Source organism: Aphanothece microscopica RSMan92 (assembly GCF_046613545.2).
Classification (GTDB): domain Bacteria; phylum Cyanobacteriota; class Cyanobacteriia; order PCC-6307; family Cyanobiaceae; genus NIES-981.
Map to the genome: position 1 here is coordinate 1 of NZ_JBKKKY020000012.1, position 54,864 is coordinate 54,864.

Here is a 54,864-nt window from a genome sequence, read left to right on the forward strand (position 1 = left end):
AGTGGAACCACGCCGATCCATCTCGAACTCGGCTGTGAAACGCTGCAGCGCCGACGATATTTGGGGGGTAGCCCCCTGAGAAAATAGGTCGATGCCAGGTAAAACATTCGCTTCTGCTCCAGCCCCAGCGGCTGGAGCGCCAGAGCCACCCCACACGGGGTGGCTTTGTTGTGGGGAGGCTTTGAAGGTGGGGAGCGCTCGGGCCGTCCCGCTAGGCTCCGGTGACGCCTGGGTCCTTGGGGCGGTGTGAGCTCTCGCCGGAGAATCTTTTGCCGAGGAATGCAGGGCGGCGGGCCGGTCTGAGGCGCTTCGCTGCAGGGCGCATCGTCTGGCGAGCGATCCAGCTGTGGTTTCGCCATGACTGTGTCGATCTGAGCGCCGCTTTCGCGTATCACGCCCTGCAGTCGGTCTTCCCGATCGGACTGATTGCCCTCTCCCTGGCCGCCAGGGTTCTGGGTCAGGATGAGGGCCTGGTGGACCGGCTGCTCAGTGGGGCTCGGCAGGTGCTGCCCGATTCCGCCATGCCCGCTGTCTCCACGGGCTTGAACGCGTTTCTTCGGCAGGGTTTCGGGGCCGGACTGCTGGGTGTGCTGGTGCTCCTGCTCACGGCCAGCAATGCCTACCTGACCCTTCAGCGTGGTGCCGACCGGATCTGGTGGAACCGGCCCTTCGGTCTTGAGAGGATGGGTGCGTCCCAGCTGGTCCTGCGCTATCTGAAGCTGCGCTTCAAGGCCCTGGCGCTGGTATCGCTGTTGGCCCTGATGATCGTGCTGGACAGGGTGATCAGTCCCTGGCGTCTTGCCGACGCGCCGCCGCGGATCGGGATGATGCCCCGCGTCATTCCGTTGACGCTCGATCTGCAGCACCCCCTGACCCTGGCTGTGGACCTGCTGATGACCCTGGGCTTCATCTTCCTGGCGTCACTGTTGCTGCTGTGGATGTTGCCGTCACGACGGGTGCCCTGGCGCCATCTTCTGCCCGGAGGTGTCTTCCTTTCGCTGTCGCTGACCCTCCTGAACCTGGTGGTGGGTCGGGTGCTGGTGGCCCTGGGGCTGCGCTTTCAGGCCTATGGCCTCGTCGGTGGGGTTCTGGTGTTTGGTTTCTGGATCTGGCTGATCGGAGTCCTGATCTATTTCGCCCAATGCCTGAGTGTGGTGATCAGCCGTCCGGCCAGCCACCGGTCGTGAATGGCTTCAGCAGCCTTCCAGCCAACCTCTCACGCTGCCAGCTCACGGTGCCAGTCACCGAGTTGGAGCAGACTTGCCAGGGGCCAGGATGGTCATCCCGGTCGCCATGCGCCAGGACTGGCCCTGCCCGTTCCCCTTCCCGTCAGCCATGCAGAGGTCGGTTCCCTGGTTGCCCATTCTGCTGATCGGGGCCTTGCTGCTGGCACCGCTGCCGTTCGGGCGCTTCCTGCTGGATCTGCTGGGGGGCATCACCCTCACCCTGTTGCTCCTGCCGGTCCTGCTGGGTGCGGTCGGGTTTATCGCCTGGCAGGTGTTGCGCCGCCGCCTGCAGGTCTGCCCGGCCTGTGGGTTTACCAGCCTCGGTCTGGAGGTCTGCCCCGCCTGCGGCACCTCCCTCGGCGCCTCGGCGTCGGCGGAGCGGCCGTCGCCCAGGCCGGACAGCCAGGTCTTCGGGAGTGATCGCGAGGCCTCCACCGCGACCATCGACGTCGAAGTGGTGTCCTCCCAGTCCATGGACAGCGACAGCCGTTCGGAAGCACCTTGATCGGCCAGGTTGATCGACCCGGTTGATTGACCAGAACGCTCCGCAGAGCGTCCGACCCCTGGGAATGTCCACCTGGCCATGTCCACCTGGGTGGTCCAACCCTGGCCTGGCGGCCTGGCCCGGACGGGCTTTGCTCGCTCGTGGGACCGTCCCCCTCAGGAGATGCGGTCCAGCTCGTCCAGCCGCCGCTCACGGAGGTAGAGGAACAGCGGAGCGCCGAAGGCGAACGCCACAGTCACGCAGCCGAGCAGCACCCAGGGCAGTCCCCGCATCTGCAGCCGCCGGCTCTCCTGCACCATCCAGAGCACCACGGCCGTGGCGCCGATGGCGAGATCCCGCGAGAGGGATGAGGCCGCCGGGTTGGCGTTGGCGAGGGCCACGAACAGCCCGATATCGAAGCTGGCGCCGTAGTCCTGGATGAACGCCAGGTTGGCCAGCCAGGGCAGCACCGCGCCCGCGACGGCCAGGGCCAGGTACACCCATCGGAGCCAGCGCAGGGGGCGTCCGCTGCCGCCGGATGCGGAGATCTCGTCGGTGGTCATGGGTGGTACGGGGTGGGGGGGCGTTCGGCGTCGTCACTCAAGTCCCAGAGCAGGATCTCCTGCTCCACGTGCTCGAGGATCTGTTCACAGCGCTCCGCATAGGCCTGGGCGCGGCGATAGAGCGCGGCCATCTCCTCCACCTGGAGGTCGCTGGCCTGGAGTTCGGCCAGGATCAGCTCCAGAGCCGCCCGGGCTTCGTTGTAGGACAGCTGCGCTGCCGTGCGTTCCGCCTGACGGCCGGGGTCAGGGGTCCTGCTGCGCTGGCCGCTGGAGCGGCCCTGGCCGCGGGCACTGGAACCGGTGCTGGCCATGGTCAGGCAGGAGCCGCTGGTGGGGATGGATGGGGGTGAATCTGGCGCACGAGGGCATCGGCCTGCCCATCCGCGAGTTCGAGCACCACGGCCTGATCGGGATGCAGGTCGTGGACCGAGCGCACCAGCGGACCCGTGCCGAGCCGGATCAGGCTGAATCCCCGCTGGAGGATGTGCTCCGGGGAAAGGGCCCGCAGCAGCGACCGGGCCTGGCGCAGGCTGGTCCGCCGCTGGTCCAGCAGGTCCCGGGGGTGGAGTTGGCTGAGCCGTTCGTCCAGCCGGCCGAGCTGCTGCCGCTCCCCCTGGAGGCGCAGGGTCACCAGCTGGGCGAGATGGCGGCGCGCCTGCGCCAGGCCCGCCAGCACGGCCGCCCGTTCCGGCAGCAGGGCCACCAGCGCCGCAGTCGGGGTCGCCGCCCGGTGGTCGGCGACCAGGTCGGCAATGGTGGTGTCATCCTCGTGCCCGATCCCACTCACGGTCGGCACCGGTGAGGCCGCGAGGACGCGGGCCAGATCGGCCCCGTCAAAGACCGTCAGATCCTCGCGGCTGCCTCCACCCCGTGCCAGCACGATGGCCTCGATGCCTTGGCTCTCCAGGTGGGTGTAAAGGTGGCTGAGGGTGGCGCAGATCTGTCCCTCGACGGCCCCTTGAACCGGGATGGGCACCACCAGAATCCGGGTGGCCGGCCAGCGTTCCGCGGCCGTGCGCAGCATGTCCGCCAGGGCCGAACTCGGCACACTGGTGAGCAGGGCGATGCACTGCGGCAGGGGGGGCAAGGTCCGCTTGCGTTCAGGGGCAAACAGCCCTTCGCCGCTCAGCAGCTGGCGCACCTGCTCGAAGCGGCGCAGCACACTGCTGAGGCTGGGCCTCAGATCGAGCACCTGCACACTGAGGGAGGCCCGGCTGGCCCAGAAGTTGAGCTTGCCTACCACCAGAACGCCGTCCCCATCGCTCGGCTGCAGGCTCAGCCGGGACAGCTGGGAGGCCCACACCACGGCCGTGATCGACGCCTGGTCATCGACCAGGGTCATCCACAGATGGCCCTTCTTTAGCTGGGGCCGGCTGACGGTGGCCTCCAGCAGAAAGCGGGGCGCGAAGCCGCGCTCCAGCAGGCTGCCCACGGCGGCGTTGAGCGCGCTGACGCTGTAGCGGGGCAGACCGGACCCCTCGCCTGGGCCGTTCATGGCCTGAGGGCATGGAGGCCCTTCATGATTCCAGTTGGCGGTAGCAGGTCCACCAGTACAGACTCACGAGTCCGGCCAGCAGGGCGATGGCCTGGCCGGCGGGGTGGTCGATCCGGATCAGCCCCGCTCCGCAGATGACCAGGGCACTGCTCAGCAGCCGCGAGCCATCACGGCGGTTGTTGACGAAGAAGCGGGCCACGGACGGCATGGCGAACAGGGCGAGTCTGCAGCAGGGGCGCGGCATCAGCCTCCCGTGGGCCGGGCTGTGCCGCCCTGCCGGGCCAGGGCGGCCTTGGTCAGGCCGGTGGGCTGGGCGTTGGCGCCGTCCTCCGGCCAGGGGTGGCGTGGGTACCGCCCGCGGAGCTCCCGCCGGACCTCCCGGTAACTGCCCTGCCAGAACCCCGCCAGGTCCCGGGTGATCGCAGCGGGACGTCCCGCCGGGGTGAGCAGGTGCAGGGTCACGGGGAGCTGCCCGTCGAGCAGGGTCGGACCCACGGCCATGCCGAACACCTCCTGCAGTTTCACCGCCAGCACCGCCTCGCCGCTGCTGTAGTCGAGGCTCACCGCCCGTCCCGAGGGCACCGTGAGCCTGGCCGGCAACACCCGATCCAGTTCCAGGCGCCGTGACCAGTCCAGATCCCCCCAGAGCGCCTCGGCGAGATCGATCCCCTGCAGGTCGTCCAGGCTGCGCAGGCCCTCCAGCTGGGGAGCCAGCCAGCTCTGCAGATCCGCGAGCAGCCAGGTGTCGCTGCGGTCCGGCCAGGGCGTCCCCAGATGGCGGTGGGCCAGGCACAGCCGCTGCTGCAGCTGGCGGGTGCTGGCCCGCCAGGGGAGGGCCGCCAGGCCTGTCTGCCGCAGGCCGTCGAGCAGGGCTGCCACCACCGCTTCACCGCTGGCTTGGGGCCAGGGGCGCGCGTCCAGGGTGAGGGCATCGAGTTCGAGGATCTGCTCGCACCGCACCCGGCCGGCAGCGGCATCCCAGCGGGCCTGGTACCGCCGCTGCCCCCCCCGGTCGGCCAGGTTCTCCAGGTAGGCCCGATCCAGGGGCAGGGCCTGGAGGATCCGGGCGTCCTGGTCCGCGCCATCGGCGGCGGCGACCGCCAGGAGCGTCGCCCCCCGCAGCGGGTCATGCGGATGCAGCACCGCGCCCCGGCCGCCGCGCATCAGAAACCTCCCCCGCCCATCGCTTCGCGCCAGCGCGACCCGCTCCGGGTAGGCCTCAGCCACCAGCCGGGCGGCCAGGGTGGCTTCCGGGCTGGGCGGCTGCTCCTGGTCCTGCGCCTGGTCCGCGGCCGGTGTGGCGTGGGGGAGAGCCCCCAGCTGACGCTCCCACTGGCGCTTGAGCTGCCGCAGGGGATGGTGGGGGTTCCGCTCCCGCAGCCAGTCGAGCCGGCTGAGCAGGTCGCTGCCGGCCTCCTGGCGGTTCAGGGGGTCCCGCTCGCTCAGCAGCACCGCCAGTTCACAGGCCAGGCTCTCGGCCTGCCAGCGCTGGGCCACCAAGAGCATGTGACCCAGCCGGGGGTGGAGCCCCAGCCGCGCGAGCCGGCGCCCGTCGGCGCTCAGCGCTCCGCCGGCATCGAGGGCCCCGAGCTGGCCCAGCAGGGCCCGGGCTTCCTTCAGGGCCGCAGCCCGCGGTGGATCGAGCCAGTTCAGCTCCTGCCCGAGGGGATCCCCCCAGCAGGCCAGCTGCAGCGCCAGGGGCAGCGGGTCGGCCTCCTGGATCTCAGGCGTGTCGTGATCAGGTCGCCGCTGTTGTTCGGCCGGCGACCAGAGCCGGATGCAGCGGCCCGGCCCCAGCCTCCCGGCCCGACCGGTCCGCTGGTCGGCACTGGCGCGGCTGGCGGCAACCGTGACCAGGGTGTCCATGCCGCTCACGGGGTCAAACCGGTTGCGGCGGCTCAGGCCGCTGTCGACCACCAGGGTCACCCCGGCGATCGTGAGGGAGCTCTCCGCCAGGGCGGTGGCCAGGACCAGCTTGGAGCGGCCGGGCCGGGCCGGGGCGATCGCCTGGCCCTGTTCCGCCAGGGGCAGGTTGCCGTGCAGGGGAACCCAATCGAGCGTGTCCTCCCAGCCCGCCGCGGCCAGGCTGCGGCTGCAGGCCTGAATCTCCGCCAGACCCGGCAGAAACACCAGGGCGGTGTCCCCCTGGGGGGGCTCGGCCTGCCAATGGTTCTCCAGTGCCCGCAGCACCTGCCGTTCCAGCCGTTCCCCAGGTCTGGGGAGCTGGTGAAGGATCTCTACAGGGTGGCTGCGGCCCGCGCTGCTGAGCACCCTGGCCTCCGGCATCTGGGCTGCGAGCGCCTCCAGGTTCAGGGTGGCCGACATGACCACGAGCCGCAGGGCGGGGTTGAGGAGCTCCCGGGCCTGGCGCACCAGGGCCAGGGCGAGGTCGGTGTCGGCGTGACGCTCGTGGAATTCATCGAGGATCAGGCAGCCGACCCCCTCCAGGGCGGGATCCTGCTGCAGGCGGCGGAGGAACACCCCCCCGGTCAGGACCTCGATGCGGGTGGCGGGGCTGGTGCGGCTCTCGAGCCGCACGCTGTAGCCCACCACCTGGCCCACGGCCTCGTGGCGTTCCACCGCCAGCCGCTGTGCCGCCGAGCGGGCGGCGATCCGGCGGGGCTCCAGCATCCAGACGCGGCCGCTTCCGCTGCCGCCGGTCCCAGCCAGGGCCGCGAGGGCAGCCCCTGGCACCCGGGTGGTCTTGCCCGCGCCGGGGGGGGCCTGAAGCAGCAGGGTCGCCCCCGGTTCCGCCAGCGCTGCCCGGATCTGGGGCAGGAGGGGGTCGATCGGCAGGCGTTCGGTCAGGGGCGGATGGTCAGGAGAGGCGGATGCGGAGCCGAACCGGGGCCCGATGGCCTTCAGCGCACGTGGCGCACACCATCGACCGGGTGGTAGGCCTCGCCGGTGAGTTCCTCGTAGACGATCGCCGGCAGGCCGGTTTCGAACATGGTCTGAAGGGCTTCCTTCAGGTAGGGGTTCCATCCACCGGTGCTGACGGAACCGTGCCGCACGGTCCAGTCCCAGGTGCCCTGCAGATCCCTGGGAATACGACCCTCACGGTCACGCCGGGCTACCAGGTCCTGGGATTCCACCAGGCCGACCAGCACGGGATCCTTGCCGTAGGCAGGGGTCAGGCTCAGTTCCAGACGGATCGGATCGTCCTTGACCAACTTCAGGCGAAAGCGAGGCGGGAGCTTGAGGGTGCGCAGTAAAGCAGCCACGATCCGCGTCCGTTGGTCCAATGCTCGCTCACTCCCTGAAGTCACGTTCTCACCGATGAGCCTATTCAGCTGGGGTCTCCCGGAAAGGCGGGACGCTCGTTGTCCCCACTGAACCGCACCGTGAGCAGATCTTCGCTGGTGAGCTGACCATCGGCATCGAGAAGTTCGGGATGGATGGTCACCCTGCCGGTGCGGTCAGCGACTTCCGGGGTCTCTCCGACCGGTCCCACGGCGCCCTGGGGATCCCCAGGGCGCGGCACCGCCCTGAAACCCTGCCCCATCACCCGAAAGGCCTGCCAGAGCAAGACCAGAAAACAGGCGCCGTAAATGATCGGGAAGAGCTGGGAGAGGATCGCGTTCATGCCCGGGGGGCTGGTGCAGGTGGAGTCGGCCGAGCCGCACCCCCATCATTGCCCGGACTGGCGGGAACTGGTCCCTGCGGTGGCGAGCATCCAGGCCCAGAGGGTGGTGCAGGCAGCACCGAAGGCGAGGAAGGCCAGGAGAAGTCGCTCAGTGCCCATGGATCGATACAAATCTTTGCGCAGCCTAGGGTCGTCGCCCCTTCTCCTGGGGGTCGGGCCTGCGGAAGCCTTGGGGTGCGCAGGGCCGGGTCCGGCCAGGAGTCACGGGAGGGCCGGGGATCCGCCCTTCTGGGTCTTGCGGGTCTGACTACGGTTCTGGGATGTCGTGGCCGCTTCGTACATGGGTTCGCACCGTGCCCTGCCCTTGACCTGGGCTCCGTTTCTGGCGGCATCCCTCTGCCTTCCTGCCGGCCTGGCCATTCCGCAGCCCCTGGCCGCCGCCCAGTCCGGCACCAGCATCGGGACTGCCCTCAGCCGCCAGTCCTTCGTGGCCGCCGCGGTCCGTCGCGCCGGCCCCGCGGTGGTCACGATCGACACCGAGCGCACTGTGCGGGTCGCGGGAGCGGGGGGGGGAGCTTCCAACTCCCTGATGAACGATCCGGCCTTCCGCCAGTTCTTCGGCCTCCCCCAGCGTTCCGTCCCCCCGGCCCAGCGCACCGAGCGCGGCCAGGGCAGTGGTTTCATCATTCAGGCCGATGGTCTGATCCTCACCAACGCCCATGTGGTGGAGAAAACGGACCGTGTCACGGTGGGCCTCCAGGACGGCCGGCGTGTGGAAGGCACCGTGATGGGGCTGGACCGGCTGACCGATCTGGCCGTCGTGCGCCTTGCTGGATCGGGGCCCTGGCCGGTGGCTCCCCTGGGCGATTCGGATGCCCTCCAGGTCGGGGAATGGGCGATTGCCGTCGGCAATCCCTATGGGCTCGACAACACCGTGACGATGGGGATCATCAGCAACCTCAACCGGAACGCGGCGAAGCTCGGGATCACCGACAAGCGTCTGGATCTGATCCAGACCGACGCGGCCATCAATCCCGGCAATTCCGGTGGGCCCCTGCTCAACGCCGATGGTGAAGTGATCGGCATCAACACCCTGGTGCGTCAGGGCCCCGGGGCCGGCCTGGGGTTCGCCATTCCGATCAACCGGGCCAGGGACATCGCGCGCCAGCTGGTGGCGACCGGCAAGGTGAGCCACCCGATGATCGGTGTCGGCCTCGATCTCGTGCGTCCGGGCGATGGGACCGGCCTGACCCGGGGGGTGCGGGTGGCCTCGGTTCTGGCCAACGGCCCTGCCGAGCGTGCCGGCTTGAAAGAAGGTGATGTGGTGGTGGCGGCCGGAGGGGAATCGGTGGTTCAGCCCTCCCAGTTGGTGTCTGCCGTGGAAAGGACCGGTGTGGGGGGAAGCCTCACGCTGAGCATTCAGCGCCAGGGCCAGGTTCTGAAGGTGACGGTCGTGCCGGTGCAGATGGGCGGAGCCTGACGCGCCGCCCTTCTCGCCCGGATCGTCACCGGATCAGGCCTCCTGACCCCAGGGGGCCGTGAATCCCGGGCCGAACTGCGAGGGCGCCGCCAGCTGCTGGCGCATGACCCACTGGGTCGCGGCTTTCTGGCTGTGCCAGGCCTGCAGCAGTTGCTTGGCGATCCCCTGCAGGGCCTTGAGGTCTGCCGTGTCATCGATGGCGCGGCTCATCCGTTCCAGCTCGAATTGCTGACCGAGGCTGAGGGCGAGTGGTTCAGGCATGGCGGGCGTCGCGATGGGGCGATGGACCGGCCCAAAGCTACAAACTGTTTCAGTTCCGCTCGTAGCCGTTGCGACAGGGGCCCTTGGTTGTGGTGATTTCCTGTCAGCGTGATCCCCGGTGGCCCGTTCAGGCCGCCTTGTGCTTGCGGGAGGCCTGCCGCTCCTGCTGTTTCTGGCGGTTGGCGGCTCGCTTGGCGAGGCGCGTGGCTTCGGCGGCCTGCTGGCGCGCGAGCTCGGCCTCTTCCTCCTTTTTCTCGAGGTAGTAGGCGTAGTCACCCCGGTAGAGCACCAGTTCGCCGTCCTGCACCTCGACGATCCGGTTGGCCACCCGCGCCATGAAATAGCGGTCATGGCTCACCAGCAGTGCCGCTCCCTCGTACGCGATCAGGGCGTCCTCGAGCATCTGCTTGGCGGGGATGTCGAGGTGGTTGGTCGGTTCGTCCAGCACCAGCAGGTTGCAGGGGGTGAGCAGCATCTGGGCGAGGGCCAGGCGGGCTTTCTCCCCCCCGGAGAGCTTGCCGGCTTCCTTGAACACGCTCTCGTTGCTGAAGCAGAAGCTGCCCAGCAGCGAGCGCACCTGGGTCTGGGTCCAGTCCGGCACCGCCTCGAAGATCGTGTCGATCACCGTTTTGGAGAGATCCAGGGCTTCGGCCTGGTTCTGCTCGAAGTAGCCCGCCACCACGTTGTGCTCTCCCAGCCCGGCGCGGCCCTCGAGCGGCTGCTCCAGGCCCATCACCAGACGCAGCAGGGTGGACTTGCCGGCCCCGTTGGGGCCCACGAAGGCGATACGGTCCCCCCGCTCCACCTCGAGGTTGGCCCCGAGGAAGAGGATCCGGTCGCCGTAACTGTGGGTGAGATCGGCGATCTCGGCCACCAGCCGGCCGGAGCGGGGAGCCTCGGGAAAGTGGAAGCGAGGTCCACTCACCGACTCGACTGGGGCCTCCACCCGCTCGATCTTGTCCAGGAGCTTCTCGCGGCTCTTGGCCTGGGTCGAACGGGTGGCGCTGGCGCGGAACCGATCGATGTAGGCCTGCTGGGCCGAGAGCTCCTTCTGCTGGCGCTCGAAGGCGGACTGGGTGGCTTCCCGCTCCAGGGCCTTCTGCTCCAGATGCTGGGTGTAGTTGCCCAGGTAGGTGCGGGAGACGCCCCGCTCGGTTTCGACGATCTGGTTGCAGACCCGATCCAGGAAGGTGCGGTCGTGGCTGATCACCACCAGGGCGGCGGTCTGTTGGATCAGATACCCCTCAAGCCATTGGATCGTCTCGACGTCCAGATGGTTGGTGGGCTCGTCCAGCAGCAGCAGATCGGGGTCCTGGAGAAGGATCTTGCCCAGGGCGATGCGCATCTGCCAGCCTCCCGAGTAGTCCCCGACCACCTGTTCGGCCCCCTCGGGGGTGAAGCCGATCGTGGGGAGCAGTTTGTCGATGCGGGCATCGAGCTCGTAGCCGTGCAGCGCCTCGAAGCGGCTGTGCAGCTGGCCCAGTTCGTGGATCAGGGCATCGAGATGCTCCGGATCGCTGGCCGCCCGCTCGCTCGCCATGGCGTGCTCCACCGCGTGCTGGCGCACGAGCACCTCCGCCGCTTCCCCGAAGGCCTGGAACAGCTCCTCCCGCACGGTGCGGCGAGGGTCCACGTCGAACTCCTGCTGCAGGTAGGCGATCCGCGGTTCGCCCTGGCGGATCACCTGACCGCTGCTGGGTTCCTCGAGTCCGGCGATGATCTTCAGCTGGGTGGATTTGCCCGCACCATTCACGCCGACCAGGCCGATGCGGTCCCCGGCCTTGACTTCCCAGGTGACGTCGCGCAGCACCTCCCCGGTCGGATAGATCTTGCCGATGCGTTCAAGACGGAGCACGGGGCGGAGCGGAGCGGAGGGCTGCAGGCGAGGCCGGGATGGGGGACTCGTCCCAAGCTCATCATTTCGCATCATTGCCGCACCGTGGACGTGCCCGGTCGGTTAAGGGGCCGATCGGGCTGGCCGCCGGGCCTGCGGGGGACGCCTGCCTCGGGCAGACTCCGGGCAGTCGCCGTTGTCCCGGGATGATCAAGCGCCTCGAGCAGGTCGCTGCCCTGGTGGTGGCCGCGGGCCTGGCCATCGTGAGCTACTGGCTGTTTTTCAGCTGGGCCCAGGGAGGGGGGATGAAGCGTCCGGCGGCGTCGCCCCGATCAGAGACCTCCGCGGGCCTTGAGCAGCCACTGCTTGCTGGCGGGGTCGTCGAGCGCGGCGATGTGGGCCTTGACCTCTTCCCGGCTCACCGGTAGGTCGAGTTCCGCACCCAGACCCACGATGCGATCCAGCGCGCCGCTGGGATCCTGCAGCGCCTGGCGGAACAGCGACTGGGTCAGCTCGGGGTCGGCGCTGATGCGGCCATACAGTTCCACAGCGTTGCCGGTCGGATCCGCCGAGATCGGATCCACCGGGATCGGATCCACCGAAGCGTCCTCCCCGCGCGAACTGTGGCCGGGACCCTGGCTCGGGCTGTGACTCGGGCTGCTGCTCATGGGGAGGGTCCAGCGACTCTTCTCTGACCCTATGGGCCGTTCAGGACCCTGGCGCGACGCATTGCGGCTTTGTTGTTCAGGCGGCCTTTTTCAGGCGGCCTTCGGGTTGTCGTTAACCGGTGTGCCGCAGGCGGAGGCGTCCTCCATGCTGCGGGCATCCAGACAGAGCACCTTGCGCAGCTCCGCGTAGTTCGCGGCAAGGGCGGTGCGCCCCTCCTGCTGGGCTCCGTACTCGGCCCGCTGCAGCACATGGTGCAGATGGGTGAGCAGGTAGGTGCTGATCACGGCCGAGACCAGCACGTCGCTGCGCTCGGCGGTGCGGCGGTTGCGGCTGTGGGGCATGGGGCCACCTCCGGATGGATGGGGAACGGATGGGCTGTCGCCAGCATAGGCATGGATACTATCCATGCGCATCTGAGTACACTGCAACGTATCCGGGTGGAACCTGGAGGCCCGGTTCCACCCCGGGCCTGCCGCCGCCCTCCCCGTCCCCCTGTTGTCCGTTCCCGTCTGGCGTGGCGACCCGGCAAACCTCCTCCAGCGGGCGGCCCAAGTCGCCCAGGATCCAGGTCGTTCTGCCGGAGGATCTCTGCTTGCGGCTGGCCCAGCTGGCCGAGGCCGATTCCCGGACCGTGAGCAACATGGCCAAGGTGCTGATCCAGCAGGGTGTGGAGCGCCTGGAGCAGGCCCGCGGCAGCGCTGGCCCCACCCCCGCCACCGCCTCGCCTGCCCCGTCAGCCCCGTCGCTGACCAATGCGGACCAGTTCCGCCAGCAGCTGGAACAGCAGGGCCAGGGGCGCCCCCAGCGCCTGCGGGGCGCACCCCGCAGGCTGCGTCTCCAGCGCCCCAGCTAGCCCGGTGGCCGGGCGCAGACCCCCAGCACCGTGGGGCGGCGAGCGCCGGTCACCTCAGGCGCATTGCCGGGGTGGTTGCGGTGATGCCACCAGGCGAGCAGCGCGAAGGCCAGCGCCTCACGATCGCTGTCGGCAATGCCCAGATCGGCCAGGGGACGCACGATCACACCCCGGCAGCGGCGGCGCAGCTGCTCGATCAGCAGGCCGTTCCGGGCGCCACCGCCGGCCACCAGCAGTTCGATGGGCCGGGGCCCGTGTGCCAACTCCTGGGCCACGGCGGCGGCGCTGAAGGCCGTGAGGGTGGCCAGCGCATCGGCGGCCTCCCCCTCGGCTGGTCGGTCTGGGCCGGCGGGCTGGCGCACGGCATCCAGGGCCTCCAGCCGACGCTCCAGGTCGGGGCGGCCGAACAGCTCTCGCCCGGTGGATTTCGGTGGAACCTGCTGAAAGAACGGTTCCTGCAGCCACCGCCCGATCAGGGCCTCGTTCACCTGCCCCCGGCGGGCCCACGCGCCATCGGCGTCATAGGTCCGGCTGCCCCCGCTGAACCGGTGCACGGCCAGGTCGAGGAGGGTGTTGGCGGGCCCGCAATCCCAGCCGCGCACCGGCTGATGCCGATCGGGGCCGCAGCGCGGCGGCAGCAGGGTGAGGTTGGCAATCCCGCCGAGGTTGAGCACCGCCCGCCAGCCACCGCAGCGGCCGATCAGGGCCTCGTCGGCGGGTGGCACCAGGGGCGCCCCCTGGCCGCCGAGGGCAAGATCGGCCGCCCGGAAGTCGAAGACCACCGGGCGCTGCACCAGCGCGGCCAGCAGGGGACCCTGCAGCAGCTGCCAGCTGTTGCCCCGCCGCTTGCCCACGGGCGGGCGGTGCCAGACCGTCTGCCCATGGCAGCCCACCAGTTCGGCGCTGCCCTGGGGGTCGCAGGCACGGGCGGCCGCGGCCTGCACCTCGGTGGTGGCCTCGGCCAGCTCCAGCAGCGCCGCGGCGCTGAGCAGCTCCCCCTGGCCGAGCCCGATCAGCTGCTGCCGCAAGGGCTCGGGGTAGGGGAGGCTGGCCCGGGCGAGCAGGCGCCAGCGGGGCCGCCGGAGCGGTCCCTGGAAGCTCGCCAGCACGGCATCGACCCCATCGGCGCTGGTGCCGCTCATCAGACCGAGAACGCGCATCGTGTCGGTGTCGGGGGGGTCGGCTGGGTTATAGGAGCGGGCCTGGATCCGGAGCTGGCCGGCTCAGCGGTTGGGTTGGGGGGTCATGCGCAGGTAGGGCTTCACCTCGGTGACGCCCTTCGGGAACTTGCTCCTGGCTTCCTCGGTCGGGATGGAGGGCACCACCACGCAGTCGTCGCCGTCCTTCCAGTTCACCGGGGTGGCCACCTGGTGGTAGTCGGTGAGCTGGAGAGAGTCGATCACCCGCAGAATCTCATCGAAGTTCCGGCCCGTGCTGGCGGGATAGGTGATCTGGAGGCGGAGTTTCTTGTTGGGGTCGATGATGAACACCGAGCGCACGGTCAGGTTGTTGAGCGCATTCGGGTGGATCATCCCGTAGAGATCGCTCACTTTCTTGTCTTCATCCGCCAGGATCGGATAGTCGACAGTGGTGTTCTGGGTTTCGTTGATGTCACAGATCCAGCCCTTGTGGCTCTCGGCCGAGTCGACACTGAGGGCGATGGTCTTGACATTGCGCTTCTCCCACTCGGGGCGCAGCCGCGACACCTCGCCGAGTTCGGTGGTGCACACCGGCGTGTAATCAGCAGGATGGGAGAACAGGACCACCCAGCTGTCGCCGGCGTAGTCGTACAAATGGATCGGACCGAGCTGGGAATCCTGGGTGAAGTCGGGGACGGTGTCGCCGAGTTGCAGAGCCATGGGAGAGCAGGACGCAGGGAGAGGATGGGGCCGGTGGAGGCCCGCAGCTGACGATGGTGACACAGGCGCCGGTGATGCCGCTTGTGGTGATCGAGCCGCTTCTTCCCAGGCCGCTGGACGGTTGAACGCCTCAGTCTCCCCGGGGGGCCAGAGGGCCAGCTCCTCCCGCAGACGACGGAGTCCCAGCCCTTCCGTGGCGGAGACGAACAGGGCCGCACGGTCGAAGCTGCGGGCCCGATCCAGCTCATGGGCCCCACAGCGGTCGATCTGGTTGGCCACGAGCCGGCGGGCTGTGGTGGCCCCCAGGCCGTCCAGGATGGCGTGCACCGTCCGGAGCTGTTCCGGCCAGGCCGGATCACTCAGGTCCACCACCACCAGCAGACCATCGGCATCGAGGGTCTCCTCCAGGGTGGAGCGGAAGGCCTCCACCAGCGGGGGGGGAAGGTCGCGGATGAAGCCCACCGTGTCGGTCAGCAGCAGGTCGGTGGTCTCGCCGGTGCCTGGGATGGGCAGGGTGAGGCGCCGGGTGGTGGGGTCCAGGGTGGCGAAGAGCTTGTTCTCGGCCAGCACCGCACCGCGCCCCTCGGCCCGGGTGAGCCTGTTGAGCAGGGAGCTCTTGCCGGCATTGGTGTAGCCCACCAGGGCGAGGCGCCGCATGGGGCGACGGCCGGAGCGGAGGCGAGCGCGGTGGGCTTCCAGCTGCCGCAGATCGCGCTGCAAGCGCTCGATGCGTCGGGCGATGGCACGGCGGTCCTTCTCCAGCTGGGTTTCTCCCGGACCGCGGGTGCCGATGCCGCCTCCCTGGCGGGAGAGGCTGCGTCCACGCCCGGTGAGCCGTGGAAGCCGGTAGCGCAGCTGGGCCAGTTCCACCTGCAGGCGCCCGGCGGCACTGGCAGCCCGCTGGGCAAAGATGTCGAGAATCAGTTCACTGCGGTCGCTGACGGGCAGATCCAGCAGCCGTTCCAGGTTGCGGGCCTGCAGGGGCGAGAGTTCCCGATCGGTGACCACAAGGGTTGCCCCGAGCCGCCGGGCCTCGATCGCCGCCTCGGCCAGTTTTCCTTCGCCCCAGAGGGTGTGGGGGGTCATGCGGTGGCGTCGTTGCTGCAGGACCCCCATGGGCACGGCACCCGCACTGCGCACCAGGCCCTCGAGTTCGGCGATCTGCCGCTGGGCCTCACCCCGGTCCGCGGGCGTGAGCACCAGCAGCAGCACGCGCTCGACAGCCTCGCGGCTCTGCGGTCCTGCGGCCTCTCCGGCAGGCTCCTGGCCGCCGCTGGCCTGGGTTGGGGCCAGGGCCTGGGGGTCGCTGGCGCAGAGGTCGGCCAGGTCACCGCTGCTGACCGCTGCCCAGGGGTGGCCCTGCTCCCCGCTCCGGATCAGCAGGCGTGCCGGCCAGTGCCCCCCGGCCCCGGCCTGATCGGTGAAGCGCAGCCAGACCTGCGGGGTGAGATCCAGCCCCACGACCCCTTCCTGGATGGAGGGCTCCAGCCGGTTCTCGCGGCCGCAGCAGGTCAGCAGCCGCAGGTCCGAGCCCTGACGGCGCTGGGAACCCGGCAGTTTCTCCAGCAGGCGGCCGGACTGCTCCAAAGGACCGATCCAGAGCAGTCGACCAAGCCCCCGGCCATCGACCACCAGGCTCAGGGGCAGCTCCAGCTCGCGGCTCTCGGCGGCCAGCCGCTGCAGGCAGAGCGTCTCGGCCACGGTGGTGTCCGGGTGGCGGCGGTGGCAGAGCCGTTCGAGGCGCCGCCGCTGCGCCGGCCGCAGCCCGGCCGTCTGTCCGGCCAGCACACCCTGCCTCAAGATCGCCTCACCAGCACACAGGGAAGTCCGGCCGCACGGGCCCCTGCCACATCCTCCGGGCTGTCGCCCACATGCCAGGCCGCCGTCGCGGGCAGGTCCAACTGCTGCAGGGCCTGCCGGAAGGGAGCCGGGTCGGGCTTGGCGGCCCCGGCGCTGCTGGACACCACCACGGCCCGGAACCATCGGGCCAGGCCCAGGCGGTCCAGCAGCGCTGGCAGACGGCTGTCGAAATTGCTGACCACCGCCAGCCGCAGGCCCTGCCGATGCCACTGTTCCAGTCGGGCGGGCACCTCGGGATAGACCCGCCAGGGTCCGGGGTCGGCGAAGTGCTCGAACAGCTCCGACGCCAGGCCCGACGGCATGGTGGCGGCCCCCGCCGCGGCCAGGCTGGCGGCGATGCGATCCGCCCACCAGCCCAGTTCGGCCTGATGCAGGGCGGGCCCCTCCAGGCCCGGGAAGGCCAGCGGCGGTGCGGTGCGGTAGGCGGTACGGAATCCCTGCTCAAGCTGCCCGGCTTCCAGGGTCAGGCCATGGCGGGCGGCCCAGCGGGCATAGGTGCGGCCCACGGGCTCACGCAGCCCGAACAGGGTGCCCATGGCGTCGAGCAGCAGGCCCCGGGGGCGCGGGTGGGAGGGGATGCTGGGGTTCACGCCGGCCAGTCGGCCAGCCAGCCGGCTGCGACGCGCAGTTGGTGGCTCCGGCCGGGCAGGCGGGTGAGGTAGGCCAGTCTGCGCAGCTGGAAGGCGGCACTGCCGGCGAGGGTGAGGCCGCCGCCCACCAGGCTGGCCTCGCCGATGCCCAGGCTCATCATCTCGCCGAGATCCTGGAACGCCAGCGGGGCCAGCGGTTCGTTCGCCGCAGCGCGCGCCAGATTGTCGGCCAGGCAGGCAGCCTGTTGAAACGCGACCTGGGCGGTGGCGGGCAGGGGGCCCTCGCCGGGGTCCACGGCGGCGATGTCACCGACGGCATAGAGGTGCTCGGCGCCCTGCAGCCGCAGGGTGGGCTCGCACAGAAGCCGTCCGCGCCGATCACAGGCTGCCGGGGGCTCGAGGCTGGGGGGGTGGAAGGCGAGGCCGGCCGTCCAGACCACGGCCTCCACAGTCACCTCTTCGGCACCGGCGGGCCCATCCAGGTGCAGCCGGTCGGCGCCGACCGCGCGCACCCGGGTGCCGGTGCGCAGCCGCACATCCCTGGCCTGGAGGGACCGGATCGCCTGCTCCCGGTTGAACGCCCTGGCCAGGGGGAGGGGCTGGGGACCCTGTTCGATCAGCTCCACCACCGCGGCCCCCTCCAGCAGGTCCGTCAGCTTGCAGGCCAGCTCGACGCCGCTGGGCCCGGCGCCCACGACCGCGAGCCGCTGCAGCGGCCGTCGCTGGTCGCGCAGGGTTGTCACCAGCTGCTGCAGCCGCTCCACATCGGCCAGGGTGCGGAAGCCCAGGCTGTGTTCCACGACCCCCGGGATGCCGAAGCTGCTGGTGGCGGCGCCACAGGCCACCACCAGTTCACGGAAGGGGAGGGTGCGGCCGCCCGCGGTGGTGAACTGCCGCGTGCGGCCGTCGATGTGCACGACGCGATCGCGCAGCCAGGCGATGCCCTTGCCCGCCAGGAGAGCGTCGTAACGGGGCGCGATCTCCCAGCGTCTCAGTTCCGAGCTGAGCAGCTCATAGAGCAGGGGAAGAAAGAGGAAGCGCTCCTGGGGTTCCACCAGCAGGATCGGGGCCGGCTGGCGCCGTTCAGCCAGGGCCAGGGCGGTGTAGAGGCCGCCGAAACCGCCGCCCACGATCACGATCGGTGCGGACGACGGCAGCGCTGGATCCGTCATGGCCGACATGGCTCTGTAGGGGGGCGCCCACACGCGGATCCGAACCCTAACCAGGGGCCCGACCAAGAGGTGATGATGGATCGATGGTGACGACCCAGGCCCTCAACCTGCCCACCGACCGCAGCGGCCAGCCCTTGGTGCTGGAGGCCGCGCGCCGTGAGCTGGAGGGCCTCGGCCCCCAGGAGCAGCTGGGCTGGGCCCTCGACACCTTCGGTGACGGCTTCGCGATCACCACCAGCTTCGGCATCCAGTCCGCCGTGCTCCTGCACATGGTGAGTGAACTGGGCCGGCGGACCGGCAGCGCCGTGCCCGTGATCTGGGTGGATACCGGATACCTGCCCCCGGAGACCTACCAGTACGCCGAGCAGCTCTCCGCCCTGTTGGGCGTCGAGCCCCATGTCGCCCAGGCCAGGCTCAGCCCCGCACGGATGGAGGCCCTGCATGGCCGGCTCTGGGAGACCGGCAAGGTGGAACATCTGGAGCTCTACCACCGCATCCGCAAGGTGGAGCCGCTCGACCGGGCCCTGCGCGACCTGCGCGTGACCTGCTGGGCCAGTGGGGTGCGTGGCTCCCAGACCGACCATCGCCGCGCCATGCCCGTGCTGGAAGCGGTACGGGACCGCTGGGCCCTGCGCCCCCTGCTCAGCTGGACCAACCGCGACGTCTATTACTACATGGACGAGCACCAGCTGCCCCAGCATCCCCTCTTCGCCCAGGGGTACTCCACCGTCGGCGACTGGCATTCCAGTGGTCCCGACGACGGGACGCTCAATGGACGCGCCACCCGTTTCGGCGGGCTCAAGCAGGAGTGCGGCATCCATCTGCCGGGCCTGATGGGTGAAGGCATCTGAGGGGCCCGAGCCGGCGGGTCGCTGGCTGCTGATCGGCAACAGCCGCTGGCACTGGGCCGAGGGGGGAGCCGAGCGGCTGCGCTGCTGGAGTGAACCACCACCGGCTGCAACCCCACCCAAGGCCCCGCCTCCAGCCCCGCCTCCCTCCGGAGCCGGCATGGCCGATCCGATCACGGGCTGGATCACGGCCTGGGCCGCCGTGGGCCCCGGGGTCGCCGCCAGCGGCCTCGATCCCAGGACCCGCCTGACCCTGGAGCACGTTCCCCTGGGCAATCTGCCCCCCTGGCTGGGCATCGATCGGGCTCTGGTGGGCTGGCAGGCCTGGTCCGACAGCCAGGGGCCCGTGCTGGTGGCGGATGCCGGCACCGCCCTGAGCCTGACCCGGGTGGACGGGGCCGGACGTTTCGCCGGGGGGCGGCTGCTGGCGGGGGCGGCCCTGCAGTGGCGAGCCCTGGCGGAGGGCACCGTCGGTCTCCCCGCCATCCCGCTGAACGGCCCCCTGGACGGCGAGCCCTGGCCGGAGCGCACCGCCGAGGCGCTCCGGACCGGGGTGCTTCGCGGGCTGGCCGCGGCCGTGCAGGCGGCCTGGCAGGAGGCCCTTCAGGTGGATCGGCGGTGTGGGCTCTGGATCACCGGGGGGGACGGTCCGGCCCTGGGGGCCCTGCTGGGCCAACCCTGCGACGGCCAGCTGGCCCTGCGGGCCCTGGCTGGGCTCAGGCCAGAGCGAGGTCGCTGAGGATCGTGTCGGCCATCGACTCGGCCTTCACCGTGGTGTAGATCCGCTCGAGCCTGCCTGCCGCATCCACCACGAAGGTGTGGCGCATCATCCCCATGTACTCGCGACCCATGAACTTCTTGAGGCCGTAGCTCCCGTAGGCGCTGGCCACCGGGCAGGGCTCGGCGTCGGTGAGCAGGGTGAAGGGCAGGTCGTACTTGGCGATGAACTTGGCGTGGCTGGCGCCGCCGTCCTTGCTGATGCCGAGCACCCGGATGCCGTGGCGGGTGAAGGCGTCCCACTGGTCGCGGAAGTTGCAGGCCTCCTTGGTGCAGCCTGGCGTGTCGTCCTTGGGATAGAAGTAGATGACCACCCGCTGGCCCTGCAGGTCCGACAGGTTGACGGGATGCCCATCCTGGTCGGGAAGGCTGAAGTCAGGGGCGGGGTCGCCGATCTGCAGAGCCATGACGTCCTGTCGCAACACCTGGCGGAGCCTACGGGTTGCTGCGCCCCCCCGCCGCAACGGCAGTCACGCCTGAGACGCGGGAGATTCGCGAGTCCCACACAGTGGCCGTCTCAGGGATAGACGCGATCGGGAAGTTCAGGGCAGGATGCGGAAGAAAGTCTGGCGATTTGGTTTCGATTTGTTGACACGACTTGCCTGTTCAGGGTCATGGTGCACCCGATGGCTACTTTGAGATTGAAGTGAACTTCAATTCCCGTGATCAAGCGCCTGCTGGCCGGCCTGTTCGTTGGTGCGGCTCTCTCCTCGACCGCCCTGCCCGCCTCGGCTGCCGTCGATAACGACCTCCCCGTCCGTTGGAACAGTGGTGGTGCCGTGTGGTCCACCAACCAGGGTGCCTTCGACACCTTCCTCGAATCGGGCGCCGTGACCGATCGTGGCCTTCAGGGTGGCCTCAACGGCTCCGGCTGGACGGCCGACGAGGTGCGTGAAGGGATGAACAAGACCTACGACGTCGATCTGACGGGTGTTACCCGCTTCCTCTACTCCGACGAGGGCGTCAAGTTTCTCAAGAACCAGTCCTCCAGCTATTTCCCCTACTGGAGCATGAACACCTACGCCGTTCAGGCGCTGCGTTCGGCCATCATCATGGATGCCCGGGATGGCCAGATCTCCTCAGCCGGGATCATGGCGGCCCTCCCCACCGACATGCGCCTGGCGGATTTCTGCAACACCTACACCGGTGCCCAGAACGTCTGCGCCGAGGGGCGCTGCCAGGGCGACGCTCAGTGCACCTCGCTCCTCTCCTGGTACGTCTTCCTGCCCGCCTGCATCCAGGCCAATCAGATGAGCGATCCCGTGGCTGAGGTCCGCTCCGCCCCGGCCCCGGCCCCGATGGCCCAGCCCGAGGTCATCCGCGGACTCTGGTGAGCGGCACGGTTCCGCCAGCCTCCAGCCCCGGGGAATCCCGGGGCTTTTTTCATGCCCTGCCGGAGCCTCCAGGCCCCCCTGGCCCAGCCGTGACGGGCACGGCTCAGCTCCGGAGCAGGGTGTGCCTCACCGGCAGGGGAAACTGCTGCCCGCTCCGTGCCCGGAGCAGTTCGGCCACGGCGGCCACGGCCCCATCGCCTGGCGAGGCAGCTCCAGCCTCGCCCAGCTCCTGCCGGTAGCGGCTGGCCGGATTCAGCCAGCGCTCCAGCAGGGCCCCATCCAGGGTCATCTGCAGGAGCTCCGTCCACTCGTCCGGCCCCGACGCGGAGCCCTCCCCCACCGGGGGCAGCAACCGCTGCACCGCCCGCAACGGTGCTTCGCGGCGCTGCAGCGCCGCACGCTCGGCCTCCGCCACGGCGTTCAGCGCCTCGGGGGGTGGCAGCGGGCCGCCCCAGGCCTGCTGCAGGGCCCCGGCCGGCCCCAGCTGCGGATGGCTGAACAGCAGCCGCCACTGACCGTGCGGGCTCAACAGCGGCACCAGCGCCGCGATCCACGCCGCCACGGCCCGTTCCGGCAGACCCCGCCAGGGATGGCGCGCCGCGATCCACTCGAACCGTCCGCTGCCCTCCTCGCCAAGGGCGGCCAGCAGGCTGGAGGGCTCGTGCGGGGGGACCACCAGAATCTCGGGCCGCCGCAGGGTGTCGAGAACCTCCAGCTGGGCGGCCAGCCGGTCCCGCTCCGCCGGACTGGCGACCGTGACCACCACCCCACCCTCCGGCGTGGCCTCCAGGGGGTCCAGGGCCCAGAGCAGAGACTGGGCCTCCAGCACCAGGACGCGGTCGTGGCGCTGCCAGCGGGCGCCAGCCCACAGGCGCTGACGCAGCTGATCGAGCCGGGCTCCCTCGGCGACGGCCTGGCGCTGCAGCCAGCGCTCCAGCTGGGGATCGTCCGGGCTGCCGCTGAGAATCTCCCCCTGCTCGGCGGCGGTCTCGGCGGCGGCCGCCAGCTGGGCGGCCCGGCGTTGCTGCAGTCGGGTGCGCAGCTGCCCTTCCCAGCCCAGCGCTCCGGGCTGCCAGAACACTTCCCCCTGCAGGCTGGCCGGCAGGTACTGCTGGGCCACCCAGTGCTCGGCGTAGGCATGGGGGTAGCGGTAGCCGACACCGTCGCCGAAGGCCTTGCCATCACGGCTGGCATCGCGCAGGTGCGAGGGCACCTGCTGCCGGCTGGCCTGGTGCACGGTCCTGAGGGCGTCGAAGAACCCCAGCACGCTGTTGCTCTTCTCGGCTCCCGCCAGGTAGAGCGTGGCCTGGGCCAGCGGGTAGAGGCCCTCCGGCAGCCCGACCCGCTCGAAGGCGGCCGCACAGGCCTCCACCACCACGATGGCCTGGGGGTCGGCCAGGCCGATGTCTTCGCCGGCGGCGATCAGCATCCGTCGGAAGATGAAGCGGGGGTTCTCGCCGGCCTCCACCATCCGGGCCAGCCAGAACAGGGCGGCATCGGGGTCGCTGCCCCGCAGCGATTTGATGAAGGCACTGATCGTGTCGAAGTGGGCGTCCCCCTGCTTGTCGTAGAGCACGGCCCGCTGCTGGATCGACTCCTCGGCGATGGCCAGATCGATGTGGATCACCCCGGCGCTATCGGGGTCGCTGGTCTCCACGGCCAGTTCCAGGGCATTCAGCAGGCTGCGGGCGTCACCCCCTGCCACATCCACCAGGTGGTCGGCCGCCTCGGCCGCCATCTGGACCTGCCGCTCCCCGTAACCCCAGGCGCGATCCGTCAGGGCCCGCTCCAGCAGCTGGTGGAGGTGGTGCGTTTCCAGAGGCTGCAGCCGGAACAGCCTGGAGCGGCTCACCAGGGCCTTGTTGACTTCGAAGTAAGGGTTTTCGGTGGTGGCGCCGATCAGGGTGACCGTGCCGTTCTCCACCCAGGGAAGCAGGGCATCCTGCTGGGCGGCATTGAACCGGTGCACCTCGTCGATGAACAGCAGGGTGCGCAGACCGTGGTGATCGAGGCGCTGCCTGGCCTCCTCCACGGCGATGCGCAGGTCCTTCACCCCCGCCAGCACGGCGTTCAGGCTCGTGAAGTGCGCTCGGGTGCTGCCGGCGATGATGCGCGCCAGGGTGGTCTTGCCCGTGCCGGGGGGGCCGTGCAGGATCAGGTTGCCCACCCGGTCCGCCGCGATGGCCCGGCGCAGGAGCCGACCTGGACCCAGGATCGCCTCCTGCCCCACGAAATCCTCGAGGCTGCGTGGCCGCAGCCGATCGGCCAGGGGGGCCTGGGCCTGGCGCCGCTGCTCTCCGTGATGGCTGAACAGATCGGCCAAGGGTTGGCTCCGCCGTCGCCCGTTGTGGACGATCCTGATGCCTTCCTCAGCCCGTGGCGTTCGGAGAAGCCAGCCCCCAGACTGCGCGGAGCGAAACGGGAACTCCGTGCTGAATCAGCACAAGGCCATGGCAGGGGCGGTCCTCACCCTGGTGGGTGGGGGGGTGCTCCTGTCCGCCTGCGCCAAGATGCCGCCGCCCCTGCCTCGGGTGGTGTCGGTGAGCACCGCTCCGGTGGAGACCGCGTCCTTCCAGGACATCGTCGACACGATCGGCACCCTCGAGGCGCTGGAGGAGGTGTCCCTGGCCACCCGCACTGCGGGCCGGATCGACCGCCTGCTGGTGCGGGAGGGCCAGCTGGTGACCAAGGGCCAGTTGCTGCTCCAGCTCGATCAGACCCAGCAGCGGGCGGATCTGGCGAGCACCCGGGAGGGGCGCGACAACGTGTGCATCGACTTCCGCCGCTTCGATTTCCTCGCGGCCAAGGGCGCGGCCAGCGTGCTGCAGCGCGACAGTTTCCGGGCCCGGTGCCTGCAGGCCAACCAGGATGTGAAGGCCCGGGAGGCCGATCTGGCCTTCAGCAACCTCCGGGCTCCCATCGCCGGTGTGGTCGGTGACCTCACGGTGAAGCAGGGGGATGTGGTCCAGGCCGGTTCCCCCTTCACCAAGGTGATCCGCAACGATCGCCTGCTGATGCGCATCGACATTCCGGCGGTTCATTCCGAGCGGGTTCGTCTGGGCCAGCCCGTCACCGTGCGCAAGCCGGATGCCAGCGGCACCCTGGCCAGGGGAACCATCGATTTCGTCGACCCCAACGTCACGCCCGACAGTCAGGGACTGCTGGTGAAGGCGGAATTGCCCAACCCCAACGGCCTGCTGCGCACCGGACTGCGGCTTCAGAGCGTGGTCGAGCTCGATCGCCGGACCCTGCCGGCCGTGCCGTTCGCCGCCGTGACCCAGACCTCGGGACAGAGCTTCGTGTACCGACTGGGCACCCTGGAGGAGCTGCGCCGTCAGCCGGGCAAGGCGCCCCTGGAGCAGCTGAGTCTGCTGCCGGCGGGCACCCGCTTCGCCCTGCAGACCCCGGTGAAGCTCGGTCCGCTCCAGAACAACCGCTACGCCGTTCTGGAGGGGATCTCTCCCGGCAGCCAGGTGATCACCACCAACCTGCTGAACCTTCGGCACGGCACGGCGGTGAAGGTCAACTGAGTCTGTTCCAAGCACCTGCCGGCCCCGTCCAACTCCGCCTGTGTCTCCTTCCAACAAGTTCATCGTCAGGCCTGTGCTCACCACGGTGTGCAGCCTGATCATTGTGATTGCAGGGTTGATCTCGATTCCCCTGCTCCCGGTTGAGAACCTGCCGGATATCGCCCCACCCACGGTCAACGTGAGTGCGCTCTATGGCGGCGCCGATGCCATCACGGTGGAGCAGGGCGTCACGAACGTTCTGGAGCAGCAGATCAACGGTGTGGAGAATATGGATTACATCACGTCCAGCAGCTCGGCTGATGGGCGTAGTGAAATCACTGTGTCGTTTGCGAGCGGCACCGATGGCGATATCAATCAGGTCAATGTCCAGAACAGGGTTTCCCTCGCCAACCCCTCCCTGCCGGACGAGGTGAGACAGGCCGGGGTGGTGGTGAACAAGGCTTCGAACAATATTCTCCTGGTTTACAACTTTGTCAGTGAGGATCCCGAGAAGGTCACCTATTCGGCTGAAACGATCAGCGGCCTGCTCGATCAGAACCTCACCGATGCCATCAAGCGGGTGCCCGGGGTGGGCGATCTCACCTATTTCGGCGAACGCAAGTTGGCCTTTCGCCTCTGGCTCGATCCCGACAAGCTCGCCGCGTTCTCGCTCAGCTCCAATGATGTGGTGTCGGCCCTGACCAGCCAGAATCGCCTGGTCCCGGCGGGTCAGGTGGGTGGGGAACCGGCTCCTGAGGGGCAGCAGTTCACCTTCACCGTGCAGCTGCAGGGGCGACTGGTCAGTGAAGAGGAGTTCAACGATCTGATCATCCGCAACACTCCCGAGGGCAGCATCGTGCGCCTGCGGGATGTGGGCAAGGCCTCGCTGGGGGGGGAGAACTATGCCCTCAGTGCCACGGACATCCGGGGGGTGCCCTCGGTCGGCATGGCCGTGTATCAGCTCAGTGGCACCAATGCTCTGGAGACCTCAAAAGGCATCAAGAAGGTGCTCGACGACTTTCAGGCCGTCATGCCCGTGGGTCTGAAGATGGAGAAGATCTACGACAGCACCGACTTCATCAATGCCTCCATCAAGGGGGTGCTCGGTTCCCTGCGGGACGCCGTGATGCTGGTGGTGCTGATCCTGTTTCTGTTTCTCCAGGACTGGAAGGCCACCCTGGTGCCTGGCATCGCCATTCCGGTGGCCCTCGTCGGCACCTTTGCCCTGGTCAATGCGTTCGGCTTCTCCCTCAACCAGCTCACCCTGTTCGGGCTGATTCTGGCCACGGGCCTGGTGGTGGATGACGCGATCACGGTGATTGAAGACACCTCCAGCAAGAAGGCCGAGGGCCTCACGGCGGTGGAGGCCGCCAGCGGCACCATGGATGAGCTGTTCAGCGCCGTGATCGCCACCTCGGTGGTGTTGTTTGCCGTGTTTCTGCCGGTGCTCTTCTTCCCTGGGGCCACCGGCACGATCTACAAGCAGTTCGCCGCCACCATCATCTTTTCCGTGGCCATTTCCACCTTCAACGCGCTGACCTTCTCGCCGATGCTGTCAGCCCTGCTGCTGGCCAATCAGAGCGAACCCCCCTCGCGCCGCACCTATGCCATCGCCGGAGGCGCGATCGGTTTCGTCTATGGCGTGCTGTCGGCAGGCAGTGGAGTGGTCGGCACCCTCATGGCCGTGGCGATCGGGCTGTTGGTGGGGTATGGGGCGAAGTTGGTCACGGGGCTTCCCCTGCGTCTGCCCTTTGTGATCGGTGGTGCCGTCAGCGGCCTGCTGCTGGCGGGCGTGGAACGCCCGATCCCCGTGCTCCTGTTCACCGCCCTCGGGATTGCCGCCGGGTGGTTCACGCCGCTGATCTTTCGCCGCTTCAATACCTTCTACGGCCGGTTGGAGGGGGGCTATCACGGCCTGTTGGAGTGGGTGCTCCGCCACAGAGCCCTTGTGATGGCGGTGCTGGCCGGGGGCATCCTGCTGACCGGCGTGGCCTTCAGTGCCATCCCCGGGGGGTTTGTGCCCATCGAGGATCAGGGGTATGCCCTCGGCATCGTTCAGGCGCCGGATGGCGGATCGATTCAGGTGACCCAACGGATCAACGACAAGGTGGGCGCCATCCTCAGGGACGAGAAGGACATCACCGCGGCATCCTTGTTCAGCGGAGCCAGCTTCGATGGCAACGCACCGAACAAGGGGCTCTTCTTCTTCGGTACCCGTCACTGGGATGACCGTGCATCACGGGACCAGGAGGTGGGCGCGATCGTGCAGCGCCTCAACCGACGTTTCGCCTCGGAGATCCAGGAGGCCCGGGTGGTGGTGATCGAGCCTCCGGCCATCCCTGGCTATGGGCAGTCGGGCGGCTTCGAGTTCCAGCTGCTCGATCGCAGTGGCGGCCGCTATGACCTGCCGGAATTCTTCGAGTCTTCCGGGCAGATCATCCGCGCGGCCAACACCGATCCGCTGTTCGGCCGCACCCCGCCGGTGCGCACGCAGTTCTCCCCGTCGGCCCCCCAGCTGGCGATCGACGTGGACCGGGATCGGCTGGCCTCTCTGGGCGTGGATTTCGGTGCCGCGATGCGTTCCTTCAGCATCAACTTCGGTGGTCTCTACGTGAACGACACGTTCCAGGAAGGCAAGGTGAGGCGCGTTTTTGTGCAAGCTGACGAGTCCAGCCGAGCCACACCTGAGCGCCTCAAGGCTCTTTACGTCAGCAACAGCAAGGGCGATCAGATCCCGCTCTCGGAGTTCTTCAGCGTGCGGTCGATCGAAGGCCCCAATGTGGTGCCCCACTTCAATCTCTACCGCTCGATCAAGATCGAGGGAGAACCAGCTGCGGGCAACAGTTCCGGCCAGGCCATCAACGCCATGCGCCGGATTTTCGAGGCCCAGTCGATCCAGGGCCTGGGCTTCGACTGGACCGGCATCTCCCGCGAGGAGGTCAAGGCCGGCTCCCTGGCCGTGGTGATCTTCGCTCTCGGCATCCTGGTGGTCTACATGGTGCTGGCCGCCCAGTACGAGAGCTACGCCGACCCGCTGATCATCCTGATGACGGTGCCCACCGCCATGCTGGGCGCCCTGGTGTTCCTCGGGATCCGGGGTGAGGTGCTCAACATCTATGCCCAGGTTGGTCTGGTGATGCTGATCGGTCTGGCCGCCAAGAACGGCATCCTCATCGTCGATCTGGCCAACCAGCGCATGGCGGCCGGGGCCACTGCCATCGAGGCCGCCCGGGAGGCGGCCCGCTCGCGCCTGCGGCCGATCATCATGACGGCCATCTCCTCCCTGTTCGGCTTCCTGCCGCTGGTCCTGGCCAGCGGCGCCGGCGCCCGCAGCCAGGCTTCCCTGGGCACCGTGGTGTTCGGGGGCCTGCTGGTGGCCACCGTGCTTTCGCTGCTGGTGGTGCCGGTGTTCTATGTGGTGGTCAAGTCCCTGATGGGTGGCAAGGCTGAAGTGGCGACCCCCGGCCCTGAATCGGCAGGGGGGTGAGTGCTGATCACTTTCCTGCCTCGGCTCCTGCCCACCATCTGCACGTCTTCGCCATGACAGCCCCCGGTCCCCAGCAGGAGTCGCAACCACCCTCCCCCAGGCCGATGAACGGGCGCAAGGTGGTGCTCGCGCTGCTCGTCGGCCTGGCGATCGGCTGGTGCATCGGCATCTTCCTCGAGTCGATCGTCGCCAACACCCCCAATGACATCGATCCGGTCGAGCTGCGCTGGTTGCGCCGCCTGGTGGCCGCAGCAGGTGGGCTCTGCGGCTTGGCGATCGAGGCGATGCGGCAGTTGCAGGCCTCGAATCCCGATCCGGCCTATCACCGCCGCAGCCGCCTGAAGCGCTGAGTCCGGCCGGGGAGGACAGGCCCGGTGGTGGTCGTTAGGTTGGCTCCGAAGGATGCCCGTGCTGGCCCCCAGGATGGTCCCTCCCGCTCCCGCCCTCGCCCCTGAGAGATCCGGCTGGTTCACCGGGCTGTTCCGCCAGGTCCTCCCGGCGCTGCTGGCCGCGGCCGGCTGCGGCGGGAGCGGCCTCGCCGTCACCGGCTGCACCGCGGCCCGCCAGCCCCAGGCCCATCGTCCTGCCCTCGACGTTCAGGTGGCGAGCCTCGAGGAGGCAACCTTCACGCCGTCGATCGAGGTGATCAGCCGGGTCTCCTCCACGGCTGATGTGGCCCTGCGCCCGGAGGCGGATGGACGGGTCGTGAAGATTCTGGCCCGCGAGGGCCAGGCGGTGACGGCCGGTCAGCCGATCCTCGTCCTCGACAACGTGCAGGAGGCCGCGGCCCTCGATGCCAGCCAGGCAGAGGCCCGCAAGGATCACGTCAATGCCCAGCGCTACATCTTTCTGAACCAGCAGGGCGCTGTTTCCACCAAGGATCGCGACTTCTACGTCACCCAGGCCATCGAGAGCCGTGACAGGGCCCGGGCCAAGGCTGCGGACCTCGGTTACAAGGTCGTGCGGGCCCCGATCCAGGGGTTCATCGGAGACCTCGACACCGTCAAGCTCGGCGACTACGTGCGCCAGGGCCAGGCCATCACCGGCATTGTCGACAACACGGCTCTCTGGACCCTGATGGATGTGCCGGCGACGCAGGCCGGCCAGGTGAGGCTGGGCCAGCCGGTGGCCCTGCGCTCCCTGGGCGATCCGCCCGTCAGCGGCACGGGCAAGGTGGTGTTCATCTCCCCCTATTACGGCCTCAGCGGCGACAGTTCGGCCCCGAACACGGTGTTGGTGAAGGCTGAGTTTCCGAACCTGACGGGCCAGCTCAAGACCGGTCAGTTCGTCAGCAACCGGATTCTCACGGGGTCCAGCCGCCAGCTCTCCGTGCCGGTGGAGGCCGTGATGCTGCAGGCCCAGCAACCGTTCGTCTATCGGGTTGTGCCGCTGCGCTCGGTCCTGGCGAATGCCCGCGCCGCCGAGCAGATCTCCGCTGCCCAGAAGGCCAGACTCGCCGAACTCCCGCCGGCCACCCCCATCGTGGTTCAGTCCCCCGTGAGGTTGGGCCGGCTGGAGGGCAACCGCTATCCGTTGCTCTCGGGACTCCAGCCGGGCGACCAGGTGGTGATCAGCAACACGGCCCTGCTGCGCAACGGCATGCCGGTGAAGGTCGCCCCACCGGGGACCTGAGGCCCCATGTCGCTCTCCGATCCATTCATCAGGCGGCCGGTTCTCACCGCGGTCTGCAGCATCCTGATCGTGCTGGCCGGGCTGATCGCCATCCCGACCCTGCCGATCGAGAACCTGCCCAACATTGCACCGCCCCAGATCCAGGTGACGGCCACCTACGGCGGGGCCAACTCCCTGGTCACCGAGCAGGCGGTGACGAACGTCCTGGAGCAGCAGATCAATGGTGTGCCTGGCTCGGCCTACATCGCCTCGCTGACGAGCAACACCGGCACGAGCACGGTCAACGTGTTCTTTGAGCAGGACACGGACATCAACATCGATCAGGTGAATGTGCAGAACCGGGTCTCCCTGGCGATGCCCCAGCTGCCCAGCCAGGTGTCGAGCACCGGTGTCTCGGTGAAGCAGACGACGCCCTCCATCCTGCTGGCGTATCAGCTCTCTTCAGCGCAGGGAGACTTTGATGCGGCCTACCTCAATGGGCTCATCTTCCAGAAGCTCTATTACCAGCTGGAGCGGATCCCTGGGGTGGCCCAGGTCAGCCTGTTCGGGGGCAGCAATCCCGCCTTCTGGCTGTTCGTGGATCCGCTGCGCCTGACGGCGAACCAGCTCAGTGCCGATCAGGTGGTGTCGGCGATCCAGAGCCAGAACACCGTGGCCGTCGGTGGGCTGGTGGGAGGTCCGCCGGCGGCGGGCGATCAGCGCTACACCTATCCGATTCTTGTGGAGAACAATGGCAATCTGGTCTCCGTTGAACAGCTGAACCGACTGATCATCGGCCGCTCTCCCCAGGGCAATCTGCTGCGCCTGGAGGATGTCGGTGAGGCGAGGTACGGCTTCAACTCCTTCACCACCCAGGGGGTCGACATCGCGGGCCACCCGGCCATCACCATCGGCGTCTACCAGACACCGGAGAGCAATGCCCTGCAGGTGTCCAAGGCGGTGGTGGCGCTGATGGATGACTTCGTCAGCCAGCTGCCTCCCGGGGTCAGCCTCAACCAGATCTACAACATCGGCCAGTTCATCGAATCGGCAGTCGACGGTGTGATTGATGCCCTCGGCCTGGCCATCGTGCTGGTGCTGGTGATCCTGTTTCTGTTTCTGCAGGACTGGCGCACCACGGTGGTGCCCACCCTGGCCATCCCGATCTCCCTGGTCGGCACCTTTGCCTTCGTGAAGGTCTTCGGCTTCTCGATCAACCAGCTCACCCTGCTGGGACTGGTGCTGGCCACCGGCCTGGTGGTCGATGACGCGATCGTGGTGATCGAAGCCGTCGCCAAGAATCTCGAACGGGGGATGCCTCCTCGCCAGGCCGCTCTGGCGTGCATGGGTGAGCTGACCGGGGCCCTGATCGCCACGGCGCTGGTGCTGATGGCGGTGTTCGTCCCGGTGGCGTTCTATCCCGGCGGCATCGGCATCATCTACCGCCAGTTCGCTCTCACGATCGCCTTCTCGATCGCGATCTCCGCCTTCAACGCCCTCACCTTCTCGCCCATGCTGGCGGCCCTCGTGCTCCGCACCGAGCCGCCGCCGCCGCCGAAGGGTTGGCGCTGGAGTGTCGCCGGCGTTGTGGTGGGCCTGGCCTTTGGCCGCTTCAGCGCCGCATCCTTCGGCGTCGGGGCCTACCTCGGCGGGGTGCTGGCGTTCGGCCTTGCCGGCAGTCAGCTCGGTGCCATCTTCGAGCGCTTCAATCGCGGTTTCGGCTGGTTGCAGCAGACCTACGCCCGCCTGATCCGGCGGCTGATCGCCTGGCGCCGCTGGATCCTGGCCGGCCTGACCGGCGGCATCGTGCTGACGGCCATCGCCTTTGCCGCCCTGCCGACGGCCTTCATTCCCCAGGAAGATCAGGGCTACGGTCTGGGCATCTATCAGCTCCAGAACGGAGCCTCCCTGACCCAGACCGCAGCGCTCGGGCAGCAGATCGCGGCGGTGCTCCGCCAGGACAAGGACATCACCACCGCCGGCATCATCAGCGGTTCGGGGTTCAACGGCAGCAGTCCGGATCAGGGGGTGTTCTTCTTCGGGCTTCGCCCCCTGGCCGAACGCTCCGGCGTGGAGCACCGCACCCCCGCCATCGTGCAACGGCTGAACCGGGAACTCTCCACCCTGAGCGGCGGCATGGCTGTGGCGGCCCAGCCCCCCGCCATCCCCGGATTCTCCGCCCAGGGGGGCTTCTATTTCCAGTTCAATGACCTCAGCGGTGGGGCGCTCAGCTTCAACCAGCTGAATGATCTGGCCGGGAAGCTGGTCGCCTCCGGCCAGGCGAGTGGCGAGTTCTCCACCCTCTACACCCAGTTCATCCCCAGTGCTCCGGCGTTCGGCCTCAAGATCGACCGTTCGGTCATGGGTGCCCTCAACATCGACTTCAGAGAGGCGATGCAGACCATCGCGGTGCTGGCGGGGGGCAACTATTCCGGCCTCACCTATGAGAGCGGCCAGGTGCGCAACATCTATGTGCAGGCCGAGCCCAAGGGACGGGACACCCTGGATGACGTGCTGGCCTACTACGTGCGCAACCGCGATGGTGAGCTCGTTCAGGTCGCATCCTTTGCCCGTGCGGAGCTCAGCAGTGCACCGCCGGTGATCAGCCACTACAACCTGTACCGCACGATCCTGGTGCAGGGAGCCGAGGCCGCCGGCAGGAGTTCCGGGCAGGCCCTGAGTGCGATCCAGCGGATCTTCCGCAGCCTCGACTTCAACACCATCGGCGATGCCTTCACAGGCATCGCGGCGCTTCAGCTGTCTGCGGGCAGTGCCAGCGTGCTGGTGTTCGGCCTGGGGGTGCTGGTCGTGTATCTGGTGCTGGCGGCCCAGTACGAGAGCACAGTCACGCCGCTGGTGATCCTGCTGACCGTGCCGCTGGCCATGCTGGGGGCCCTGGTGTTTCTCGCCCTCCGGTCGATCGATCTCAACATCTATGCCCAGGTGGGCCTGGTCACCCTGATCGGTCTGGCGGCCAAGAACGGCATCCTGATCGTGGAGGTGGCGGAACAGCACCTCCGGGATGGCATGGCTGTGGTGGAGGCGGCCACCGCCGCGGCCGAATCCCGGTTGCGGCCCATCCTGATGACGGCGATGGCGGCCCTGGCCGGCTTCCTGCCCCTGGTGCTGGCCAGCACCGCCGGGGCCAACAGCCAGCAGTCCCTCGGGACGGTGATCTTCGGTGGCTTGCTCGTGGCCACCGTGCTCTCGCTCGGGGTGGTGCCACCCATCTACGTGCTCGTCAAAGGCCTGGAGGCCCGCTGGCTCCCCGAGCGTGCGGAAGTGGGCTGATCAGGTGATCGCTGTGGGATCCGGTGATCACCCTGGGATCAGGTGATCACCGTGGGCCGCTCCATGCCGGTGCGGCTGCGGATCTCGGCCAGCCCATCGATCGCGGTGATCAGATCGGCCAGCGCGGCCTGGGGATCCTGGTTGAGGTTGCCGGTGGGGGTGACATAGCGCTCGAGATAGACCCGCAGGGTCGCCCCCTGGGTGCCGGTGCCGGAGAGACGCAGCACCACGCGGCTGCCGTCATCGAGGAGCAGGCGCAGCCCCTGGCCGCTGCTGACCGAAGCGTCGATCGGGTCGGTGTAGGCGAAGTCGTCGGCCAGCCGGATCGTGCGGCCGGCGAAGCCCTGGCCGACCAGGGCCGGCAGCATGCCCCGGACCCGCCCGTAGAGCTCCCGGGCGGCGTCGCTGGCGATGGCTTCGTAGTCGTGGCGCGAGTAGTAGTGCCGGCCGAAGCGTCCCCAGTGCTCCGCCATGATCCGGGCCACCGAACAGCGGCGCCGGGCCAGGATCTGCAGCCAGAACAGCACGGCCCAGAGACCATCCTTTTCGCGGATGTGGTTGCTGCCGGTGCCGAAGCTCTCCTCGCCACAGAGGGTGATCCGCCCGGCATCGAGCAGGTTGCCGAAGAATTTCCAGCCGGTGGGCGTCTCGTAGCAGGCGATGCCCAGCTCCTTGGCCACCACATCGGCGGCCGCGCTGGTGGGCATGGAGCGGGCCACGCCGACCAGCCCATCGGCATAGCCCGGCGCCAGGGTGGCGTTGGCCGTGAGCACGGCCAGGCTGTCGCTGGGATTCACGAAGCAGCCCGTGCCCAGCACCATGTTGCGGTCCCCGTCTCCGTCACAGGCCGCCCCGAAGCGGTAGGCATCGCCGCTGAGCAGCAGGTCCGCCAGCTCGTGGGCATAGGTCAGGTTGGGGTCAGGGTGACCACCGCCGAAGTCCTCGAGCGGGATCCCGTTGCGGACGGTGCCCGCCGGGGCGCCGAGCAGCTGTTCGAAGATCCGCTGGGCGTAGGGACCGGTGACCGCATGCATGGCGTCGAAGGCCATGGGGAAGTCGTCCTGGAGCAGCCCGGCGATGGCGTCGAAATCGAACAGGCGCTGCATCAACGCCACATAGTCCTCGACGCCATCGATCACCTCCACCACCAGGGAGCCCAGGCTCCAGCTGCCGGGGGCCTCCAGCCGGCGGGCCGCCCCGTCCGAATCACCGGCATCACCTTCCGGTTCGGCAATGCGGTAGCCCTCCAGCCCCTGGGTCACCGCGTAGATCGCGTCGGTGATCGACTCGGGGGCGGGTCCGCCGTTGGCGCCGTTCACCTTGACGCCGAAGTCCCCCTCCGGACCGCCCGGATTGTGGCTGGCCGAGAGGATGATGCCACCGATGGCCTGCCGCTGGCGGATCAGGTGGGACGTGGCCGGGGTGGACAGAATCCCTCCCGTGGTGGTGATGATCCTGCCCACGCCATGGGCGGCGGCCATGCGGCAGATCACCTCGATGGCCTGGCGGTTGCCATAGCGCCCATCGCCCCCGACCACCAGGGTTCCCCCCACCACGCCCGGCAGCACCCGGAAGATCGCCTCGATGAAGCTCTCGAGGTAATCCGGGGTCTGGAACTGGCGGGAGCTCTTGCGCAGCCCCGAGGTGCCCGGTTTCTGGTCGCTGAACGGCTGGCTCAGAGAAACCTGCCGAACGTTCATGGCCATGGGGCTGCGCATCCCGGGGGCACCAAGCTAGCCCTCGTCCCAGGGGCACCCCCTCCGCAGAGGCCGCCCGGTGGGCAAGCCAGGGCAGGCTGGCTAGCTTCGATGCAGCATCCCAGCTTCGTCTTGATCACCCGCTCCCTCCCTCTGGCTCTGCTTCTGGTGGTCCTGGGCGCTCCCGGGGTGGAGGCCGCCATCATGGGCGGCCCCAAGGCCAGGCCCTACGGCGAGTCGGTGGAGCGCACCCGCAAGGCTGCCGAGGCGGTGCTCGGCAGGCGTGGCACCGAGACCTGCCTTCGCGGCAAGCTCACCAATGCCCTGCTGGGCCTCTCGGCCAGCTGCGCCGCCTCCGGTGAGCGCAACGGCCTGTGCAACCTGGCGGACACGGCGGTCGTCCAGATGGGCTGGTCCCTGGAGTTCATGGATGCGACCGCCCGGGACCTGCTGCAGCTGATGTCCGCTGCTCCGGCGGCCGCCGAGAGGGCGGCGGCGGAGCGCTGATCGTTGCCCCGCTCCGGTCCGATCCGCGGGCCCTTCCGCCTCCAGGCGTTCCTGTTTTCAGGACGGCCTCTTCACGACCCCGGCACCAGACCGAAACCGCCCGGCCTGCGCTTGTCTCCGGAGGGGGACGCGGAGCCGGGTTTCACGGGTGTGGTCTGACGGCGGCAGAAGCGGACCATGTCGTTGGCGGCATCGGTCAGCGCGTCCCGCCGGGCAAAGTCATTGCGGCTCGCCACCACGGCCTGTTGGCCGATCGTCCAGAGGGCGTCCTTGCAGCTGCCGCTCAGCAGGGGATTGTCGAGCATGGGGTCGGCGGTGGTCCGGGACTTGTCGCAGTCCTCGCGGCGGTTGTCCCGTCCGCAGGCAATGGTGTCGAGTTGCAGCCTTCGCAGCAGCTCCTCGCTGGGGTACTGCGGCTCCTTGGCGATCACCACCGCCGGTGCGGACACGGCGAGGCCGCCGAGGCTGGCCAACATCAGGAGAGGCAGGGCGACGTGGCGTTGCATGGGAACCATGGAGGGGCCGGACGTCTCTCCATCATTGCGGTAGCGGCTCCACCGCTGCGCTCCTGGCGAGAGAGAACCCACGGCACGCCCGTCAGCCCCCCAGGGGCCCGGTGCCCTGGCGAAGCTGGTGCTGGCTGTGACGCCAGTGGGCAGCCAGGGCGGGGGCCAGCCATGGTGCGGCGGCGATCAGCCCCCGGCGCAGCCAGGCGTGCCGGCGCAGCAGCAGGCCGCGGCTGGTTTCCCGGGCCTGGAGGCGCTGCACGGTGACCACTTCGGGACGCCGCCGGGCTTCGATGCGGGCCAGGACGGCATCGATGGCCTCAGGATCCATGGCCTCAGCATCCGGGGCCTCAGCATCCGGGGCCTGCTGGAGCACCTCCAGCAGCAGTTGACCCGCCAGCCAGGCATCCCGCAGGGCGAGGTTGATGCCCTGGGCCCGCACGGGACTCATCGGGTGGGCTGCATCACCGAGCAGCAACAGGCCGGGACACCACCAGCGCTCGGCCAGCCCCACGCTCACCTGCAGGCGCACCGGATCCGGCATGTCCCCCGAGTGCTGTCGCAGCCACAGGGCCAGCTCCGGGGGGGACTGGCCGGCCAGGCGTTCCAGCCAGCCAGTCCCCGCGCCGGCGTCACCAAGGCCGCCCCCCTCCGGCACCCAGCCCAGCTGCATCGCCCCGCTGGCGCTGGCGAAGGCACTGAAGATTCCCTGCTCACCCACCGCGGTCAGGAAGTCGCCGCCCAATGGGTCGGGCCCCTGGGCCGGCAGCCGGAACCACAGCACGCCGATCTCTCCGCCGCCTGGGGCGAGGGCGAGGCCGGCCTGCTGCCGCAGCGTGGAGTGGCGGCCGTCGCAGCCCACCACGAGTTCAGCCCGGAGCTCGCTGCCGTCGGCCAGCTGGACCCCCACGATCCGTTGAGCCTGCCGGCAGAGACCGTTGACGCGATGCCCCAGCAGCACGGTGGCCGAGGGATGGCGCTGCAGTTCCAGCAGCAGGGCCTGCAGCAGGGCTGGCTGGCTCACCAGGGTGCAGGCGGGTTCGCCCGGACCTTCCAGTGGCTCGGCGATCCGGAACAGGTCCCCGCCATCGAGCACGAACCGCCATCCGGCCAGGGCGCGATGGGGCAGGCTCTCCACCAAGGTGGTCAGCCCCATGGCCTCCAGGGCGGCCAGGCCGTGGGGCATCAGCGCCTCACCGCGGAACTGGCGATCCATCCGCGTGCTGGCTTCGATCAGGGTGACGCGGACACCCCGGCGGGCGAGGAGCAGGGCCAGGCCGGCCCCGGCCGGACCGGCTCCCACGATCAGCACGGTGGCCGCGGCAGCGGCGCGGGGGGGCGTGGACGCTGCGATCAGAGGAACGCGTTGTAGTTGCGGTTGATCAGGCTCTCGCTCTCGCTCTGTCCCATCAGCTGGCTCTTCTTGGTGAGCAGGTAATCGACCAGCTCCTGCTGCACCTCCAGCAGTTCGCGGGTGCATCCGCGGAAGGCGGCCCTGTGACGGATCTCGTCGTGCCGGGTGTTCAGGTCGCGCAGCATCAACTGGATGGCATCCAGGGTGGCCGATTCAGTCGGGGAGGCGGATCGCGAGTCCATCGGCACCACGCCTTGGCAGCGTTGATCCTAGGTGGCGGCATCGATGGGGCCCTTGGCGGGGGCGGGTCGGAGCCGCCCACTGCCACAGCGGAGCCGCTGGCGCTCCTGCTTGCGTGCCAGCCGGGCCGTGATGCCGAGCTCCGCCCCCTTCCACAGCCGGTCGATCTCGCCGGTGAAGTGGGCGGCCACCAGGGGGGAGTCGATCACCAGCAGGGTCTCGTCGTTCTGGTGCGCCGCGCTCGGACTCCAGTTGAACGATCCGGTGATGACGCGCCTGTGGTCCAGCACGGCCATCTTGTGATGGAGCTTGTCCCCCCCCGCCAGCCGCGGTGTGCCGACCCCCTCGAGCGGCTGCTTTAGGGGAGCATTGCCGGCCTCCAGGCCGCAGCGGTGGTCGGGCAGCGCCACACCCAGCAGATCCAGCACCTCGCTGAAGGACCGGGTGGCGAAACCAGGGTCGGCGAGCAGCCGGACTGTCCCGCCCCGCTGCTGCAGTGCGCCCAGGGCCTCGGCCAGCCGCTGGTCCGAGAACACGAAGAGCGCCAGATCCGCCTGCGCGTGGGTCTGCTCCAGCAGGCTGCGGAGCAGGGCCAGCCCATGGTTGGGGTCGCTGCGGCGATGGGGAGCGAACAGCACCCCGACGGAGGTCCCGCCGATCCGCACCGTCTTCAGTCCGGGGTTGTGCTTGGCCAGCCCGAAGCGGCTGTCGCTGGCCCCGCCGGGCCCATCCCCCCAGAGCCGCGCGAACTCCTCGATGAACAAGGCCGCCAGCTCCGGGCTGGTGAGCCGCAGCAGGTGGTTGACGTTGCCCCGGCTGCGCGGATCGTCGGGATCGCCGTGGATGCCGGACGCGGTGAAATTGGCCGATCCCGTCACCACCACCCGGCGGTCGATGACGACGAACTTGTGGTGCATCAGGCCGCTGCCGGCGCTGCCGTCCGCGGTGTCATCGAGCATCGGGACGCCACCGGCCCGCAGGATCGCCACCGCATCGCCCCAACCCAGCGCCTGCAGCTGGGCCTGCCGGTGGCGTTGGTGGGGGGCCAGATCGGCCGGATGGGCCTCGGACCACGGGGCGCTGTAGGTGTTTTCAAGCACCACCTGAACCCGGAGCCCCTGCCGATGGCGTGCCACTAGCGCCTCCGCGACCCTGGGAAGGGAGAGCTCCTGAACGGCCACCAGGATTTCCTCCCGGGCCGCGTTGATGCTCTCGAGCAGGAAGGCCTCGAGGTCATCGCCCTGACGCCACTGCCCGTCGATCGGGCTGCGGTAGCGCGGGCCGAGCCGGTGGTTGAAGGCCAGCTCGATCCCCGCCGGCAGCGGCAGCGGCCGCGGTCCCTGCCCGAGCAGCTGAGCCGTGGCGCTGCACCCCTGCACAAGGCCGGCAAGAAGAACGGCACCCAGCAGGCTCGGCCCACCCAGCAGGCGCGGCCGAATCCGGTGGCCAGGGCCGGCGGACAGAGGCTGGACTCCCACGGGCGGCTGACACGCACTGTCTGGAGTGTTGCCGCAGCCCGGCCGACTCAGTCGTGGCTGGGCATCTCAGCCGTGCGCAACATCAGCACGAACCAGAGGGTGCCCACCACGACAGCCGTCAGCACCGCGGCAGGCAGGCCGACCCAGCGGAGCACGAGGGGCACCACCAGCGGGAAGGCGAGGGCACCGGCCAGGGGGGTGATGGCAACGAGGCGTCGCATCGTGACAGGTGGCGAAGCGGCAGGGGGTGACGGGGCTGGGGAGGTGTTCAGAACCACTCGGCGATCGCCTTGTCCGCGGGATTGCTGTTGTCTTCCGGGGTGTTGCGGCTGAACTCCAGGGTGATGTTCCGCTTCTGGATCCCGTCGGCCGCCACGGCCTCGATGGGATAGAGCTGGCGTCCGTCCCGGAAGGGAACCTGAACGCGGAAGGTTCCGTCGGACGAAAGGGGCACATCCTCCCCACCGATGCTCAGCTTGGCCGCGGGGTCGGTGGCGCCGTAGACGATCAGCTCCGCGTCGGCCACCAGCCAGAAGGAGCGCTGTCGCGGGGCCACCCCACCGATGCCGGAGTCGCTCCGGCCGCTGGCCCAGATGCCGATGCCGGATGCACTGCGCTCGGAGTCTTCCAGCAGGCTGCTGTCGAGTTCGTGGAAGGCCTCAGAACCCCGGCTGATCCGGCGCCACTGGGATGTGGCGGTCTGGTAGAGGCGCTCGTGCAGGCCCGTATCGCCCGGAGGCTCCATGGTGGTCGGCACGGGGGCCGTGGCCGGAGCGGTCTCCAGGGAGAAGGGAACGAACTGATCGAGGATCTGCTCGCTGGGGTGGAGGGCCGGGACCCGGGCCACCGAAGAGAACGCCAGGGAGATCCAGCCGCCGCCATTGGCCTTGCGGTAGCCGAGTTCGACCCGGTAGTCGCGATCGCTGAGCGGCACGGGCAGGTACCACTCGGTGGCATGGCTGTCGACCACCACCTCCTGGAGGGTGTGGGGGTGCGCCGAGCCGCCGGAGAGGCCGGTCACATCGGCGACCCTGAGGCACAGCTGGCTGGCACCTGCCGCTAGGGCCTCGGCTCGATCGTCCTCGGCGATGTCCCAGAACACATAGGCCCACTGGGGATCACGGGGCAGAAACACCACGCTGGTCTCGGCCATCGGGCGGGGAGCCGGCGCCATCTCGGCTTCAATCGCTTCCAGCGAAAGCTCATCGGGCTGCTTGCGAGAGGTGATCTCACTCACCAGCTCGTCCTTGGACTTGCGGCTGTAAAGGCTCACGCCAAGGTCGCTGGCAACCTGGCGCAGCTGCCTCAAGGTCATCTTGGCCAACGCGGTCAGGGCCTGGCTCACAGCGAAAGATTTCATTTGGGATCAGTGTGAAGCACTTTTCGCCAAACCGATCGGCCTTGCTCCCCGGGGTCAGCATCCTCTGACTGCCTGGGGCTCGGGGCGTCACCCCCCGGGGGCGGCGGTTGCGGAAACAAAAAAGGCGGCCTTGGGGCCGCCTGGGATTGCCATGGGTGGTTCGGGTGGGGGCTGTCTCAGCGCCCGATGCTCCGGTAGGGAACCTTGGCCATGTAATTGATGTCGGCGCTGGAGGAGGCGCTGGTGGCACGCATGGCGGGCAGGCTGCGCACCCAGGGCAGGTAGTCCTCGGGGAAGCCGCCGCGGCGCTGGCGGGAGCGCTCGGGGTAGACCTTGGCCGTACCGGTGTAGACGACCTGGGGGAAGCCCAGGATGCTGCGGTAGTAGGCGTCGTAGCGGGGGCTGGTGAGGTTGAAGGGGGTCTCGCCCAGGTCGCGGCTGCCCACCACACGGTTGCGGTGGTAGGGCACGCCGTCGTAACCGAAGGCCTCCAGGTACTCCTGGGAGTCGAGGATGTCATCCACCATGCCCTTGACTCCGCGGGTCATCAGCACGGCCGACCAGGCAATCTCCTCGGATTTGCCGTGGGTGGGACGGCCCAGCAGCTTCTCCACCAGGTGGCGCGCGACCCGGTAGTTGCTGTTGAGGTTGTAGAAGCTGCGGGTGAAGGTGTCCGACAGGCAGAGGGAGCGGATGAAATCCCGCACCGTGATCTGACCGTCGCGCAGCTGGCACTCCAGGGTGCGGTCGCGGTCGACCTTGAAGGCATGGAAGAAGATCTGCCGGTAGGCCGCTTCGATCACGAAATTCTGATCTTCGCGGTCCATGGCTTTGTCCATGGACACGGCCTTGGGATCCTCATCCGAGCCCACCCGCAGCGCGCGGACCCGCGCGTTCTGAGTGGTGGGCGCGTACTTCAGGAGGGGCAGGGCCACGCGAGTTCAGCAACCGTCGCCAGGGATCGTAGAAGTGCGCCCGGGGCTGGGCTGACCACCTCCGGGCAGGGCTCACAGTCCGTAACACGCTTCCGCCGCCTCACCCCTGGCGGTGGTGGCCCCACGCCCGGTCACCAACCCAGTGGGGAGAGGGGCGCGTCGGTGGCCTGGGCTCCCGCTGCGGTGGCGCCTGGGCCCGGTGTCTCCAGCACCCGGGTCTCCACACAGAACGAGGCGGTGTTGGACAGGCCCTCCACCGTGCTGGTGCGCAGCCTTACGTTCGGCCCTGCGAAGCTGAAGCGCTCCAGGCTGTCCATCGTCTCGTAGCTGGTGGTGAGCAGCAGCCCGTCGCGCTCGTCCATGGCGAAGCGGCCCGCCACCGGCGCGGTCTCCGCGTAGCCCCGGTCGCGCAGCAGCAGCCCCTCCCGTCCGCTGGCGTCGGTGGGGATCAGGCCGAAGACGCTCTCCCCTTCATGGGCCTCACCGGCCTGGTCCCACGCCATCGAGGCGTTCCAGGTGACCCGGCATCCCCCCACCAGGGCCGCCGGGGACTGGCCGTGGAGTTCGGCGATGGCGATCAGGCGCGGATGGTCCGCGGCCAGCTCCGCCACCTCGATCCAGGAACCGCCGGCCTCGGCCCGTCGATGCAGCAGATGGTGGCTGCTGCGCTGGGAGCGCCAGCGGCCGCAGCTCAGCCGGAAGAAGCTGATGGCATCGGCGATGGCCTCGGACACGGTCGGGCTGCAGCTGTGGCGATGATCGCAAGGCACGGGGCGGGCGTGGTGGCGATCGGCGTGGCAGCGGCCCTGGCGGCGGCGCTCTGCTGGACCCTGGCCAGTGGCCTCTGGCGCCGGCTGCCCACCTCCCTGGGAGCACTCCAGCTGAACCTGCTGAAGAATCTGCTGGCCCTGGGGATGCTGGTCGGTCCGGCCGGTCTCGCGACGGGGCGACCGGCTCCTGCGGCGATGGTCCTGCTGGTCGCCAGCGGCGTGGTGGGGATCGCCGCCGGGGACAGCCTCTTCTTTGCCGCCCTGCGCAGGCTCGGCACCCGCCGGACCCTCACCCTGGAGGCGGGGGGACCGGCCGTGGCCAGCGCGGCGGGCAGCCTCTGGCTTGGGGAGGTCCCCGGCCCGGGGCAGTGGGGCGGTATCGCCCTGATCAGCCTGGCGCTGGTGCTGGTCGCGCGTCAGCGCACGCCGGACCCGGCCGACGCCGGTCCACAGCGCCTCGGCCTGCTGCTGGCCCTCGCCGCCCTCGCCTGCGGCAGCGGCGGTGCGCTGCTGGCCCGGGCGGCCCTGCAGGACGGGGCGATCTCGGCGCTTCAGGCCGCCACGATCCGACTGGCGGCGGCCTGCCTCACCCTCTCGCCGTTGCTGCCGGGGCTGCTGCCCGGGCTGCGCCGCTGGCGCTCCGGTCCCCGGCCCGCCCAGCGGCGCTGGCCCAGGGTTCTGATGGCGACTCTGCTGGGTACCAGCGCCGGCATCGTGCTGCAGCAGCTGGCGCTGAGCCGTCTTCCAGCCGGGCTGGCGGTTGGCCTGCTGGCCACCTCGCCGGTGATGGCCGCCCTGCTGGCTCCCCTGGAGGGGGACCGGGTCAGCTGGGTGGGCTGGATGGCCGCCTGTGCCGCCCTGACGGGGGTGACGCTTCTGGTCCGCTAGATCCCGGAGTCCCGCCGCAGCCGGGTATCGGCCTGATTCCGGGCCCAGCCACACAGCTGGCTGAGCTCGAGGGCGAGGGCCGACGTGGCCAGTCCTGCCGCGATCGCGGCCAGCTGGCTCCCCGCACCCTCCAGCTGCTCCAGGAAGACCCTCGTAAAGGCAGGATCCCCGGCGAGGTCCGGCTGGCTCGCGGCCCAGCCCGCCAGATCCGCCGGGGTGGGCGGAGCCCCCTGCTCCCGTCCGGCGATCGTCTGCAGGGTGCGCAGGGCATGGGCCAGCAGCCGGAGATGGTGACGCTCAAGCGCCGGCAGCAGGGTGGACTCAAGCTCGGCGAGTTCGCTGGGCGTGAGCGGGCCGTGGGCCGAATCAGCCGGGGATCTGCTGTCGCTCATCGCGCTGTCCTTCCCACCCCGGCCATCCTGCCGGCGGGCCCGGGCGGCTTCACGGGGGCGGTTGGGGCTGCAGTCGGAAGCCGCAGGAGTGGCCCTGCTCGAGCCGCCAGTGGATCCGCTCCACCTCGCAGTCCGGGAAGGTCGCGCGGATCAGCTGCAGCTCCTGATCGCAGACACAGGGAAACTGCTCGGCGATGCGCATCACGGAGCAGTGGAACTCCTGGATCACCCAGGAGTGGCCGTCGGGATGCGGGCAGCACTCGGCGACATAACCCTCCCGGCGTCGCAGTTCCACCAGACGCTCGAGCCGCTGCTGCAGGCTGCCGTCCCCCACATGCTGACGGTAGGTGCGGGCCTTCTGGGCGCCTTGCTGCATGAGCAGCACCTGGATGGTTTCCGGCGGGAGGGCGCTCGCCATCGACTGGAGCAGTCCGAGGGCGAACGCTTCGCTGCCATCCGGGAAATGGGCCTGGCCCCGGGCTGTCAGGTGCCAGCGGTTGATCGGACGCCCCGGTCCGGCCGCGGCCGGCATCGACTGGACCAGGCCTTCCTCTTCCAGGGCCCGCAGGTGGCGACGCATCACCTGAACGGAGACCCCGAGCTCGCTGGCCAGGGCCGCCGCGGTGGTTTCACCCTCGCGCAGGAGGAGGGTCAGGGCCGCCTGGCGGGTGGTGGAGGGGGCCGGTGACGAGGCCGTTTGGCCTGCTTCCTCAGGAGTCGCTGGCCGTGGGCTGCCGTGTTGGCTGCCGGTCTGCTGCGGACCGGGCGTGGTGACTGCTCGGGTGTGGGAGTCGATGGTTGAAGACATGACCGACACCTGGCTCTCACACGATGCCACGTCCCCCGGGTGATTGGGGATCGGGGTGGGAGGGCCACCCCAGGACGGCACAATGGCCGTTCCCCCAGGCGTCGGACCGGTGCCCTAGGCTTCGGGTAACGAAACTTTCTGGTTTCGTAACTCCGCCCTGCGATGGCCTGCCCAGCGGTTTCCATGCTGGCAGCCCCCATCCCAGGCCGGAACCCAGGCCCAGTCAGTTCAGTGTTCCCGCCCTCTGCAGAGCCCACCCTCAGCCATGGCCGACCCCGCTGCGAGCAATCCCACACCCAGTTCCGAGAGCCTGGAGGTGATCCGCAAGTTCGCCGAAACCTATGCCCAGCGCACCGGCACCTTTTTCTGCAGTGATCCGGGTGTGACCGCCGTGGTGCTCGAGGGCCTGGCCCGGCACAAGGACGAACTGGGTGGAGCCCTCTGCCCCTGCCGTCACTACGAAGACAAGCAGGCCGAAGTGGCTCAGGCCTTCTGGAACTGTCCCTGTGTGCCCATGCGGGAGCGCAAGGAATGCCACTGCATGCTCTTCCTGACGGAGGACAACCCGTTCCGCTGCGAGAAGCAGACCATCGCTCTCGATGAAGTCAAATCCCTAACCGCCGGCTGATCCAGTCGTCTCACCGCCATGTCCACTGCCACCGTTGGTGATCTGGTTTCGCAGCCGTACAAGTACGGTTTCGTCACGGATATTGAAACCGAAAAGATCGCCAAGGGCCTCAGTGAGGATGTGGTTCGGTTGATTTCCTCTAAAAAGCAGGAACCCGACTTCCTGCTTCAGTTTCGGCTGCGTGCCTACAGGCAATGGCAACAGATGAAGGAGCCTGATTGGGCGGCGCTGGCCTATCCGCCCATCGACTATCAGGAGATCATCTACTACGCCGCTCCGCGCCAGCAGGAGAAGAAATCGAGCCTGGACGAGGTCGATCCCAAGCTGCTCGAAACCTTCGACAAGCTGGGCATCCCCCTGAGTGAACAGAAGCGCCTCTCCAACGTGGCTGTGGATGCGGTCTTTGACAGCGTTTCGATCGCCACCACCTTCAAGGAGCAGCTGGCCGAGCATGGGGTGATCTTCTGCTCCATCAGTGAAGCGGTCCGGGAGCATCCCCATCTCGTCGAGGCCTACCTAGGGACAGTCGTCCCAACCAATGACAACTTCTTTGCGGCGCTGAATTCGGCAGTGTTCAGCGACGGCTCCTTCGTGTTCATCCCCAAAGGTGTGGAATGTCCGATGGAGCTCTCCACCTATTTCCGCATCAATTCCGGCGACACCGGTCAGTTCGAGCGCACCTTGATCGTGGCTGAGGAGGGCGCCTCCGTGAGCTACCTGGAAGGCTGTACGGCCCCGATGTTCGACACCAATCAGCTCCATGCTGCCGTCGTTGAGCTCGTCGCGCTGGACGATGCCTCGATCAAGTACTCAACAGTTCAAAATTGGTATGCGGGCGACGAAAATGGCGTCGGCGGCATCTACAACTTCGTGACCAAGCGGGGCCATTGCCGAGGTGATCGCAGCAAGATCAGCTGGACCCAGGTGGAAACTGGCTCAGCGATCACGTGGAAGTATCCCAGCTGCGTCCTGCAAGGAGCTGATTCGGTTGGGGAATTCTATTCCGTTGCCTTGACCAACAACAGGCAGCAGGCGGATACCGGAACCAAGATGGTTCATGTCGGCCCCCGTACCCGCTCCACGATCGTCAGCAAGGGCATCAGCGCCGGTCACTCCTCCAACAGTTATCGCGGCCAGGTGCAGATCGGCCCCAAAGCCGTTGGCGCCCGCAATTACAGCCAGTGCGACTCCATGCTGATCGGGGACGAGGCGGCGGCGAACACCTACCCCTACATCCGCTCCCAGCAGCCCGATGCCGCCGTGGAGCACGAGGCCAGCACCTGCCGGATCTCGGCCGATCAGCTGTTCTATCTGCAGAGCCGTGGCATTGGCTTTGAAGAGGCGGTGTCGATGATGGTCAGTGGTTTCTGTCGGGACGTCTTCAACCAGTTGCCCATGGAGTTCGCCGCCGAAGCCGACAAGCTGCTCGCCCTCAAGCTCGAGGGATCGGTGGGATAAGACCCTCCCCCGGCTGCAGGCTGCCCTTCGTCGTTCTGCCTCCACTCACCTGCCATCCACCCCTGTCTCCCCGTTCTTCCGCTCGTCTCCCCTCCCCGTGATCCGCACCGACGCCCCGGTCCTTCTCGAGATTTCCGATCTGCATGCCTCGGTGGATGATCTGCCGATTCTCAAGGGCGTGAACCTCACCATCCGCGCCGGTGAAATCCATGCCGTGATGGGGCGCAACGGCAGTGGCAAGAGCACCCTCTCCAAGGTGCTGGCCGGCCATCCGGCTTACACCGTCACCGCCGGCACGATGCGCTACCGGGGCACGGATCTGCTGGGTCTCGATCCGGAAGATCGCGCCCGCATCGGGGTGTTTCTCGGATTCCAGTACCCCGTGGAGATTCCTGGTGTCAGCAATCTCGAATTCCTGCGGGTGGCCACCAACGCCCGCCGCACTGCCCAGGGTCAGGAGGAGCTCGACACCTTCGCCTTCGAAGACCTGGTGCAGGAACGTCTGGGCGTGGTCCAGATGGACCCGGCCTTTCTGGAGCGGAGTGTCAACGAAGGGTTCAGCGGCGGCGAGAAGAAGCGCAACGAGATCCTCCAGATGGCACTGCTCGAACCTGTTGTCGCGATTCTCGATGAGACCGATTCCGGGTTGGATATCGATGCCCTCAGGATCGTGGCCGGCGGTGTCAACCACCTTGCCAGTCCTGACAACGCCACCCTGCTGATCACCCACTACCAGCGGCTTCTCGATCTGATCACTCCCGATTACGTCCATGTGATGGCGTCCGGTCGCCTGCTGCGCAGTGGCGGCAAGGAGCTCGCCCTCGAGCTGGAACGCACCGGTTACGACTGGGTGGACCAGGAACTGGCCCGGCTCGAGGCGGACTCCGGGCGCCAGCCAGTGGAGGTGGGTTGATGACGGCGACCACACCCCGCACCGCTCCGGTGTCCGAGGGGTCGGCTGACTGGCTCGCCGCCCTGGCCGGTGCGCCTCTCCCCAGCCGCCGCCAGGAGGACTGGCGCTTCACCGATCTCACCACCCTGCGGAGCGTTCCACACCAGGTCGCCTCCAGCGAGAATGGTGGCTGGATCCCCCCGCACCTGCCCTCGGGCATCACCACCCTGGCGGATGGGGACGCCGAGACCCACCGCGGTCGCGCGGTCGCCGGCACCGCCTGCGCGGACCACTGGCCCGTGCGGTTCAACGCCGGCCTGGGGCCCGCGACGCTCGCCCTGCGCGTCGGTGCCGGAACCTGGACGCTGGAGCTGCCCTGGGAGGGAGGGTCGATGCCCGGTTGCCAGGCCCGCCGCCTGCTGCTGGTGCTCGAACCCGGGGCTGATCTCCAGTTGCTGCAGGTGATCCGTGCCACGGACGACCAGGCCCTCAGCCTCGTGGTCGAAGTGGAGATGGGGCCGGAGAGCCGTCTGAAGCTGGGCACCCTGGCCCTGGGGCGGGGCGCCCGATCCACGCTGCTGGCCCACACGGCCGTGCGGCAGGCCGCCGGCAGTGAGCTCAGCCTGATCAGCGCCAGCTCGGGCTGGGGGCTCATCCGCCAGGAGCCTCGTGTGGTGCAGCTCGAGGGGGCCGCCCACACCCAGCTGCGGGGTCTGCAGCTGGTGGATGGTCAGGAGGTGGCCGACACCCACAGCCACGTGCGCTTCGAGGGGCCTGCCGGTGTGCTCGACCAGCTCCACAAGGCCGTGGCGGATGGTTCCGGCCGCAGCGTGTTCAACGGCGCCGTGCAGGTGCCGCGGGTTGCCCAGCAGACCAACGCGGCCCAGCTGAGCCGCAACCTCCTGCTCTCCGACCGGGCGCGGATCGACACCAAACCTGAGCTCGAAATCGTCGCCGACGATGTGAAGTGCGCCCACGGAGCCACCGTGAGTCGGCTGCAGCGTGACGAGCTCTTCTATCTCCAGAGCCGCGGCATCGCTGCCGCCCAGGCCGCTGCGCTGCTCCAGAGGGGCTTCTGCGATGAGGTCCTGCGGGAGCTGCCCGCCGCTGCCGCTCCCCATCGTCCGCTCCAGAGCCTGCTGGGGGAGGTCTGAACGCCATGCCCACCTCCTCCGCGCTCGGCGGTCTCTCCACCGCCCCCTCCCTCGCCGGCATCCCGGATGCCGCCGCCCCAGCCGCCCAGGTGGTTGACGATCTGGCCGCCATCACCCGGCCGGACTTTCCCCTTCTGGCCCAGACCGCCTGCCTGGGCCAGCCCCTCATCTACCTCGACCACGCCGCCACCAGTCAGAAGCCCCGCCAGGTGCTCGAGGCCCTGCAGCGCTACTACGACCACGACAACGCCAATGTGCACCGGGGTGCCCACCAGCTCAGCGCCCGGGCCACCGAGGGTTTTGAGGCGGCACGGGCCAAGGTCGCGGCCTTCGTGGGGGCGGCCAGCCCGCGGGAGATCGTCTTCACCCGCAACGCCAGTGAGGCGATCAACCTCGTGGCGCGCAGCTGGGGCGACGCCAACCTGCGCGAAGGCGATGAGGTTCTGCTCACGGTCATGGAGCACCACAGCAACCTGGTGCCCTGGCAGCTGCTCGCGGCCCGCACCGGCTGTGTGCTGCGCCATGCGGGAGTCACCCCTACGGGGGAACTCGACCTGGAGGACCTCAAGGCCCAGATCACGGACCGCACGCGCCTGGTCAGCCTGGTGCAGGTGAGCAACACCCTGGGCTGTCTCAACCCCGTCGAACGGGTGGCACCCCTGGCCCATGCCGCCGGTGCTCTGCTGCTGGTGGATGCCTGCCAGAGCCTGCCGCACATGCCGGTGAATGTGGCGGCGCTCGGTTGCGACTTCCTGGTCGGCAGCTCGCACAAACTCTGCGGGCCCACCGGGATGGGTTTCCTCTGGGCCCGCGAAGCGCTGCTCGAGGCCATGCCCCCCTTCCTGGGCGGCGGGGAGATGATCCAGGACGTCTACCTCGACCACAGCAGCTGGGCCGAGCTGCCCCACAAGTTCGAGGCGGGAACGCCGGCCATCGGCGAGGCCATCGGCCTGGGTGCGGCCCTGGATTATCTTCAGGCCATCGGGCTGGATCGCATCCGCGGCTGGGAAAAGCAGCTCACCCGCCAGCTGTTCGACCGGCTCGGCGCCATCGACGGCGTGCGTATCCTCGGGCCCACGCCGGAGCAGCAGCCTGACCGTGGCGCCCTGGCGGCCTTCACGGTGGACGGCCTCCATGCCAACGATCTGGCGGCCCTGCTCGATTCAGCCGGCATCTGCATTCGCAGCGGCCATCACTGCACCCAGCCCCTGCACCGCCTCTACGGCATCCCTGGATCCGCCCGCGCCAGTCTGAGCTTCACCACCACGCGCCAGGAGATCGACCGCTTCGCCGAGGAGCTGCAGGGAACGATCGGGTTCCTGCGCGAACACAGCTGAGCGTGCTGACCACCGGCGTTCCGGGCCTCCCATGCTTGAGCTGATCGCCCGGCTGATCATCGATCTCTCCGAGCAGCGGCTCTATGCCTATGGACCCAGCCAGGTGCTGCTGTACTCGGCCCTGGTCTCGACGGGTCTCCCCGCTTCCCCCACGCCGGTCGGCGCGTTCCACATCCAGGCCAAGTACGCCAGCACGGACCTCACCGGCGCCACCTACCAGGTGAAGAGCGTGCCCCATGTGATGTGTCTGGGCGGGCCCGGTCTCGGCCCCGACCGCTACTGCATCCACCCCGCCCCCTGGCAGGAGCAGGGCGGCCAGTGTTTCGGCGTGCCGCGCAGCCATGGCTGCATCCGAACCACCGTTGCCACGGCCCGCTGGCTGTTCGAGCGCACCGCCGTGGGCACGCCTGTGGAAATCAGGCCGTAGCGGAGATGGGGAGTCGACCATGCCCCGAGCGTCCGCCCGGCGCGCCTGCCGAGCTCTTCCTGGTGGTGCTCGGTGGCCGCGTGCCGGGCTGCAACCTCGAGCTCCACGACGTGCGCTTCGTGGCCGGTGCCACGATCGAGGCGACCCTGCCGCTGTTGCGGCGCCAGTGGTTCGGGTCCCGCCGGGGCCTGCATATCGACAGCTACGTGGCCGTGCGCCACGTCGATGGCTACCGGGTGGAGCTCAGGCCGGAGCGCTGGGCTGGAGCCGAGCGCCTCTATTTCGTGAACCTGGGGGGCTATGACCCCGGCCAGCTGGCGGAGCAGCACCGCTTCGGCCTGGAGGTCGCCCCGTCTCCCCAGGCCGCCGTGGTCCAGGCGAAGCGCCGCTGGCAGGCCCAGGTGCGCCAGCGGCACAGGGACGATCTGGTCGCCGTGGATGATTGCCTGACGGTGGATCAGCTGTCCCTCTTCGACGGGCTGTCCCTGCACGTGCATCTCACGCCCGAATCCCAGCTTGGCGGCGAACCCCTGGTGCCGGACTGGTTCGGCTACCGCTTGATCTGAGACCTGGTGATCCAGGGGCTGGTGCTCTGAGCTCTGGGCAGACGCCTGATCCCAGCGGCGACCGGAGTTCCTCGTCAGCCGTGCTGCGCGGCGTGGAGGTCGGCCTGGATCCAGAGATCGGCCTGCTCGCTGTGGGCCGCATCGAAATAGCGCGTCTCCGCGGCGATGAACCGGGAAAGCAGCCGCTGGGCCAGTTTCTGCCAGCCGGCGTGGCCCAGCACCGCCACACGCCGTGGGGTGCGGCGGTGCTCCCTGACCAGTGAGAGGTGCTCCCCCAGGGCGGCCAGGCCGGACCAGCCGTCGAACTCGCGCAGATCGACCAGCAGCTTCACCGGCTCCACCCGGCTGAACAGGCTGTCGATCTCCGCCTCGATCGCGGCGTAGGCGCTGGGCTCGAGCCTGCCGATCAGCTGCACCCGCACGACCCCGTCCTGTTCCGTGAGATGGATGCTGCCGAGGGATTCAGCCAACCAGCGCCGCGCCTCGGCTTCGTTCCCGTCGTGGAAGAGCCTGACGGGACAGGGCAGGAGGGCGCCGATGGCTCGGATGGCGGTGCGCAGCCAGGGCGCGTCACTCACCACGGCGATGCGCTCGAACCCCTGCCAGTGGCGCAGGCCCAGCAGCGTGTCGTCCCAGGCGGCGTCGAGGGCGTAGCCCTCGAAGTCCGGGCCGAAGCACAACAGGGCCTTGATGCGGTCGTGTTCCTCGATGGCCCGCTCCATCTGCGGCACGAGCACCCTGTCGTAGTCCTCCCCACGCACGAGCCCCCGCAGCCGGAAGCCCACCGTGCCTTCCGGCAGACCGGGGATCTGTTCGATCATGGTTCCAGCTCTCCCGTGACTCCCTGCTCGCAAACTAAGAAGGCCTCGGCCTGACGGCTTCACGCACCATGAACATCGACGGCACGGCCTGGCGCACCATCTGGCTGGAACCGGGGGGCTGCTCGGTGGGGGTGATCGACCAGACCCAGCTCCCCCACCGCTTCACGACCCGCAGCCTGCGCACCTGCGAGGACGCCGCCGAGGCGATCCGCAGCATGGTGGTGCGCGGGGCCCCCCTGATCGGGGTGACCGGCGCCTATGGGCTCATGCTGGCCCTGCAGCAGGATCCTGGCGATGCCGCCCTGGAAGCGGCCTTCGACCAGCTCAACAGCACCCGACCCACGGCCGTGAACCTGCGCTGGGCGCTCGAGCGGGTGCGCGATCGGGTGGCGGCCCTGCCGCAGGCGGGCCGGGTCGAGGCTGCCCGGGAGGAAGCGGAGGCCATCGCCGAGGAGGACGTGGCGATGTGCGAGGCCATCGGGAACCATGGCCTGGAGATCTTCCGGCAGCTGGCGGCGGCCCGACCGGCCGAGCGCCGGGACAGCCCCTTCCAGGTGCTCACCCACTGCAACGCCGGCTGGCTGGCCACCGTCGACTGGGGCACGGCCCTCGCGCCGATCTACAAGGCCCACCGGGCTGGGCTGAACATCCACGTGTGGGTGGACGAGACCCGTCCTCGCAACCAGGGGGCGAGCCTCACCGCCTTCGAGCTGGGGCGTGAGGGGGTGCCCCACACCGTGGTCGTCGACAACGCGGGGGGCCATCTGATGCAGCACGGTCTGGTCGATGCCGTGATCGTCGGCACCGACCGCACCACCCGGACGGGCGATGTGTGCAACAAGATCGGCACCTACCTCAAGGCCCTGGCCGCCCACGACAACGGCGTGCCCTTCTACGTCGCCCTGCCGGCCTCCACCATCGACTGGACCCTCAGCGATGGGCTGACGGCCATCCCGATCGAGGCCCGCAGCGCGGAGGAGGTCACCCACATCCAGGGCCGGATCTGCAGCGGCACGGCAGCTGGGGAGATCGCCACGGTGCAGCTCACCCCGGACGGCAGTGCCGGCTTCAACCCGGCCTTTGATGTGACCCCGGCCCGGCTGGTGACGGCGCTGATCACCGAGCGCGGTGTGGCGCCGGCGAGTGAGGCGGGGCTGCGAGGGCTGTACGGGGGGGCTGATCAGTCGTAGCCGTAGAGCTCCACCCTCACCTTGCGGGTTGGGATGGTGTCTGTGAGGAGTTGCTCGATGCTGCTCACCGTCGCGTAGCGCAGCTTGAAGGGATCGCGGCGGTCAACGGCGCTTTCGTCGGAGCCGATGAAGATCTCAAGGCCATGCTGATCCTTGCGGCGAATGCAGAGGCCCTCGGCGCGTAACTTGCCGTAGTCCAGCCGGCACCGCGTTGGCTGAATCGGTTCAGAGCTGGTGAGGTCGCCATTCCAGAAGAACATCGGCCGCTTCGTCTTGTTCTTGCGGTCGCTGTCGTCGTCATGCTTCGGGCCGGCCAGGATGAGGAAATGCTGATCGTCGATGCGCACGCAGTCGCGAAATCTGCGGCCGCCCAGATCGAACAGCAGGGGTGTGGGTGCGGCCTCAGGGACTGCGGGATCCAGCAGGAGGGCCTGGGCATGGCCATCTTCTGCCGCTGGCTTTCTGAGCCCCACCAGCAGCTGGTTGCCGCGCCAGGCGGAGAGGGCTTCGATGTTGATGTCGTCGCCGGCGAGGTCTGTGCGGAGATCGGGTGTCATGGCCGCGGGCGGCCCGGCGAGGGCATGGCCGTTGAGCCTGAAATGCCGGAGTCGCGGTTGCCTGTTGCCGATGACGTAGAGCGCATCCTGCAGCATGGCCAGGCTCTCGAAGTCGCTGTTGCCATGGCCGCCATCACCAAGATTCAGGCAGACATTGAGCTCCTTGAATTCCGGCTTCGAAGCATCATCGCTGAAGCGGAACAGGCGGATCTGATCTCGGTTGTCATCGGCCAGCAGGAAGAGATTATCCGCGACGTGGATCAGGCCTGAGGCGTTGTTGATCATGGAATGCTGAGCCCGTTCTTCGTGCTGGCGTATGGGGTGAGCCGATGCGGGCCAGGCGTTCGGCCCCGATCTGGAGGCCATCCTGCTCCTCTGGATCATGGAGGCGGAAGGCAAGCACTGCGATGGGTACGCCGACCAATGGGTATCCCGGCTGTGCCTCAAGAGGCCCGCATCGCCCGCAACCGGTGTTCCTGCGGGCTGATGCCGCGAACTCGCTTGAAGGCTGCGCTCAGCGCGAACGGCGTGCTGTAGCCCAGGGCGTAGGCAACCGTGCCCACAGTGGCCTCCGGGTCGCAGAGCATGTCGGCGGCGAGGGCAAGTCGCCAGCTTGTCAGGAACTTCATCGGCGATTCTCCGACGACGTCCCGGAACCGTCGTGAGAGCGCCGATCGAGAGGCCCCCACTTCGCGGCAGAGCGTCGCCAGGGTCCATGGAAACGCCGGTTGCTGATGCAGCACCTGCAGGGTGCGGCTCACCAACGGGTCGCTGTGGGCCCGGTACCACGTGGGCGCGCTGGCGGATGGACGAGTGAACCAGGCGCGCAGGATCGCGATCAGGAGGAGATCGATCAGGCGGTCGAGCACGGCCGCCTGGCCCGCACACTCCTTCTCCATTTCCTCGCACAGCAAGCTCACGAGCGGCGAGCCCCAGGTGTCGTTGGAGAGCGTCAGCACCGGGGGCAGCACACGCAGCAACCGATCACTGATGTCGCTGGTCGACTCATAGGCGCCCACCAACATCAGGGTCGAACCGTTCGGATCGTTACCCCAGGTGCGAACCCCGTGCATCAACTCCTGCTCGAGCGACTCCCCGTTCAGGTTGGTGCAGCGTTGACCGGGGTGAATCACGATCTCTGGTGCGGTGTCCGGATGGTCGGCCACGCAGTAGTGCAGCGGCGCACGGGTCACGGCAACATCGCCCACGCCGAGGCGCACCGGCTCGCTTCCATCGGGCACAACCCAGGCGTGTCCGCGCACGATCGCCAGCACCGTGATCGGGGACTTGGCAAGGATCCGCAGCGACCACGGCGGACGCATCACGGTACGCAGCGCGAAGGCCCCACGCGCCCGCGGACCGTCCAGCAAGCCACCAAACAAGTCCATCGTTCCGAGGCTAGGGCTGGACGCTCGCGTATGGATCTGAGCAGCTCAGCGATGGCCTGAACGGAGGGTCCTGCCGAGGATCTGAGTCGACCCTCTCAACCAACGGATGCCAAGCACCAACCACACCACAACGATCCTGGTGATCGGAGCGAGTGGCAAGACCGGCCGCCGCGTGACGGATCGGCTCGTCGCCCAGGGCCGGCGGGTTCGTCCCGTGTCCCGCTCGACGCAACCACGCTTCGACTGGCAGGACCCCAGCACCTGGTCGCCCTGCCTCGACGGCATCGCCGCTGTGTACATCACCTACTTCCCAGACCTGGCCCTGCCCGGCGCGGCCGAGACCGTGGACGCGTTCGCGCGACTCGCCGTTGCGCGCGGTGTTCGGCGCCTCGTGCTGCTCTCCGGCCGCGGCGAGGCGGGGGCCCAGCGCGCCGAACGCTACCTGCAGAATTCGGGCGCCGATTGGACGATCGTCCGCTGCGCGTTCTTCAACCAGAACTTCGATGAGAACTTCGCCGACTCCGTGCGCCACGGTGTTCTCGGGATGCCGGCCGGTGACACCGCCGAACCGTTCGTCGACGCCGATGACATCGCCGACGTCGTCGTGGCTGCACTGACCGACGACCGTCACATCGGCGAGATCTACGAACTGACAGGCCCTCGCCTGCTCACGCTCGCCGAAGCCGCGCAGGAGCTGGGCGCCGCCATTGGCCGGGAGGTGC

General features: G+C 68.8%; 55 protein-coding genes, 1 rRNA gene and 1 pseudogene (1 of these 57 only partly in view). 25 read left to right on the top strand and 32 right to left on the bottom strand.

What is annotated here, in order from left to right; genetic code table 11:
• From rrf to ACLD7X_RS05115, 3 genes are all read left to right on the top strand, one after another.
• A 5S ribosomal RNA gene (rrf, locus tag ACLD7X_RS05105) occupies positions 1-100 on the top strand; the annotation flags it as partial.
• A 169-nt stretch (positions 101-269) separates the two neighbouring features.
• Entirely contained in the window at positions 270-1,187 is a 918-nt protein-coding gene (locus ACLD7X_RS05110) for a YhjD/YihY/BrkB family envelope integrity protein (RefSeq protein WP_411422423.1), read from the top strand.
• Positions 1,188-1,275: 88 nt separating this feature from the next.
• Positions 1,276-1,731, top strand: a complete 456-nt coding sequence (locus ACLD7X_RS05115; RefSeq protein WP_412006972.1) for a hypothetical protein — start codon at positions 1,276-1,278, stop codon at positions 1,729-1,731.
• A 155-nt stretch (positions 1,732-1,886) separates the two neighbouring features.
• On the opposite strand, the gene ACLD7X_RS05120 is transcribed toward ACLD7X_RS05115, so the two are convergent.
• From ACLD7X_RS05120 to ACLD7X_RS05150, 7 genes are all read right to left on the bottom strand, one after another.
• Complete coding sequence (locus ACLD7X_RS05120) at positions 1,887-2,273, bottom strand: DUF2834 domain-containing protein (RefSeq protein WP_411422425.1); 387 nt, start codon at positions 2,271-2,273, stop codon at positions 1,887-1,889.
• Positions 2,270-2,584, bottom strand: a complete 315-nt coding sequence (gene xseB / locus ACLD7X_RS05125) for an exodeoxyribonuclease VII small subunit (protein WP_411422426.1) — start codon at positions 2,582-2,584, stop codon at positions 2,270-2,272. Before xseB ends, ACLD7X_RS05120 begins: the two co-directional genes overlap by 4 nt.
• Positions 2,585-2,586: 2 nt before the next feature.
• Entirely contained in the window at positions 2,587-3,768 is a 1,182-nt protein-coding gene (gene xseA / locus ACLD7X_RS05130; RefSeq protein ID WP_411422427.1) for an exodeoxyribonuclease VII large subunit, read from the bottom strand.
• A 22-nt stretch (positions 3,769-3,790) separates the two neighbouring features.
• Entirely contained in the window at positions 3,791-4,012 is a 222-nt protein-coding gene (locus ACLD7X_RS05135) for a hypothetical protein (RefSeq protein WP_411422428.1), read from the bottom strand.
• Positions 4,012-6,633, bottom strand: a complete 2,622-nt coding sequence (gene hrpB, locus ACLD7X_RS05140; protein WP_411422492.1) for an ATP-dependent helicase HrpB — start codon at positions 6,631-6,633, stop codon at positions 4,012-4,014. The genes ACLD7X_RS05135 and hrpB overlap by 1 nt, the downstream gene beginning before the upstream one ends.
• Positions 6,630-6,992, bottom strand: a complete 363-nt coding sequence (locus tag ACLD7X_RS05145; RefSeq protein WP_412006973.1) for a hypothetical protein — start codon at positions 6,990-6,992, stop codon at positions 6,630-6,632. The genes hrpB and ACLD7X_RS05145 overlap by 4 nt, the downstream gene beginning before the upstream one ends.
• A 65-nt stretch (positions 6,993-7,057) precedes the next feature.
• Entirely contained in the window at positions 7,058-7,354 is a 297-nt protein-coding gene (locus ACLD7X_RS05150; RefSeq protein WP_411422430.1) for a DUF2973 domain-containing protein, read from the bottom strand.
• Between the two features lie 364 nt (positions 7,355-7,718).
• On the opposite strand from ACLD7X_RS05150, the gene ACLD7X_RS05155 reads away from it, so the two are divergent.
• Complete coding sequence (locus ACLD7X_RS05155; protein WP_412006974.1) at positions 7,719-8,834, top strand: trypsin-like peptidase domain-containing protein; 1,116 nt, start codon at positions 7,719-7,721, stop codon at positions 8,832-8,834.
• 33 nt (positions 8,835-8,867) lie between these two features.
• On the opposite strand, the gene ACLD7X_RS05160 is transcribed toward ACLD7X_RS05155, so the two are convergent.
• The 4 genes from ACLD7X_RS05160 to ACLD7X_RS05175 all read right to left on the bottom strand — a co-directional run bounded on the left by ACLD7X_RS05160 (position 8,868) and on the right by ACLD7X_RS05175 (position 12,005).
• A complete protein-coding gene (locus ACLD7X_RS05160; protein ID WP_411422432.1) occupies positions 8,868-9,095 on the bottom strand; it encodes a hypothetical protein in 228 nt (75 codons plus the stop codon).
• A 127-nt stretch (positions 9,096-9,222) separates the two neighbouring features.
• Complete coding sequence (locus ACLD7X_RS05165; protein ID WP_411422433.1) at positions 9,223-10,950, bottom strand: ABC-F family ATP-binding cassette domain-containing protein; 1,728 nt, start codon at positions 10,948-10,950, stop codon at positions 9,223-9,225.
• 311 nt (positions 10,951-11,261) lie between these two features.
• Positions 11,262-11,597 (bottom strand): hypothetical protein, encoded by a 336-nt coding sequence (locus tag ACLD7X_RS05170; RefSeq protein WP_411422434.1) that lies wholly within the window; start codon positions 11,595-11,597, stop codon positions 11,262-11,264.
• Positions 11,598-11,687: 90 nt separating this feature from the next.
• The gene (locus ACLD7X_RS05175) at positions 11,688-12,005 is read right to left on the bottom strand and encodes a hypothetical protein (protein ID WP_411422435.1); all 318 of its coding nucleotides are present in this window, start codon (positions 12,003-12,005) and stop codon (positions 11,688-11,690) included.
• A gap of 107 nt (positions 12,006-12,112) precedes the next feature.
• On the opposite strand from ACLD7X_RS05175, the gene ACLD7X_RS05180 reads away from it, so the two are divergent.
• Positions 12,113-12,451, top strand: coding sequence for a ribbon-helix-helix domain-containing protein (locus ACLD7X_RS05180; protein ID WP_411422436.1), 339 nt, complete (start codon positions 12,113-12,115; stop codon positions 12,449-12,451).
• Here ACLD7X_RS05180 and ACLD7X_RS05185 read toward each other — a convergent pair.
• From ACLD7X_RS05185 to ACLD7X_RS05205, 5 genes and pseudogenes are all read right to left on the bottom strand, one after another.
• Positions 12,448-13,611, bottom strand: a complete 1,164-nt coding sequence (locus tag ACLD7X_RS05185) for an anhydro-N-acetylmuramic acid kinase (protein WP_411422437.1) — start codon at positions 13,609-13,611, stop codon at positions 12,448-12,450. The two genes, ACLD7X_RS05180 and ACLD7X_RS05185, sit on opposite strands and share 4 nt — an antisense overlap.
• Before the next feature lie 63 nt (positions 13,612-13,674).
• Entirely contained in the window at positions 13,675-14,310 is a 636-nt protein-coding gene (locus tag ACLD7X_RS05190) for a peroxiredoxin (protein WP_411422493.1), read from the bottom strand.
• A 168-nt stretch (positions 14,311-14,478) separates the two neighbouring features.
• Positions 14,479-16,098 (bottom strand): annotated as a pseudogene (gene hflX, locus ACLD7X_RS05195) (GTPase HflX); the annotation flags it as partial.
• Positions 16,099-16,106: 8 nt separating this feature from the next.
• Positions 16,107-16,760: an HAD-IA family hydrolase gene (locus ACLD7X_RS05200; protein WP_411422438.1), complete on the bottom strand. Its 654-nt coding sequence runs from the start codon at positions 16,758-16,760 to the stop codon at positions 16,107-16,109.
• The gene (locus ACLD7X_RS05205; protein WP_411422439.1) at positions 16,757-17,932 is read right to left on the bottom strand and encodes an NAD(P)/FAD-dependent oxidoreductase; all 1,176 of its coding nucleotides are present in this window, start codon (positions 17,930-17,932) and stop codon (positions 16,757-16,759) included. The genes ACLD7X_RS05200 and ACLD7X_RS05205 overlap by 4 nt, the downstream gene beginning before the upstream one ends.
• A gap of 83 nt (positions 17,933-18,015) precedes the next feature.
• On the opposite strand from ACLD7X_RS05205, the gene ACLD7X_RS05210 reads away from it, so the two are divergent.
• Positions 18,016-18,783: a phosphoadenylyl-sulfate reductase gene (locus ACLD7X_RS05210; protein WP_411422440.1), complete on the top strand. Its 768-nt coding sequence runs from the start codon at positions 18,016-18,018 to the stop codon at positions 18,781-18,783.
• On the top strand, positions 18,770-19,519 hold the full coding sequence (locus tag ACLD7X_RS05215) for a type III pantothenate kinase (RefSeq protein WP_411422441.1): 750 nt from the start codon (positions 18,770-18,772) through the stop codon (positions 19,517-19,519). Before ACLD7X_RS05210 ends, ACLD7X_RS05215 begins: the two co-directional genes overlap by 14 nt.
• Here the strand turns inward: ACLD7X_RS05215 and bcp are convergent.
• The gene (bcp, locus tag ACLD7X_RS05220; protein WP_411422442.1) at positions 19,497-19,964 is read right to left on the bottom strand and encodes a thioredoxin-dependent thiol peroxidase; all 468 of its coding nucleotides are present in this window, start codon (positions 19,962-19,964) and stop codon (positions 19,497-19,499) included. The genes ACLD7X_RS05215 and bcp overlap by 23 nt on opposite strands.
• 255 nt (positions 19,965-20,219) lie before the next feature.
• Here bcp and ACLD7X_RS05225 point away from each other — a divergent pair, with 255 nt between their 5' ends.
• Positions 20,220-20,891 carry an alpha/beta hydrolase gene (locus tag ACLD7X_RS05225; protein WP_411422443.1) on the top strand — a complete coding sequence of 224 codons (672 nt, stop codon included), beginning with the start codon at positions 20,220-20,222 and terminating at the stop codon, positions 20,889-20,891.
• A 103-nt stretch (positions 20,892-20,994) separates the two neighbouring features.
• Here ACLD7X_RS05225 and ACLD7X_RS05230 read toward each other — a convergent pair whose 3' ends face one another.
• Positions 20,995-23,214, bottom strand: coding sequence for an AAA family ATPase (locus tag ACLD7X_RS05230; protein ID WP_411422444.1), 2,220 nt, complete (start codon positions 23,212-23,214; stop codon positions 20,995-20,997).
• A gap of 127 nt (positions 23,215-23,341) precedes the next feature.
• Between ACLD7X_RS05230 and ACLD7X_RS05235 the strand changes: the two genes are divergently transcribed.
• The 5 genes from ACLD7X_RS05235 to ACLD7X_RS05255 all read left to right on the top strand — a co-directional run bounded on the left by ACLD7X_RS05235 (position 23,342) and on the right by ACLD7X_RS05255 (position 32,789).
• On the top strand, positions 23,342-24,421 hold the full coding sequence (locus ACLD7X_RS05235) for an efflux RND transporter periplasmic adaptor subunit (protein WP_425625097.1): 1,080 nt from the start codon (positions 23,342-23,344) through the stop codon (positions 24,419-24,421).
• Positions 24,422-24,461: 40 nt separating this feature from the next.
• Positions 24,462-27,887 (top strand): efflux RND transporter permease subunit, encoded by a 3,426-nt coding sequence (locus ACLD7X_RS05240; RefSeq protein ID WP_411422446.1) that lies wholly within the window; start codon positions 24,462-24,464, stop codon positions 27,885-27,887.
• Positions 27,888-27,940: 53 nt separating this feature from the next.
• Entirely contained in the window at positions 27,941-28,237 is a 297-nt protein-coding gene (locus ACLD7X_RS05245; protein ID WP_412006975.1) for a hypothetical protein, read from the top strand.
• 73 nt (positions 28,238-28,310) lie between these two features.
• Positions 28,311-29,519: an efflux RND transporter periplasmic adaptor subunit gene (locus ACLD7X_RS05250; RefSeq protein ID WP_412006976.1), complete on the top strand. Its 1,209-nt coding sequence runs from the start codon at positions 28,311-28,313 to the stop codon at positions 29,517-29,519.
• Positions 29,520-29,525: 6 nt separating this feature from the next.
• Positions 29,526-32,789, top strand: coding sequence for an efflux RND transporter permease subunit (locus ACLD7X_RS05255; protein WP_411422449.1), 3,264 nt, complete (start codon positions 29,526-29,528; stop codon positions 32,787-32,789).
• A 38-nt stretch (positions 32,790-32,827) separates the two neighbouring features.
• On the opposite strand, the gene ACLD7X_RS05260 is transcribed toward ACLD7X_RS05255, so the two are convergent.
• Positions 32,828-34,489, bottom strand: coding sequence for an alpha-D-glucose phosphate-specific phosphoglucomutase (locus ACLD7X_RS05260; RefSeq protein WP_411422494.1), 1,662 nt, complete (start codon positions 34,487-34,489; stop codon positions 32,828-32,830).
• Positions 34,490-34,618: 129 nt separating this feature from the next.
• Here ACLD7X_RS05260 and ACLD7X_RS05265 point away from each other — a divergent pair, with 129 nt between their 5' ends.
• The gene (locus ACLD7X_RS05265; RefSeq protein WP_412006977.1) at positions 34,619-34,993 is read left to right on the top strand and encodes a hypothetical protein; all 375 of its coding nucleotides are present in this window, start codon (positions 34,619-34,621) and stop codon (positions 34,991-34,993) included.
• Between the two features lie 71 nt (positions 34,994-35,064).
• On the opposite strand, the gene ACLD7X_RS05270 is transcribed toward ACLD7X_RS05265, so the two are convergent.
• The 8 genes from ACLD7X_RS05270 to ACLD7X_RS05305 form a co-directional block, all read right to left on the bottom strand.
• A complete protein-coding gene (locus ACLD7X_RS05270) occupies positions 35,065-35,508 on the bottom strand; it encodes a hypothetical protein (protein ID WP_412006978.1) in 444 nt (147 codons plus the stop codon).
• Between the two features lie 82 nt (positions 35,509-35,590).
• A complete protein-coding gene (locus ACLD7X_RS05275; RefSeq protein ID WP_411422452.1) occupies positions 35,591-36,811 on the bottom strand; it encodes an FAD-dependent monooxygenase in 1,221 nt (406 codons plus the stop codon).
• 41 nt (positions 36,812-36,852) lie between these two features.
• On the bottom strand, positions 36,853-37,095 hold the full coding sequence (locus tag ACLD7X_RS05280) for a hypothetical protein (RefSeq protein WP_412006979.1): 243 nt from the start codon (positions 37,093-37,095) through the stop codon (positions 36,853-36,855).
• Between the two features lie 27 nt (positions 37,096-37,122).
• On the bottom strand, positions 37,123-38,571 hold the full coding sequence (locus tag ACLD7X_RS05285) for a phospholipase D-like domain-containing protein (protein ID WP_411422454.1): 1,449 nt from the start codon (positions 38,569-38,571) through the stop codon (positions 37,123-37,125).
• Positions 38,572-38,618: 47 nt separating this feature from the next.
• Positions 38,619-38,792 (bottom strand): hypothetical protein, encoded by a 174-nt coding sequence (locus ACLD7X_RS05290; protein ID WP_411422455.1) that lies wholly within the window; start codon positions 38,790-38,792, stop codon positions 38,619-38,621.
• A gap of 47 nt (positions 38,793-38,839) precedes the next feature.
• Complete coding sequence (locus ACLD7X_RS05295) at positions 38,840-39,931, bottom strand: DUF4912 domain-containing protein (protein WP_411422456.1); 1,092 nt, start codon at positions 39,929-39,931, stop codon at positions 38,840-38,842.
• 176 nt (positions 39,932-40,107) lie between these two features.
• Entirely contained in the window at positions 40,108-40,866 is a 759-nt protein-coding gene (locus ACLD7X_RS05300) for a phycobilisome rod-core linker polypeptide (RefSeq protein ID WP_411422457.1), read from the bottom strand.
• A gap of 131 nt (positions 40,867-40,997) precedes the next feature.
• On the bottom strand, positions 40,998-41,600 hold the full coding sequence (locus ACLD7X_RS05305; RefSeq protein ID WP_411422458.1) for a phycobiliprotein lyase: 603 nt from the start codon (positions 41,598-41,600) through the stop codon (positions 40,998-41,000).
• A 21-nt stretch (positions 41,601-41,621) separates the two neighbouring features.
• On the opposite strand from ACLD7X_RS05305, the gene ACLD7X_RS05310 reads away from it, so the two are divergent.
• Positions 41,622-42,524: an EamA family transporter gene (locus tag ACLD7X_RS05310; RefSeq protein ID WP_411422459.1), complete on the top strand. Its 903-nt coding sequence runs from the start codon at positions 41,622-41,624 to the stop codon at positions 42,522-42,524.
• Here ACLD7X_RS05310 and ACLD7X_RS05315 read toward each other — a convergent pair.
• Together ACLD7X_RS05315 and sufR are read right to left on the bottom strand one after the other, a co-directional pair.
• Positions 42,521-42,916 carry a hypothetical protein gene (locus tag ACLD7X_RS05315; RefSeq protein ID WP_411422460.1) on the bottom strand — a complete coding sequence of 132 codons (396 nt, stop codon included), beginning with the start codon at positions 42,914-42,916 and terminating at the stop codon, positions 42,521-42,523. The two genes, ACLD7X_RS05310 and ACLD7X_RS05315, sit on opposite strands and share 4 nt — an antisense overlap.
• 49 nt (positions 42,917-42,965) lie before the next feature.
• Entirely contained in the window at positions 42,966-43,724 is a 759-nt protein-coding gene (gene sufR / locus ACLD7X_RS05320) for an iron-sulfur cluster biosynthesis transcriptional regulator SufR (RefSeq protein ID WP_411422461.1), read from the bottom strand.
• A gap of 265 nt (positions 43,725-43,989) precedes the next feature.
• On the opposite strand from sufR, the gene ACLD7X_RS05325 reads away from it, so the two are divergent.
• From ACLD7X_RS05325 to ACLD7X_RS05355, 7 genes are all read left to right on the top strand, one after another.
• The gene (locus ACLD7X_RS05325; protein WP_411422462.1) at positions 43,990-44,352 is read left to right on the top strand and encodes a ferredoxin-thioredoxin reductase catalytic domain-containing protein; all 363 of its coding nucleotides are present in this window, start codon (positions 43,990-43,992) and stop codon (positions 44,350-44,352) included.
• 18 nt (positions 44,353-44,370) lie between these two features.
• A complete protein-coding gene (gene sufB, locus ACLD7X_RS05330; RefSeq protein ID WP_411422463.1) occupies positions 44,371-45,810 on the top strand; it encodes a Fe-S cluster assembly protein SufB in 1,440 nt (479 codons plus the stop codon).
• A gap of 97 nt (positions 45,811-45,907) precedes the next feature.
• On the top strand, positions 45,908-46,723 hold the full coding sequence (sufC, locus tag ACLD7X_RS05335; protein ID WP_411422464.1) for a Fe-S cluster assembly ATPase SufC: 816 nt from the start codon (positions 45,908-45,910) through the stop codon (positions 46,721-46,723).
• Positions 46,723-47,856 carry a SufB/SufD family protein gene (locus ACLD7X_RS05340; RefSeq protein ID WP_411422465.1) on the top strand — a complete coding sequence of 378 codons (1,134 nt, stop codon included), beginning with the start codon at positions 46,723-46,725 and terminating at the stop codon, positions 47,854-47,856. Before sufC ends, ACLD7X_RS05340 begins: the two co-directional genes overlap by 1 nt.
• A 5-nt stretch (positions 47,857-47,861) precedes the next feature.
• Complete coding sequence (locus ACLD7X_RS05345; RefSeq protein ID WP_411422466.1) at positions 47,862-49,193, top strand: SufS family cysteine desulfurase; 1,332 nt, start codon at positions 47,862-47,864, stop codon at positions 49,191-49,193.
• 31 nt (positions 49,194-49,224) lie between these two features.
• Positions 49,225-49,620, top strand: a complete 396-nt coding sequence (locus ACLD7X_RS05350) for a L,D-transpeptidase (protein WP_411422467.1) — start codon at positions 49,225-49,227, stop codon at positions 49,618-49,620.
• A 5-nt stretch (positions 49,621-49,625) separates the two neighbouring features.
• On the top strand, positions 49,626-50,186 hold the full coding sequence (locus tag ACLD7X_RS05355) for a DUF1543 domain-containing protein (RefSeq protein ID WP_411422468.1): 561 nt from the start codon (positions 49,626-49,628) through the stop codon (positions 50,184-50,186).
• Between the two features lie 74 nt (positions 50,187-50,260).
• Here ACLD7X_RS05355 and ACLD7X_RS05360 read toward each other — a convergent pair whose 3' ends face one another.
• Positions 50,261-51,007 (bottom strand): SpoIIAA family protein, encoded by a 747-nt coding sequence (locus tag ACLD7X_RS05360; RefSeq protein ID WP_411422469.1) that lies wholly within the window; start codon positions 51,005-51,007, stop codon positions 50,261-50,263.
• A 68-nt stretch (positions 51,008-51,075) separates the two neighbouring features.
• On the opposite strand from ACLD7X_RS05360, the gene mtnA reads away from it, so the two are divergent.
• Positions 51,076-52,197, top strand: coding sequence for an S-methyl-5-thioribose-1-phosphate isomerase (mtnA, locus tag ACLD7X_RS05365; RefSeq protein WP_411422470.1), 1,122 nt, complete (start codon positions 51,076-51,078; stop codon positions 52,195-52,197).
• Here the strand turns inward: mtnA and ACLD7X_RS05370 are convergent.
• Complete coding sequence (locus ACLD7X_RS05370) at positions 52,188-52,754, bottom strand: hypothetical protein (RefSeq protein WP_412006980.1); 567 nt, start codon at positions 52,752-52,754, stop codon at positions 52,188-52,190. The genes mtnA and ACLD7X_RS05370 overlap by 10 nt on opposite strands.
• A 24-nt stretch (positions 52,755-52,778) precedes the next feature.
• Here ACLD7X_RS05370 and ACLD7X_RS05375 point away from each other — a divergent pair, with 24 nt between their 5' ends.
• The gene (locus tag ACLD7X_RS05375; protein WP_412006981.1) at positions 52,779-53,024 is read left to right on the top strand and encodes a hypothetical protein; all 246 of its coding nucleotides are present in this window, start codon (positions 52,779-52,781) and stop codon (positions 53,022-53,024) included.
• 173 nt (positions 53,025-53,197) lie between these two features.
• Here ACLD7X_RS05375 and ACLD7X_RS05380 read toward each other — a convergent pair whose 3' ends face one another.
• Positions 53,198-54,142: an AraC family transcriptional regulator gene (locus ACLD7X_RS05380; protein ID WP_411422472.1), complete on the bottom strand. Its 945-nt coding sequence runs from the start codon at positions 54,140-54,142 to the stop codon at positions 53,198-53,200.
• A gap of 106 nt (positions 54,143-54,248) precedes the next feature.
• Between ACLD7X_RS05380 and ACLD7X_RS05385 the strand changes: the two genes are divergently transcribed.
• Positions 54,249-54,864: the 5' portion of an NAD(P)H-binding protein gene (locus tag ACLD7X_RS05385; RefSeq protein ID WP_411422473.1), read on the top strand. Its footprint extends 233 nt past the window's final position; 616 of the gene's 849 nt are visible here — the first part of the coding sequence; it begins with the start codon at positions 54,249-54,251; its stop codon lies beyond the right edge, outside the window.

Coding starts and splice junctions, on each gene's coding strand:
- ACLD7X_RS05115 (WP_412006972.1), top strand. CDS start 1,276: ATGGTCATCCCGGTCGCCATGCGCCAGGACTGGCCCTGCCCGTTCCCC.
- ACLD7X_RS05120 (WP_411422425.1), bottom strand. CDS start 2,273: ATGACCACCGACGAGATCTCCGCATCCGGCGGCAGCGGACGCCCCCTG.
- xseB (WP_411422426.1), bottom strand. CDS start 2,584: ATGGCCAGCACCGGTTCCAGTGCCCGCGGCCAGGGCCGCTCCAGCGGC.
- xseA (WP_411422427.1), bottom strand. CDS start 3,768: ATGAACGGCCCAGGCGAGGGGTCCGGTCTGCCCCGCTACAGCGTCAGC.
- ACLD7X_RS05135 (WP_411422428.1), bottom strand. CDS start 4,012: ATGCCGCGCCCCTGCTGCAGACTCGCCCTGTTCGCCATGCCGTCCGTG.
- ACLD7X_RS05150 (WP_411422430.1), bottom strand. CDS start 7,354: ATGAACGCGATCCTCTCCCAGCTCTTCCCGATCATTTACGGCGCCTGT.
- ACLD7X_RS05160 (WP_411422432.1), bottom strand. CDS start 9,095: ATGCCTGAACCACTCGCCCTCAGCCTCGGTCAGCAATTCGAGCTGGAA.
- ACLD7X_RS05170 (WP_411422434.1), bottom strand. CDS start 11,597: ATGAGCAGCAGCCCGAGTCACAGCCCGAGCCAGGGTCCCGGCCACAGT.
- ACLD7X_RS05175 (WP_411422435.1), bottom strand. CDS start 12,005: ATGGATAGTATCCATGCCTATGCTGGCGACAGCCCATCCGTTCCCCAT.
- ACLD7X_RS05185 (WP_411422437.1), bottom strand. CDS start 13,611: ATGCGCGTTCTCGGTCTGATGAGCGGCACCAGCGCCGATGGGGTCGAT.
- ACLD7X_RS05190 (WP_411422493.1), bottom strand. CDS start 14,310: ATGGCTCTGCAACTCGGCGACACCGTCCCCGACTTCACCCAGGATTCC.
- ACLD7X_RS05205 (WP_411422439.1), bottom strand. CDS start 17,932: ATGACGGATCCAGCGCTGCCGTCGTCCGCACCGATCGTGATCGTGGGC.
- ACLD7X_RS05210 (WP_411422440.1), top strand. CDS start 18,016: ATGGTGACGACCCAGGCCCTCAACCTGCCCACCGACCGCAGCGGCCAG.
- bcp (WP_411422442.1), bottom strand. CDS start 19,964: ATGGCTCTGCAGATCGGCGACCCCGCCCCTGACTTCAGCCTTCCCGAC.
- ACLD7X_RS05235 (WP_425625097.1), top strand. CDS start 23,342: ATGGCAGGGGCGGTCCTCACCCTGGTGGGTGGGGGGGTGCTCCTGTCC.
- ACLD7X_RS05245 (WP_412006975.1), top strand. CDS start 27,941: ATGACAGCCCCCGGTCCCCAGCAGGAGTCGCAACCACCCTCCCCCAGG.
- ACLD7X_RS05250 (WP_412006976.1), top strand. CDS start 28,311: ATGGTCCCTCCCGCTCCCGCCCTCGCCCCTGAGAGATCCGGCTGGTTC.
- ACLD7X_RS05255 (WP_411422449.1), top strand. CDS start 29,526: ATGTCGCTCTCCGATCCATTCATCAGGCGGCCGGTTCTCACCGCGGTC.
- ACLD7X_RS05260 (WP_411422494.1), bottom strand. CDS start 34,489: ATGAACGTTCGGCAGGTTTCTCTGAGCCAGCCGTTCAGCGACCAGAAA.
- ACLD7X_RS05270 (WP_412006978.1), bottom strand. CDS start 35,508: ATGGTTCCCATGCAACGCCACGTCGCCCTGCCTCTCCTGATGTTGGCC.
- ACLD7X_RS05280 (WP_412006979.1), bottom strand. CDS start 37,095: ATGGACTCGCGATCCGCCTCCCCGACTGAATCGGCCACCCTGGATGCC.
- ACLD7X_RS05290 (WP_411422455.1), bottom strand. CDS start 38,792: ATGCGACGCCTCGTTGCCATCACCCCCCTGGCCGGTGCCCTCGCCTTC.
- ACLD7X_RS05295 (WP_411422456.1), bottom strand. CDS start 39,931: ATGAAATCTTTCGCTGTGAGCCAGGCCCTGACCGCGTTGGCCAAGATG.
- ACLD7X_RS05310 (WP_411422459.1), top strand. CDS start 41,622: ATGATCGCAAGGCACGGGGCGGGCGTGGTGGCGATCGGCGTGGCAGCG.
- ACLD7X_RS05315 (WP_411422460.1), bottom strand. CDS start 42,916: ATGAGCGACAGCAGATCCCCGGCTGATTCGGCCCACGGCCCGCTCACG.
- sufR (WP_411422461.1), bottom strand. CDS start 43,724: ATGTCTTCAACCATCGACTCCCACACCCGAGCAGTCACCACGCCCGGT.
- ACLD7X_RS05325 (WP_411422462.1), top strand. CDS start 43,990: ATGGCCGACCCCGCTGCGAGCAATCCCACACCCAGTTCCGAGAGCCTG.
- sufB (WP_411422463.1), top strand. CDS start 44,371: ATGTCCACTGCCACCGTTGGTGATCTGGTTTCGCAGCCGTACAAGTAC.
- ACLD7X_RS05340 (WP_411422465.1), top strand. CDS start 46,723: ATGACGGCGACCACACCCCGCACCGCTCCGGTGTCCGAGGGGTCGGCT.
- ACLD7X_RS05345 (WP_411422466.1), top strand. CDS start 47,862: ATGCCCACCTCCTCCGCGCTCGGCGGTCTCTCCACCGCCCCCTCCCTC.
- ACLD7X_RS05350 (WP_411422467.1), top strand. CDS start 49,225: ATGCTTGAGCTGATCGCCCGGCTGATCATCGATCTCTCCGAGCAGCGG.
- ACLD7X_RS05355 (WP_411422468.1), top strand. CDS start 49,626: ATGGGGAGTCGACCATGCCCCGAGCGTCCGCCCGGCGCGCCTGCCGAG.
- ACLD7X_RS05360 (WP_411422469.1), bottom strand. CDS start 51,007: ATGATCGAACAGATCCCCGGTCTGCCGGAAGGCACGGTGGGCTTCCGG.
- mtnA (WP_411422470.1), top strand. CDS start 51,076: ATGAACATCGACGGCACGGCCTGGCGCACCATCTGGCTGGAACCGGGG.
- ACLD7X_RS05370 (WP_412006980.1), bottom strand. CDS start 52,754: ATGACACCCGATCTCCGCACAGACCTCGCCGGCGACGACATCAACATC.
- ACLD7X_RS05375 (WP_412006981.1), top strand. CDS start 52,779: ATGGCCGTTGAGCCTGAAATGCCGGAGTCGCGGTTGCCTGTTGCCGAT.
- ACLD7X_RS05380 (WP_411422472.1), bottom strand. CDS start 54,142: ATGGACTTGTTTGGTGGCTTGCTGGACGGTCCGCGGGCGCGTGGGGCC.